Genomic DNA, 57,005 nt, shown 5'->3' with positions numbered 1-57,005 from the left:
CGCCGTGAGCGTCCATGCCGCGCCTTCGCCAAACGCCATCTCGGCGCACACACTCACGGTGAATGGTCAGGCCGTGCAGGAGTTGGTGATCAATCTCCGCGCGCCGGGCGTCGAAGCGATGCCCGCCATCGCCAACAACCGGCTGGGCACGACCGCGTCGCTCGCCGAGATCGCAGCGCAAAATCACGCCATTGCAGCTATCAACGGCACGTTTTTCGACGCCGGCGGCGACAACTTTCCCGCCGGTGCCCTCGAGCTCAACGGCGCGTTTGTGTTCAACGCCCGCGGCACGCTGCTTGGCTTCGGCCCTAACGGCCAGACCACGATGCTGCGCGCGGCAGAAGCGCTGTCCCTCGACGTGGACGATCCGTCAAGCTCCATTTCGGCGATGTGGCCCTGGTACCTGAATCGGACGAGCACGAATCCCATGCGGGTTGACGTACTGACCCCGTACTTCGGCCCCGAAACGCGCGATCCGAGCGCCCTCGTGGCGCAAGTCGTCGGCGGCAGAGTGACGGCGATTCACGCAGGCATCACCCCCATCCCGTCCAACGGCTACGATATTGAGCTCGGGGCCGGCGAGGCGAAGACGCCTATCGCCATGCGCGTCCACGTCGGCGATCCGGCCACATTGACCGATACCGTGCTCGCGCTGCCGAGCGACAAGCCGGTGCCGTTTTCCGGATATCCCAACGCCATCGGCGCTGGCCCGATGCTCCTGCAAAACGGGCGAGTGGACGTCGAACCGTCCGTTGAAGGACTCAACGCACCCGACATCCTGAACGCGGAGACCCTTCGCTCCGTCGTCGGGACAGACCGCGCGGGCCACCTTGTCTTTTTGACGATCCACGAGGCCAACGTGTGGCAGGAGGCGTCCATCGCCAAGGCGCTCGGCCTGTGGGATGCGATGAACCTGGACGGGGGCTCCTCGGTGGGACTGTGGTATGAGGGGCGTTATCTCACGCCGCCCAAGCGCCCGCTCGCCACGGCCATCGTGGTCGTTCAGCGGTGACCGAGACGGAGGCCATCACGACACCGGCTGCCCTTCGATGAGGCCGAGATCGACAAGTGCGGCGAAGATGCCGCCCTCGTCCACGGAGCCCGTGATCCGCTTGGCCGCGCGTTTCGCCGACTCGGCGGCATTTCCCATGGCGACGCCCATGCCCACGTACGTCAGCATCTCGACGTCGTTCTCACTGTCGCCAAACGCCACGGCCTCGTCCTTGCTGCAGCCGGCGCGGCGCAAGATGGCCTCGACACCGGTCGCTTTGGACACGCCTGCGGGAAACACATCCAGATAAAAGCGATGGGGCCGTATGAACCGAAGCGCATCGCGATACGCTTCGACAAACGGAACCTCCTGGCCCGGCTTGCAGAAGAGATAGAGTTGATAGACATCTTCCCGCTTCCACGCGTCGGGATCGTAGACGGGCTCGCTCGGCAAGCCCAGGAACCGGTATGCCTCACGGATTTCGGGGTCATGGCGGCGATTGGCGTAGCACGCCTCGCCTCCGGCGACCACGACGGGAAAGCCGCTGGATTCAGCGAGTTCGACGAACGAGGCCACTACGTCGCGCGGCACAGGCGCCGCGAGCACCTTTTCGCCGCGATACACGGCGAGAGCGCCGTTGCAGCACACGTACGAATCAAATCCGAGACGCTCGGCGATGGGCCGAAGTTGGTCCGGCGCCCGCCCCGTGGCGATGGCCGTCTCGACACCTCGCCTCCTCAGCGCTGCGATGGCCTCCTCAACGCGAGGCGAAAGCTGGCGCCGATCGTCGATGAGCGTGCCGTCGATATCAAAAAACGCAAAGCGAATGGACATGGCCTCTCCCTCCTAGCTCTCTCTGAACTCATGGTAACATAAGGAGCCCGTCGGAGGCGGCTCGGCAAAGCGGGGTTGCACGAAAAAAAAGCACCCACGCGCTGGACGTGAGTGCTGGCTTGGGCGAAGCCGCCGGGGCTTGAGCTCATTCGGAGAGCGCCTGCGCCTCGCGAGCAGCTTCGCGGCGCGGGCGCCAGACGCGGAGGTACTGGGCGCCGAAATAAGAGCCGAGGACGATGACGGCCGCCAGGGCCTGGGCGACGATGCTCTGCAAATTGTTGAACAAGGAGAACCAGAGCCCCGCCCAGTCCGGTAGACCGAGGTTGAGCGGCGTAGATGGCAGCCAGCCCGCGAGCTGCATCTCCTGCACCTGTTCGCCCACCATCACGAGAAGCACCACCCCGAGCATGACGCCCGTCAGCACCAGCATGCGCTTGTAGGGCAGCTTTCGGTGGGCGAAGAACGTGAGCACGGCCACCATGAGCGTCAGCGCGAGGCCAATGCCGGCGCCAATCACCACCACGCCCGAGCCCAGTTGCATTCGCGTGTTCTGCAGGAACAACACCACTTCAAACCCTTCGCGGTACACCGAGGTAAAGCCCAACACCACAAGGCCTCGGTACGCGAGCGATCTCGCCTGTGCGCCCCGCTCCGCTTGATCGATAATCTCCTTCTTTTTTCGGTTGTGGAAGCTGATCCAGCCAGTCCAATAGATCCGGTGGAAGAACCAATTCATGACGATGAGCAGGACGATGATCGCCAAGAGCCCGGTGGCCGCCTGAATGGACAGTTCAGGCGCCGTCTGACCCACGAGAGCAATGATGCCCACGACGACAAACCACGTGAGCAGTGTCGCCGCAAACGCGAGGCCTGCGCCGGCCGAGATGGGGCGCCAGTACCCTTGGCCGGTCCGCATCAGGCTCGCCGTGATGGCGGAGAGCACCAAGATGGTCTCCAACCCCTCTCGAAAGACGAGGATGCCCGTATCGACGATGGCCGCTCCTCGCCCGATGTTATGGCTCGTGGGATCCGGGTTGCCGCCAGCCGTCACGCCCTGCCAGACCAGCGCGGCAATCACGACAGCAGCACATGCCCACACGAGCGCCTTCTTCCACCCAATATTCCGCCATGCGATGGACATCTCAACATCCTCCTAGATCCGCGGCGCCGCATACTTGACTTCCGGAGTCAACTTTCTAGGAGGTATTCTACAAGTTAGACGAACCTAATCGCAAGAGTTTGTCGTTAAAAATTTATGGCGTGTGGGGATGCGAACAGGCATGTGCCATGCGGAACACATCGAGCGCGCGCCGTCATGCCTCGCCCCCGCCGCGCCTCCATTCCTCCGCGTACGCGTCGAGCGCCGAGACGAGTTCGCGTCCGAGGGTGTCGTAGGCGTCGTCCGGCAGATTCGCAAGCGACACGCGCACGGACCACGCGGGCGCATGAAAGCCACCGCCGTTCAACAAGACAATGCCCGACGACTCAGCCAGGCGAAAGAGGATGTCGACCGGCTCGTACTGGGCCTGCAGATATTCGACAAACTTGTCCCCGTACCGCCTCCGCGCGAGCGCGACGAGATCGATCTCGGTGTAGTACTCGGCCCAGAGAGGAATGTGGGGCATCTCGACCCCAAGCGCCTGGTACAGGCGTGCCATCCGCCTGTGGCAGATAGCGCGTACCTGAGCCTTGTACCGCTGACCGCGGTCGGTCAAGGCGTAGAGCGCGAAGAGCGCCATCTGTACCTGCTGAGGCGTCGACAGCCCCGCAGTGTGGTTGAGCGCGACTTGACGGCTGTCGGCCACCATCCGGTCGATGAAGGGAAGCCCGTCGGGCTCGCGCGAAAGGATCCGATACCGCGCGCCGAGGCGAGCACGCGCTTGAGCGGGCAGTCGCTGAAGGCGCTTGTCAAACACGTTTTGGCGGTGCAGCGCGACGACGCCCAGCCTCCAGCCTGTCACGCCGAAGTGCTTTGACAAGGAGTACACGAGCAGCGTGTTTTCGGGGAGTTCCGCGGCGAGCGATCGAAAACCTTCGACGAATGTGCCATACACGTCGTCCGTGATGATCATGAGATCGGGGTTGTGCCGGCGGACGATATCGACGAACGTCTCGCGCGTCTCGTAGCTGAGGGCAACGGACGGGGGATTGGATGGATGGACGAGAAACAGTGCCTGCACGGATGGATCCGCGAGCTTGCGGAGCTCGTCCGGGGGATACTGCCAAGTGGGTTCGCCCCCTGGATTGCGACCGGTAGCCCGGATTTCGATCACGTCAAACCGGTACCTGTCAAGCGCAGGGATCTCCACGTACGGCGGAAAGGTGGGCACCATCACGGCGACCTTCGCGCCAGGTGACAACAGCTCGTTCGCCGCGAGCGAATCGAACACGTAACACATCGCGGCCGTCGCGCCCTCCGTGGCAAACAGCTGCAAGTCGGCCGGTTGAACACGGCCTCCGCAGATCTCCTCGCTGAGATAGTGGGCGAGGACGCGCTCCACATACGGCAGCATGCGATCAGGCGTGGGATAGTTATCGCCTATGGCGCCGTCCACAAGTTCGTACAGGAGTTCTTCGCGGTCGAGGCCGCGCTGTGCGGCCACATCCAGGCACTCGAGGAGCACTTGACAGCCAGGCGTTTCTGCGTAGCGCTGCACGAAATCGTCAAACCGTCGGGCGATCCCGTCTGGATGCGGCATACCGGCGAGATCGCCCTCCTGCCAGACGCGCCTCGCCTCTTCCAGCGCGAACTGGCCAATACACCAAAACGCGTCGCGTGGGGCAGCCGCAATCCAGTTGGGGTTGCCGCGCCCCGCATCGAGCATCGCCCGGGCTCGCTTCTCGTCGTGACGCCGCGCGAGCGCCAGGAGCTCGTTCCGCAACTCGAAAGGGCTCTCGTCTTCGTACGACTTTTCCATCGCGCGGCGAGAAGCTGCGTCGTGCGGAAGGCGAAGCGCCTCCGGCTGACCGTTCGCTCGATTCACCGCCATCCTCCTCGTCCTGTGCTACAGATTTCAGGGCAATCCATTGTTTTCCTCTCCAGGTTTCCCGGCATCACGGCCCGTTATCCGCCGAATGCCCGCCCTCGCCTTCTCGCCACTCACAGACTCTCAAGCGCACCCACGCAAAGTTGGCCAAGTAGAGCAAGATCACCGCCGCCAACATGACGCGAATCCCAAATCCAGCAGACACAGCTCCCCCGATGAGGGGACCGGCAAAGCTGCCGAGGAAGGTGGAACTGGCCGTGAGTCCATAGACGCGCCCTCGCATCTCCTTGGGCGTCATGCGGCCCACGAGCGCGTTCGCGGTGGGCAAGATGCCGCCGATAAACGCCCCAAGCAGGAACCGTCCAAGCATAAACACCCACACGTTCGGCGCGAGGGCCTGCGGAATGTAGCACAGTGCGGCGCCGACCAGCGAGATCGACAACACCTTGCGGTAACCGATCCGGTCGCTTCGCTTGCCGAGAAACGGAGAGAAGATCAGATCCGCGATGCCTGTCACGGCGAAGCATGCACCGGAAAGCGTGCCGATCACGCCGAACAGCTGAGGATCCCGTCCAAGGAGCTCCCGGATGTACAGCGGAAGAACCGGTTGTACGCTCATGACCGAGAACTGAGCGGCAAAGAGGACGAAAAACATCACCTGAACGCTGCGGAGGTCGCGCACAGCCTTGAACTGGGCAATGAGCCCCATGCGCCGGCCCATGCCATTCGATTCGCCAGACGATGTTTTCGGCTCTCGAATCATTGTCCAGGTCAAGAGGAACGCAGTGGTGGCGAACGCCGCCGTGAGATAGAACACCATGCGATAGTTATGGTCAAATGCGTCGACGAGCACGCCGCCCAAAAGGGGGCCGACGAGGCTCCCGACCATGGCGAATGTCGAAAGCCATCCCAGTGCGAATCCCAGCCGCTCCTCCGGAATCGTGCTCGCGACGAGCGCGTTGGCAGACGCCGAAAACCCGCTGAACGCCCCCTGCAACATGCGGATGACAAGAAGCTCATACACGTTCCGGGACAATCCCATCAGACTGGTGGCAATGGCAATGGCAAGGGTAGTCCGCATCACCATGAGCTTCTTGCCGCGCTTATCCGCGACGGATCCCCACACGGGGGACATGATGGCCGACATGAGGAAGTTGGCACTTGCCACGGCCCCAGCCCAGAGATCCACGGCGCGCGGGTTGTGGACGCCTAGCTGACCGATGAAAAGCGCCAGAAACGGGTTCATACTCGAAAAGGCCATCATCATGATGGCTTGCACGGCGCACATCGTCCAAAGCGTCCGTTGCCAGGACACTGGGCGTCCACGTCGGTCCCTGGCGCGCTCTGCACCCGATGCTTCCACCGGCAACCCCCCACTCAGAGCTGAAGCGCCGAGCCAGGGCTTGGGCTTCGGCGCTCCGCGTCGCGTCGATGTTCGCCTTCCATTGTCGCGCTTTCATCCAATCGTTTCAAGTCTCGACCAGGGCCTGGCTCGGTACCACGAGCGCCAGGTAGTACTGGATGCTGTCGACGAGCGCCTCCCAGCTCGCCGCGATGACGTTCTCCGATACGCCCACGGTCCGCCAGACGTGATCGCCGTCCGTCGACTCTATCAGCACGCGCACTCTCGCCGCCGTCGCATCCTTTTCGTCCAACACGCGGACCTTGTAGTCCGTGAGATGCATGCGGCGGATCTCGGGACGATAGGGGGCGAGCGCTTTGCGCAGCACCGCGTCAAGCGCATTGACCGGGCCGTTGCCCTCGGACACGGTGTGGACGATCTCCCCGTCCACCTCGAGCTTGATGATGGCCTGAGATGTCGCCTCGCCTTGGCGTTGCACGTCGGTATCCACGCGCACAGCAAGGACTTGAAAAGGCGGTCTGAAATCGTTGAGGGCCCTACGAAACAAAAGTTCCTGCGACGCCTCGGCACCTTCGAACTGATACCCCATGTGCTCCATCTGCTTGATGCGGTCAAGCAAACGCCTGAGCTCGGTCTCGCGTCCCTCCGTGGGAATGCCGAACGCCTGCGCCTGCGCCAAGACGTTCGAGACGCCCGACAACTCGGACAGGAGCACACGGCGCTCGTTGCCGACGACTTCCGGTGGAATGTGCTCATACGTCTCGGGATCTCGCTGGATGGCGCTCACGTGGATGCCGCCCTTATGGGCGAATGCGCTGTGTCCGACGAATGGCTGGTAACTGTGCGCCACGAGATTGCAGACTTCCCCAACAAACCGGGCCACCGGCGTCAACAGCCGCAGGTGGTCGCGGGAAGGCAGGCACGGATACCCGAGCTTCAGCTCAAGGTTCGGAATCACGGAGGCCAAATTGGCATTCCCGCAGCGTTCCCCGATGCCGTTGATGGTTCCGTGCACCATCCGGGCACCCGCCTGAACCGCGGCGAGGCTGTTGGCCACCGCTAGTTCGCAGTCGTTATGCGTGTGAATGCCGACTTGAACCGGCACTTCCTGAATGACTTGGGCCACCACCTCGTGGATCTCATGCGGCATGCTCCCGCCGTTGGTGTCGCAAAGCGCCACCCAGTCCACGCCGGCCTCCCACGCCGCCCGAACGGTCGCGAGCGCATACGCTCGGTTTCGCTTGAATCCGTCGAAAAAGTGCTCCGCGTCGAAGATGACCTCGCGGCCGTGCTGTTTCAAGTAACGCACGGTATCCCGGATCATCGCGAGGTTTTCGTCGAGATCGATGCGGAGGGCCTCCGTGACGTGAAAATCCCAGGCCTTCCCGACGATCGCGACGACGGGCGTCGAAGCGTCCAGCACGGCCCGCACACCCGCGTCATCCTCGACGCGGACGCCAGGACGGCGTGTCGAGCCAAATGCCGTGAGCTTCGCGTGCTTGAGGTGAAGCGACTTCGCGGCTCGGAAAAACTCCTCATCCTTCGGATTTGCTCCCGGAAAACCGCCTTCGATGTAGGCGACGCCGAGATCGTCCAACTTTTCTGCAATCTTGAGCTTGTCGGCGACCGTCAGGCTGACGCCCTCGCCCTGGGTACCGTCGCGCAGCGTGGTATCAAGCAAATACACGTAGTTCATTCGTTCATCTCCTCGCCACTCCCTGAAATCTCTATCTAAGACCCATCGAAGGGATGCTATGTTTCAATATGAACGGAATCTTAGGAAATGTCCAGACCGACTCGAACGTAAAATGTACCCCTGGTGAACACAAAAGATCCCGGCTACGCAAGCGCGATGGCGAGACCCGTAGCTGCTGCCAGGCCACACATGACCGGTAGAAAATTGCGCCGCGTCAAGAGTTCGGGGTCGCAACCGGTGACGCCGGCGATATCCAACACGCCCCACGGCACTAATGTTCCTCCTCCGCTCCACACGGAGCCCATCTGTCCCAGCGCTGCAAGCATCGCGACGTTCGCGCCGATGGGCTGACCGAGCGCCTGGGCGAGCGTACCCACGAGCACGAGTCCAGAAAACCCAGACCCATCAAGGCCTGCAATCACGCCGACCAGCACAATCATGATGGCCACAGGAGCGACGGACAGAGGTACGTGGTGGATGAGGGCACGTCCGAGATCGAAGAGAAACCCAGGTGCGCCAGGCCCGAGGATCTCGGGTGACACCTCTGGCGATCCCATGAGGAAAAATCCAGCAATCGGAATGACGGGTGCAAAGACCCGTACGGAGAATGTGAAGCCGTCCTGCAAACACGACATCACGTGGAACGCGGCCGCACCCCGGTATTCCACAAAGGAGACCACCAGTAGCAGGAGAAGTGCCACGCCGCCCATCAGCGCAGTCGCGTCTCCTCCTCGCAGGGGTAGGAGGACCGTGACCAGAATCGTCGAGAGAAACGACATGGGCACGAGGATCGCTGCAATCCAGGCGCTCAATCCGGCTTTTGTCTGCCCCATGTCAACCGGAGGAGCCTCCGCGACAAGGCGGCCTTTCGCCATGTCGCGCCTCAGGAGCAGGTACCCTATCGCCGTGCTGACCACACCCGTCGCGATGACGAGCGGAATGCTCGCGACAAGAACGCTGGAGACGGACACGCCTGCTCCTGAACTCGTGAGCTTCGGGGCACCTTGAATGACAAAGTCTCCTGACAGCGCAATGCCGTGTCCGAACAGATTCATGGCCATGGCGGCACCTACCAGAGGTAGGCCGGCTCGAAGCGCGATGGGCGTCATGAGCGGCGCCACCATCATGGTGGCAGGAGTGGGCCAGACGAAGAGGGAGACAGCTCCCTTGACCAGGCCGAGCCCCCAAAAAGCTACCCCCGGCGTCTTGACCGCGCGTCGGAAGGGGCGGAGGATTAGCTGATCAGCCCCTGTCTTTTCCATGAGGCGAAGCAGTGCAATGAGAACCCCAATGATCACCATGATGCTCAGCAGATTGTTCGCACTCGCCAGATTGGCGTTGTAGACGACCTGCAGCCCTTTGACCCAGCTGTGCGTGTACACCAATCCGATAGCGAATGTGCCAAGCACGCAAATCGGAATCACCCCTCGGCGCATGGCCATGCCGAGGACGACCAACGCGACGACAGCGAGATACAGCCAGTGCGAGGCGGTCAGTGCCATCGTGAAACCTCCAACCTGATGCGTGTTGGAGCATTGTATGGCACCAGCCCATGAACGGTCACCGCTTCGCGCTTGCGGTATAATCGTGTTTGGCACTCGGATACCAATTGCGAGAGGGAGGCTGCACCGCAATGGTCGCACAACACGTGCAGGACACCGTCACCCTGAACAACGGAGTCAAGATGCCGTGGCTCGGGCTTGGCGTCTACAAGGCACAGGCAGGTGCCGAAGTCGAACAGGCCATCCGCTTCGCCTTCGAAGCCGGCTACCGCCATATCGACACCGCGGCTTTTTACGCCAATGAGGAGAGCGTTGGGAAAGCTGTCCGTGAATCGGGACTACCCCGCAGTGAGGTCTTTGTCACAACCAAGGTTTGGAATACCGATCAAGGTTACGACCAGACGCTTCGTGCATTCGAAGCGAGCCTCAAGCGCCTCGGCTTCGACTACGTGGATCTGTATCTGGTCCACTGGCCGGTGAGCGGGAAGTATCGCGAGACCTGGCGTGCACTCGAGCGCATCTACGACGAGAAACTTGCTAGAGCCATCGGGGTAAGCAATTTTCAGATTCATCATCTCGAGGATATCCTCGCGCACGGCAACGTCGTCCCGGCGGTCAACCAGGTGGAATATCACCCTCTGTTGACCCAGGAACCCCTGAGGCAGTTCTGCCGGGAGCATCACATCCAGCTGGAAGCGTGGAGTCCCATTATGCGGGGGAATCTCGATCTCCCGGTCCTGCAGGAGCTGGCGCAGAAGTACCACAAGACGCCCGCCCAAATTGTGCTTCGCTGGGATCTGCAGAACGAGGTGGTGACCATCCCCAAATCGGTTCGCAGAGAGCGCATCTTCGAAAACGCGGACCTGTTCGACTTCTCGCTGTCCGATGAAGACATGCGACGCATCAGCGCGCTCAACCAGAACCATCGCTTCGGACCCGATCCCGACACCTTTTAAGGCAGAAAGCGCCCAAATGGGGCGCTTTCTCTTTTACGAACCCTTCTTGTACATCAGTGTACGACCTCATAGCCAGCTTGCTTCCACGCAGCCGTCCCGCCTTCGATGTATGCCACGTTCGTGAAACCCATGAGTTTCAGCACGTACGCCGCCAGAGCCGCCTGTCCGCCCGCTCCACACGTGGTGATGATGGGCCGATTGCGATCCGCGAGGCGCTCATCGCGCAGTTCCTTCGGAAGCTCCAGATCAGCGCGAATCGGAAGCATCCCGAGCGAGATGTTGACGCTCGACGGGATGAGCCCGCATGCGCCCGCGTCCGCCGCGTCCTGCACGTCGATGACGAGGGTGTTCGGGTCTTCTTCCAGCCGTTTCTTCGCCTCAGCGGCAGTCAGCCCTGGCACGTTCTCCTTGGCCTTTTGCACCATCTGCATGAAGGTCAATGCCACGAAAATTCGCCCTCCTCCAAAGAGATCCTTGCTTGTCCATTATACGCCTCCGATCCGGGCATCCGTCCACCCAATGTCGCGCCCGCGTACATACAGTGAACCATCGAACGACAAGGAGGTGCTGAGACGATGTACGGTGTCTTCGGTGGTTACACCCGCTGGGCTGTCGTGTTTCTCATCATCTTCGTGCTGTTCATCCTCCTCGTTCCGTACGGCGCCTATACGAATTGAGGCCCATCCGGAGCCGCGCGCAAGCGTGGCTCCATTTTTTAAGAGGCGACAGCGCCGTCGAGTCTCCTCGGCTCCTCTCTTCTCTCGATTCGTGTATCATCAGAGCGAGAGGAGAGAGTGCATTTGGGTGGAATTGTGATTCTAGGGGCGGGATACGGTGGCCTCGCCGCAGCGCTGGAACTGGATCGGCATGGCATTCCGTTTACACTTGTGAATCGCGAGCCGTACCACACGTTCAAGACGCTTCTACACGAAGTCGCTGGGGCGCGACATGACCCGCATACGTACGCGCTATCGCTGGAAGACCTGTTTCATCGAAAGACGAGCGAGATCGTCATCGCTGAAGTCAAGAACCTGCGGCTTTCGGACAAGCTCGTCGAAACCGACGGCGCCACGCTGGCATACGACACGCTGATTGTGGCGCTCGGGAGCCGCACGGCCACCTTCGGACTTCCGGGCGTGGCGGAGCACACGTTCCGGCTGGATTCGTTGCGCGCCGCGATGGAACTCCATCACCATGTGGAACGAGAACTCGAGCGGTGCCAACAAACGGGAGACCCCATCCACCTCAGGGTGCTCGTGGCAGGCGGCGGCCTGACAGGGGTCGAACTCATGGGCGAATGGGCGGACTGGTTGCCGAAGCGCGTGCGCGAGCTCGGACTGCCCGTTTCGGAGCTACGCCTAGGTTTGATCCACGCGCACGCCGAGATTCTTCCCGACGTGGACCACCAACTCCGAGCTGTGGCTCAGACCAAGCTCGTTGAACGCGGCGTGGAGTTGATTCTCAACGAGCGCGTGGCCGGAGCCGAGCCGCAGGCGTATCTGCTCGCGTCGGGCCGAAAGCTCGAAGCCGGCACGCTCGTCTGGACGGGCGGCGTCGAAGCACCCGCCCTGTTGAAGGAAGCGGGGCTTCCGGTGGACGCACGAAACCGAGTGGACGTGGACGAGTTCCTGATGGCCAGGGGTTTGGCCGACGTGTACGTCATTGGGGATTGCGCGCGCTTCACCGACGCTCGCGGCAACGTCCTGCCGCCCACCGGGCAGGTGGCTGAACAGATGGGCCATCACCTCGGTGCGAATCTCGTGCGAAGAGCACAGGGGCGCCCTCCGTTGCCATTTGTCTACCACGATCACGGCATGGTGGCTTCGCTTGGACCCAGGTACGGCGTGGCTGAGATCGGCAAGCATCACGCGACCGGCGCCACCGCGCTGGTGCTCAAGGACGGATCGAAGATGAAATATTTAATGCATCTAGGAGGTCCTGTAACCCTCTTCAAGCGGTATCGACAATGGCTGGAGATATGACAACACAAGCAAGGCCGCGGCTTCTGACCGCGGCCCATTTTGGTTCGACATTTCCCGAGAAATTGCGCCTTCAGTCTGAGGAGCCTTGCGACTGAAGAGCCTTGCCCATGCCGGACAAAAAGCGCAGAAGGAACCTCAGCGCATACGATACATTCGGATCCTTCAGCAGCGCAAGCAGTTCGAACACGCCGAGCGGCTTCCCGTCAGCGGATGTCGCCTCTTTTGCGTCCGCGAGCCCACCTGCGACAGCGTCCACGAGCCTGGCTAGCAGACTTGGATCAAATTTCCCGAGCGCCTGAGCCAAGCCGATGGCGTTCTGCAGCGCAGAGGTGTACTCATCGCGAGCCAGCAGATCCACGACGTGCGCCAGAATCCGGTCTCCGCGTTCAAGAAGCGCAGTGAGCATCGGCAAAAGCCCTTTCTCCTCGGCCAGCGCCACGAGTCGAATCAAACGCTCCGCCGCCTGCTCGTCGTGCACCACCTCGTCCGCCAGGCGCTCGAGGACGCGTTGGCGCCGCTCCTCGAGCGTCTCCTCCCGGCGCTGAATGACCCGAATCGGTTCCGCCACGGCTCAACCCTCCTTCACGATCGCGCGATCCGTCACCAACGGCACATAGTCTTTGCGCGCCCACTTTTGCTCGACATTCACACCGGGCTGTGGGTTCGGTTTGCCCAAGCGGAAGTTCCCTCGCTTGATGGGCGGTTCACCGCACGATTGGATGACCTCCATGCGCACGCGCATCTCCTTATAGGCAGGCGTATAGGTGGCGGTGTCGTGATCGCTCGATGTCAGGCGGTTCACCGCCTCCTCGTCCGCATGGGACAAGAGCGGGACGTACACGTGTTTTCCGGACACGCGATCCGTCACGGCCACGCGCACCTTGATGCTGCCGTACGGGGAGACAAGGCGCACCAGCGCACCGTCCTGCACGCCGCGCTCCTTTGCGAGCTCCGGCGAAATTTCGACGAAGGTCTCCGGCACCTTCTCGTGGATCCCGGGCACGCGGCTTGTCATATTGCCCTCGTGGAAGTGCTCGAGCAACCGCCCATTGTTCAATTCGAGATCGTATTCCTCGCCGACTTCGATGGGCGGTGTCCAGTCGACAGGATACAGCCGGGCCTTTTTGTCTGGGAATGCGAAGCCGTCTGTGTACAGGAGCGGCGTATCGGTGCCGTCCGGAAGCACGGGCCACTGCAGACTCCGATAGCCTTCGAGGCGGTCATACGACGCCCCGCGGAACAAATCGGCCGCGCTCGCCATTTCCTCAAAGATCTCCCGCGGAGATGTGTAGTTCCAGTTGGCGCCAAACCGGTTGGCCACCATCTGAATGATCTCCCAATCCGGCTTGGAATCGCCGAGCGGATCCAGGACCTTGTACAGGCGCTGGATGCGGCGCTCGGTGTTCGTGAAGGTTCCCTCCTTCTCCAAGCTCGGGCAGGCCGGAAGGACCACATCGGCAAACTGCGCGGTTTTGGAAAGGAAGACGTCCTGAACCACGAAGAACTCGAGTTTCCGAAAGGCGTCCTCCACATAGTTGGCATTGGAGTCGACCACGGCCATGTCTTCGCCGCACAAATACATCGCCTTGAGCTTGCCTTCGTGAATGGCGTCCACCATCTGGTGGTTGTTGAGGCCTGGCGTGGTCGGCAGTTCGACGCCCCAGAGTTTCTCCCACTTCCGCCGCTGTTCTTCGTTGTCCACTCGCTCGTACCCAGGCAGGAACGGAGGCGCACAGCCCATGTCGCCCGCTCCCTGCACGTTGTTGTGACCGCGCAGCGGATACGCGCCGGTACCAGGACGCGCCACGTTTCCCGTTACCAAGAGCAAGTTGCAGATGGCGGTCGACGTGTCGCTGCCGCCGCGGTGCTGCGTCACGCCCATGGCCCAGCAGACGGCGACGCGCTCTGCCTCCATGATCATCTCAGCCACGCGAATGAGTTCCTCTTTGCGAAGGCCGCAGACCTCGCTCGCGTAATCTAACGTGAACTTCTCAAGTGACCGGACGTACTCGTCGAAGCCATTCACCCGATCCCGCAAGAACGCCTCGTCGTGCCGGCCCTGGTCGATGATGTACTTCGTCACCGCGGACAGCCACACCAAATCCGTGCCTTGGCGCGGCTGAATGAAGAGGTCGGCGCGTGTGGCCATGATGTTGCGCCGCACGTCGGCCACGATGTGCTTCTGGCCGCGCTTCTTCTGCGCACGGCGGAGGCGCGTCGACAACACAGGATGCGCCTCGGCAGGGTTCGCACCGACGATGAGGACGAGATCGGCCAACTCGAGGTCCTTGATGGACCCGGTGTCGCCGCCGAGCCCCATGGTCCGCCGCAGCGCTTCGGTCGCAGGCGACTGACAGTAGCGCGAGCAGTTGTCGATGTTGTTCGTGTGCATGACGGCGCGCGCGAGCTTCTGCATCAAGTAGTTTTCTTCGTTGGTCGTCTTGGACGACGAGATGAACGCCACCGCGTCGTACCCGTACTTCGCCTGGATCTCCTTGATGCGCCGTTCGATCACGTCGAGCGCCTCGTCCCAGGTCACTTCCACGAACCGATCGCCCTTGCGCACCAACGGCTTGGTCAGGCGATCCGGGCTGTTCACAAAGTCCCAGCCGAACTTCCCCTTGACGCACGTGGAGATCTGGTTGACCGGCGCCTCCATCTGCGGCTCGACCTTCAAAATATGCCGATCCTTTGTCCATACGTCGAACGCGCAGCCCACGCCGCAATACGTGCAGACCGTCTTCGTCTTCCGAATGCGCGCCTCGCGCATCTCGTGCTCTATCTCGGAGACGACGAAGATGGACGAGTAACCGGGCTCGACCTTTTTGGTGATGTCGATCATCTTCTCGAGAGTGGGCTTTTCAATGCCCGTGAGGAAACCCGCTTCCCCAAGCATGGATTTTTCCATGAGCGCGTTGGTCGGACAGACGGTCACGCAGTGGCCACATGACACACACGACGACTCGTTGATGGGCACGTCGTTGTCCCAGATGACCCGCGGCACCTCGCGGTCCCACGCGATGGAGAGAACCTCGCTCACCTGCAGGTTTTGACACGCCTCGACGCAGCGGCCGCAAAGGATGCACTGCTGCGGATCGTACCGATAGAACGGGTTCGACATGTCGACCTCGTACGGCTTGGGCGTGAACGGGTACGCCTGATGTTCCACGCCCATCTGCATCACCGTGTTGTGCAGCACGCAGTTGCCGTTGTTGTTGTCGCACACGGTGCAATACAGTTCGTGGTTCTTCAAAATGCGATCCATCGCCTCTTTGCGGGCGTACCGCGCGGCGACGGATTTGGTTCGAACCACCATTCCGTCCTCGACAGGTGTCGAACAAGCGCGCATCAGCTTGCCGTCGATCTCGACAATACAGGTGTCGCACGTCTCAATGGGGCCGAGGGCCGGATGATAACAGACATGCGGATGTTCCTGCCCCGTGGACAGGATGGCGTCGAGCACAGACGCGCCTTGTTCCACCGTGACTTCCTTGCCGTCGATCTCGACTTGCACGGTCCGCGCCTCGACCTGTGCTTCGGTCCTGATATCGATCATGCCGATATCCCCTTTCTCTTTCGGTTTACGCGAGAGGAGACAGACGGCCGCGTAGACGGGCCGCGCCCCACGGCAAGGGCGCGGTCATGGCGGGCGGGCGACGGAGCGAGCGAATCAAGCCTCGCGCCGAGACTTCGTCAGGTAGACGAGGTAATACGCAAGTGCGGTGAAAATCCAGCCGCCGATGGCGTTGCCGATGAACGCACCGCACCATTCTTCGATGATTTTGCCCCACGAGTAGTCGGCGCCGACCCACAGACCTGCCGGGAGCACGAACATGTTGGCCACGACGTGCTGGAAGCCAATGGCCACAAACGCCATGATGGGGAACCAGATGGCGAAGATCTTGCTCACGATGTCCTTGGCACCATACGCCATCCAGACCGCGAGGCAGACCAACCAGTTACACCCAATGGCTGAGAGAATGGTCGGCCCAAACGCGAGCTTCGCTTTGGCCGTCGCGATGGCAATCACCGTCGCCTTGAACGGATCCGCCGTGAGCAGGTGCGCGCCGACGCCAAACGCGCCCGCGACGAACAGCGAACCGAGCAGATTGCCCACGAGCACCCAGAACCAGTTGTACACGAGACCGCCGATGCTCGCGCGCCCCGCGTGCACGGCAATGGGCACCGTCATCATGTTGCCGGTCAAAAGTTCGCCGCCGGCGATGACCACAAGCATGAGGCCGACGGGAAACACCGCGCCACCTATCAGACTCTTGATGGACGCCAGGCTGTCCGGCAGGCTGGCCGTCACCCGGATGTCGACAAGGAACCCCAGCGCGATGAACGCGCCCGCCAGAATGCCGAGAATGAGCAGCTTCCACCATGCTTCCTTCGTCTTCTTTTCGCCGATTTCGACTGCCAGTTGCGCAATTTCCGCTGGACTCAAGAACCCGTTGCTCATTCGACTCTCACCCTTTTCTCCTCAGCGCTCGTCTGGGTCACATCGTTCCCAACGTTACCTTGTGCAGCACGGCGAGCTTCATACCTAAAAGGAAACCCATGATGACCCAATCACCGCGCGCACAAAAAAAGACACAAATTGCCGCCTGTTGCGGTCAACTTGTGCCGATGTGTTCGCCTGCAGAACCTACAGGCCAACCATTCAAGCGCCGAGCCAATGGTTTCGTAGCGCGCCCACTCACGCGAATGCACCCGCCACGCGCCTACATTATAGCACGTTCGAGGTGAAACCGAATACAACTCATTCTGCGGATTCTTGCGCTTGATTCGCCTGTTTGCCGCAGATGAATCCGTCCGGAAGGGGCTCTTTTGGAATGGGGCGCTCAAAAATGAAGACCGAAACCCCCATGTCCTCCTCCACCTTGAAGTCGGAAAACAGGTATAGAAACTTCGAGCCCGCCACCTCTTCCAGACCCTCCGGGACCTTCCGCTTGTACAACTCCTGAATCATGCTCGTCCGCGCCAAGCGCACCATCTCGGCCCCTTCGGGCGTTCGGCTGATGAACTTTTCCGTCGGCGTCAGATTACCTTGCAGCACGGAGATGGCCATGTTATCCACGAACACCGTGTGGATCCGCTCCGGTCCCTTGCCGAAGCACTCCTTTCGCACCCTGCGAACGATCTCGTTAAACGCCTGTTCGCGACTTTTCGGCATTCCCCATCGCCCCCGGCCGTCTCGCTCCTCTGACTCTATTGTAGCCGCTTCTCTTACGTCAGCCAAATGTGGCGTTCGCGCGAGATTTCGTCTACAGTGGCGTCAGGAGGCGATTCCATGAGCATCGTCTTTGCAGCCATTACACCGCACGGCCTGCCTATTCTCCCTGAACTGGCCGGCGAGAGCCCGGATCTCATGGCCAAAACGCGCGCAAGCCTCGTGGAACTCGGTCGCACCGCCCAGACTGCCGATCCCGACGCGTTCATCGTCATCACCCCGCACGGCATCCGCGCGGAGGGCCAGTTCACCCTTACTGCAAGCGCCTACATGGAAGGCGAGTTGAGCGAGCAGACCGCGGCGCTGATGGTGCGTGTGCACCGCCCCGACAAGGGCAACCGCGTTCACATGCGCCGCGCCGTGGATCGCGAACTCGCGCGCGAGATCGCAAAGTTCGCGTCACCCCACCTGCCCATCGCGGTCCTCAACTTCGCCACCGCGGAAGGTCCTCTGTCCACGCTCCCGCTCGACTGGGGAACGATGATCCCGCTTTTCTTCATGCCGGATCGCCCTGTGGTCGTGATTCAGACGGCGCCATCCCGCCCGTTTGAGGAACACGTCCGCCTGGGCCAGGCGATCCGAGCCGCGTGCGATGCGCTCCGTCGCCGGGCCGCCCTGATTGCGAGCTGCGATTGGGCGCACGCGCATGCAGAAGACGGGCCGTACGGCTACCACGAAGACGCCGCGAGGCTCGACGAGGAAGTGGCGCGAGCCATCGCGGCAGGAGAATTGGAACGCCTAGCAGACTTTCCAGGCGAGATGATTCAACACGCTCGGCCGGACGGCCTGTGGCAAGCCCTGGTTCTCGCGGGTGCCGTGCCCAAGGGCGAGCGGCACCCGCGCGTGTTGTCCTACGAGCGGCCGACCTATTTCGGCATGCTGTGCGCGCAGTTGGTGTGACGGCGAGCGATGCCCGAGCGTGCGAATGATTACGGCGCGCCGATGACGGGTTCGCGCAAGTGGGGCGATACGACGACGGTGTCGAGGACGCTCGACACCTGCCCGGCGTCAGCGGTTACGAGCCGATACGTGCCGGGATGCCCGAGCAGGAAGCGGCGATGAAGCCCATCCGCCGCACCAGGGATAGGTTGAAACGCCAGGTGATCCAGGTCCGCGGTGCGCATCTGGCACCTGTCGGCCCCTATCCCCTCGACGTCGAGCTCCCAGCCAAGCGGCACGGACAGCACGAGCGCACCGCGATTGGCACGCATGGTGCGGCCCGTGTCCCGGCCGTCTGTGTACGCATGTGGAGACACAGGCGCCGTGATGGCCCGGCCGTCCGTGTACGCGTCGGGAGAGATGGGCGCCGTCACGCCGCGCCCGTCCGTCGCCTCAAGCGGCGAGGAGGTGCGAGGTCCTGCCACCGGCCGCAGATCGACCGTCACCACGTGATGTGCCTCGTCCAGGTGAACGGCGTGCATCATCGGCCCGTACACCGCTTGCCGCGTCGCAGCGAGGGCGGGGTTCGTGCTCGGATGGGACCATCCGAAGAACGCGATAGAAAGCAGAAGAGCGGGCCCCATGGGTCATCGCCTCCATCGAATTTCGATGACCCTAGCTTGCCCGCCTTTTCCCTATTTCATCCATTTTTTGATCACAAGCCGCTGATTTGCGCCGCCCCGCTTCGGGACGCTTCGCGCAGGGCTTCGTCGACGCTGGATCCCGCAAACTGGCTGCGATACAACTCGGCGTAGAAGCCACCTTTCTGCAAGAGTTCGCGGTGCGTGCCCTGTTCGATGACGCGCCCTCGGTTCATGACGAGGATCTGATCGGCGTTTTGAATGGTGGACAGCCGGTGCGCGATGACGAAACTCGTCCTGCCTTCCATCAATCGCTGCATCGCCTCTTGAATCAGAAGCTCGGTACGCGTGTCCACGCTCGAAGTGGCCTCGTCGAGAATGAGAATGGCGGGATCGGCCAAAATGGCGCGGGCGATGGTGATGAGCTGCTTCTGTCCCTGAGACAGGTTCGATGCCTCTTCATTAATGACGGTGTCATAGCCGTCCGGCAGGGTTCGAATGAAGTGATCCGCTCGCGCGGCGCGCGCGGCGCGCAGGATTTCCTCTTCGCTTGCGCCCGGTCGTCCGTATGCGATGTTCTCGCGTATCGTGCCATGGAACAGCCACGTGTCCTGGAGCACCATGCCAAAGAGGCTGCGGAGATCCGCGCGCGTCATGTCGCGGATATCGATGCCATCGATGGTGATGGAACCCTCGCGCACGTCGTAGAACCGCATCAGCAGATTCACGAGCGTCGTCTTGCCAGCCCCGGTCGGGCCGACGATGGCCACGGTCTGGCCTGCGGCGACCTCGAGGTTCAGATCCTCGATGAGCGGCTGATCGTCCCTGTAGCGGAAGGAGACGTGGTGAAACGCCACGGCGCCGCGCGGCTCACGGAGGCGCACAGGGTCCGCGGGATCCGGCGCATCCTCCGGCTCATCCAACAGCTCGAAGATCCGCTCCGCAGACGCGATGGTCGACTGGATGACGTTCAAGATGCTGGACAGCTGGGTGATGGGCTGGGAGAACTGGCGAGCGTACAGGATGAACGCCTGAATGTCCCCAATGCTGATGGCGCCGCGCGCCACAAACAGCCCGCCAATCACGCTCACAAGCACGTACCCCAGGTTGCCAATAAAGTTGTTGAGCGGGAAGATGAGGCCCGAGACGAACTGCGCCCTCCATCCGGATTCGTACAGCGCCTCGTTGTGCCGATCGAACGTCTCCAGCGCCCGCCGCTCCATGTTGAACGCGCGCACGATAGCGTGTCCGGTGTACATCTCTTCGATGTGGCCGTTCAAGAGCCCCAAAGCCCGCTGCTGGCCCACGAAAAACCCCTGCGATCGCTTCGTGACAAACCGCGTCACGTAAAACGACAGCGGCAACGTGAGAAACATCACGAGCGTCATCAGCGGGCTGATGGACAACATGACCGCGATCACGCCGACAAACGTCACGATGCTCGATACGAACTGGAGCAACGCCTGCTGCAAGGTGTTGCCGATGTTGTCGAAGTCGTTCACAAACCGGCTCATGACATCGCCGATGGGCCGGCCGTCGAAGAACGAAAGCGGCAAACGCTCGAGCTTCGCGTACACGTCCCGCCGGAGCGCGTACACAGTCTTCTGAGCCACGCCAGCCATCATGTACTGCTGCAGGTAACTGAACAGGCTCGACAGCACGTAGAGACCCGTCAGTTCCTCCAGCACGCGCACAATGTCCGCCCAGTTGAACGCCGGGCCGGGCAAATGCATCCACTTGTGCCGCAGGCCTGCGACGAGATCGTTCGTGATGCCCTTCATGACGTCCGGGCCGAGGATGGAAAAGAGCGTCCCGAGCACGGTCATCACGAACACCAGACCGATGCGCCATGCGTGCGGCCGAAAGTACCGCATGAGCCGGCGCGCAGTGCCGCCGAAATCCTTCGGTTTCTGCACGGGCATTCCCGGCCTCATGCCGCCGTGGCGCATCGGCATGGGTGGACGCATGGCCGGCATCTCCCGCCGATCCTGACTCATGCCGTGACCTCCTCTCCGAGCTGCGACCGGACAATCTCCCGGTACACCTGACAGTTGGCGAGTAACTCCTCATGTGTGCCGATCCCGGCCACGCGTCCCTCGTCCAGCACAACGATTTGGTTCGCATCGCGAATCGTGTTGACGCGCTGCGCGACAATGATGACCGTCGCCGTGCTCACGGCCTCGCGAAGCGCCTGGCGGAGGCGCGCGTCGGTCCGAAAGTCGAGCGCCGAGAAGCTGTCGTCGAAGATGTAAATGGGCGCTCGGCGCACAAGCGCCCGGGCGATGCAAAGGCGCTGCTTCTGACCGCCCGAAAGATTCCTCCCGCCCTGCTCCACCACCGCGTCGAAGCCGTTTGGCATCTGCTCGATGAACTCGAGCGCCTGCGCGATGCGGGCGGCTTCGCGCACCTCTTCGTCCGTCGCGTCCTCGCGGCCCAGCCGGATGTTGTCCGCGATGGTGCCGCTGAACAGGACGGATTTCTGTGGCACATAGCCAATCTGCGCGCGCAGCGCCTCCTGGTCCCACGCGCGCACGTCGATCCCGCCCGCGAGCACGCAGCCGGACTCCACGTCGTAGAAGCGAGGGATGAGGCTCACGAGCGTCGACTTGCCCGATCCCGTCCCGCCGATGATGGCCGTGACTTCGCCCGGCCTTGCGACGAACGAAATGTCCGACAGCGCAGGCGCCTCCGCGCCGGGATACCGGAACGTCACGCCCCGAAACTCGACCAGCCCCGCGGCCTTTGGTTCCGACCTTGGCGATTCCGGATTGCGAATGCGCGTCTCGCTCGACAAGACTTCCCAGATGCGGTTGGCGGACGCGTTTGCGCGCGGGATCATGAAGAACATCATGGACACCATCATGATGGCGAACAACAGCTGCGTCACATACTGGATGAACGCCATCAGCGAGCCAATTTCCATCTTTCCGCTCGCCACGCGCACACCGCCGAACCACAGGATGGCGATCACGGCCAGGTTGATGACGAGCATAAGCGCCGGCGACAAGGCAGCCATGATCTTCTGCACGCGCGTGGTCGTGCCCGTGAGATCGGCGTTGGCGCGATCGAACCGCGCCGCCTCGCGCGCGACCTGGTTGAACGACCGGATGACGCGAATACCGGTCAGGTTCTCGCGCAACACGCGATTCAGCACATCAATCTTTCCCTGCATGAGGCGGAACAGCCGGCTCGCCCGGCCGAACACGAGCACAATGACGCCCGCGAGTACCGGGAGCATCAGCCAGACCACGACGGAGAGCCTGGCATCCGTGTAGACAGCCATGAGCACGCCGCCGATGCAGTTGAGCGGCGCCATGATCATCATGCGCAGCATCATGTTGACGAGCTGCTGCACTTGGGTGATGTCGTTCGTCGTCCGGGTGATGAGCGACGCCGTCGAAAACCGGTCGATCTCCTCCAGTGAAAACGTCTGCACGTGCGCAAACAGGTCCCGCCGGAGGTGCTTGCCGAAGCTCGCCGCCGTCTGCGAGGACAGGTAGCTCGCCGTGATGGAGAAGCCCACCGCGACGATGGAGACCCCGAGCATGAACCCGCCCATGCGGACGATGTACGCCAAGTTGCCTTTCAAGACACCGTTGTCGACAATTTCGGACATGAGCGTCGGCAAATACAGGTTTCCAAGCACCTGCAGGAAGATGAACGTCACGATGAGAACAATGCGCAGCCGGTACGGCCGCAGATAGGGAAACAGCTTGCGCAAGCCACCCACCCCCATGTGCGCCAGCGACAGGCGCCAGCAAACGCCGCATGGTATGATACTCGTGAAGCCTTGAAATCGCGTTGAAACCGCCATCAACGCCGCGAAGGAGTGACCTCATGGAAGCGCCGAAGGCAAAAGCGATTCCGAAAGTGCTCGAGATTCATGGAGACCGACGGATCGATCCATACTACTGGCTCCGGGAACGCGACAACCCCGATGTGATCCAGTATCTCGAAGACGAGAATACATACTACCGGTGGTTCATGGAGCGCATCCAGCCGCTCACCGACGAGCTGTACGACGACATGGTGGCCCGCATTCCCGACGCGGAAGAGCGCGTTCCCGTCCAGGGAGACCAATACTTCTACTACACGCGCATGGAAAAGTCCTTGCAATATCCCATTCACGCTCGCAAGCGGGCGGCCTCGCGCGAGGCGCTGGCCGCTGCCGAGGAGGAGATTGTCCTCAATTTGAACGATCTCGCCGGCGACGGTTACCTGAGTGTAACCGTGCTCGCCACGAGCCCGGACGAGAAGCGGCTCGCGTACCTGGAAAACCGGGACGGGACGGATCGGTACACGCTTCTCGTGAAGGATCTCACCACGGGTGAAATGTTGCCGGATCGCATCGAGGGCGTATTCATCGACGGCAGCGTCGCCTGGAGCGCGGATGGCCAGTACCTGTTCTACATCACGGTCGACGAGGCGCAGCGACCGTACCGCCTGTACCGGCATCGACTTGGCGATCCGGTCGAGCACGACGCGCTCGTGTACCAGGAGGACGACGAGACCTGCATCCTCACGCTCGCAAAGTCGCAAAGCGGCAGATATTTGTTCCTCACTTCCTCGACGAAGACCTCGACGGAGGTCCGCTACCTGCCGGCGGACGATCCGCTCAGCGAGTGGACCGTGTTTCGCCCGCGCCAGGCCGATGTGGAATACGAGCTCGAGCACTGGGACGACGCGTTTCTCGTCCTGACGAATCTCCATCGCCCGAACTTCAGCCTGTTTCGCCACCCCATCGCGCCGTGCGAGGACGAGCGCCTGGAGGAGCTGTTCCCGTACGACGAGGCCCGGTATCTCACCGGCGTTCACCCGTTCCGTGAGGCCGTCGTGATCGAAGGCCGGGAAGGCGGCCTGACGCAGATCTGGACGTTTGCCAACGGGCGCCTCACGCGGCTCGAGTGGGACGAGCCGCTTTACACCGTCTCCGTATCGGCGAATCGCCGCTACGACACGCGCGAGGTGCTGATCCAATACGAGTCGTTTCTGACGCCGCGCACCACCTACGCGCTCGATCCCGTGAGCGTCACCAGGAAGGAGCTTCACCGCCAGCCGGTCAACGGCCCGTACCATCCGTCCGACTACGTACAGGAGCGCCTCTGGGCGAAGGCGAACGACGGGACCGACATCCCCGTCTCGCTCGTGTACCGGAAGGATGCGCGCGCAGACGGACCCGCGCCGTGCATTCTCTACGGATACGGCTCCTACGGGCACAACCTGGATCCCGTCTTCATGCCGACGCTGCTCCTCCCCTTGCTCGATCGCGGCGTGATGTACGCCATCGCGCACGTCCGAGGCGGATCCGAGATGGGCCGGCACTGGTACGAAGACGGCAAAATGCTGCGGAAGAAGAACACGTTCACGGACTTCATCGCCTGTGCAGATGCGCTCATCCGCGAGGGCTACACGTCGCCCGAAAAACTGGCGGCCGACGGGCGGTCCGCGGGCGGCCTCCTCATGGGCGCCGTGGCCAACATGGGCGGGGATCGGTTTGCCGCCATCTCCGCCGGCGTCCCGTTTGTCGACGTCGTCACCACCATGCTCGATCCCACCATCCCGCTGACGACGCTCGAATGGGACGAGTGGGGCGATCCGCGCGACGAGACGTACTACTTTTACATGAAGTCGTACAGCCCGTACGACAACGTCGAGCCGAAGCGGTACCCGCACCTGATTGTGACCACAGGGCTCAACGATCCGCGCGTCGCGTACTGGGAACCTGCCAAGTGGGTCGCGAAGCTGCGCGCCACCAAGACAGGCCAGGAGGCGCTCGTGCTCAAAACCCACATGGGCGCCGGGCACTTCGGATCCTCTGGCAGGCTCGAGCATTTGCGGGAGTCGGCCGAGATCCACGCGTTCTTGCTCTACCACATCGGCGTGTCGCCAAAGCGTTCAACCGCTTCCTGATGCGCTCATGCCTACCGAAGGAGGTACACGAGATGACCACGTTTCGCGCCTACATGGTGGAACAGGACGGCCACGCACACCGCGCCGGCGTCCGCGAGCTCACCCTGGACCAACTGCCCGAAGGCGAGGTGCTCATCCGCGTCCGCTACTCGAGCGTCAACTACAAGGACGGGATCTGTTCCCAGCCCGCCAGCCGCCTGGTGACGCGCTACCCCATGGTGCTCGGAATCGATCTCGCCGGGGAAGTCGTCGAATCGCGGGATGCCCGGTTCCGACCGGGCGATCCCGTCATCTGCACCAGCTACGATCTCGGCACGGGCCACTTCGGGGGCTTCAGCGAATACGCCCGCGTGCCTGCCGACTGGGTGGTCCCGCTTCCCGACGGGCTGTCGCTGCGCGACGCCATGGTGCTCGGCACCGCCGGGTTCACCGCCGCACTGTCCCTGTACCGCATGGAGCAAAACGGCGTGTCTCCCGCCATGGGCGCCATGCTCGTGACGGGCGCCACCGGCGGCGTCGGCGCGACCGGCATCGCCATTGCCAAACGGGCCGGGTACCGCGTGGTGGCGTCGACCCGCAAGGACGAAGCCGCCGAATGGCTGAAAACTCTCGGCGCGGACGACGTGGTGCGCCCCGACGCGCTGTTGCTGCAGGAAGGCGAATCGTACCTGAATGTGCAGGCTCGCTACGCCGGTGTGATCGACCCGGTGTCGGGCAAGTACGTGCCACACCTGCTGCAGCGCCTCGAGTACGGCGGCGTGATCGCCATCAGCGGTTACACGGGCGGGCCGGACTTCACCGCCAGCGTGTTCCCGTTCCTCCGCCGCCAGGCGGCCATCATCGGCATCGACTCCGTGTGGCTCGACATGTCGACGCGCCGCGAGATCTGGCGTCGGCTCGCCGGGCCGTGGAAGCCGAGTGACGAGGCGCTCAGCCACATCGGCCACGACATCACACTCGACGATCTCGACAGCGCCCTGAAGGAGATCCTCGCGGGCCGGATGAAGGGCCGCGCCGTCGTCAACCTGTGACGCCGAGCGCCTTCGTCTGTAACTCGTACATCTGGCGATAGCGGCCTCCGAGCGCCATCAGCTCGTCGTGCGTCCCTCGCTCGACGATCTCGCCCTGGTCAAGCACCAGGATGAGATCCGCATCGCGAATCGTCGACAGCCTGTGCGCGATGATGAACGTGGTGCGCCCCCGCTTCAGGACCTGGAGCGCATCTTGAATGATGCGCTCCGTTTCGCTGTCGACATTCGCGGTGGCCTCGTCGAGCACCAGGATGGCCGGATCGAAGGCGAGTGCGCGTGCGAACGAGATGAGCTGGCGCTCGCCGGCGGAAAGGGTGCTGCCGCCTTCGAGCACGGGCTCGTCGATGCCGCCCGGCAGGTTCCTCAGCAGGCGATCCGCCCCGACGTCCCGAAGCGCCTTTTCGATGCGCTCGCGGCTTACACGAGGGTCCCCGAGGCCGACGTTCCACGCGATGGTCCCCGTGAACAGGTACGGATCCTGGAGCACGATGGCCATGTGCTGCCGCAGCTGTTGCGGAGGAATCTCGCGGATGTCCTGCCCGTCGATCCGGATGGCGCCGCGATCCGGATCGTAGAAGCGGAACAGGAGATTCATGATGGAGCTCTTGCCCGAGCCGGTGTGGCCGACGAGCGCGACGGTCTGCCCGGGCTGCGCGGTGAACGTGATATCGCGCAGCACGGGATGAACGCCGTCGTACGAGAACCAGACGTGATCGAACTCGACCTCGCCGCGAAAGCGCGGGATGGCGCCGTATTCGGGCTCCACGCCGGGTTCGTCGAGGAGCTCGAAGACGCGCGCGGCGGATGCGCGCGCCTGCTCGAGCGTCGCGAGCTGGTTGACGACCTGCGTGAGCGGCTGAAACAGGCGGTTCAGGTAATCGACGAACGCGTACAGCACGCCGAGCGACACGATGGGCTCGAGATGGAGCGATCGCCAGCCGAACCACGCGATGATGGCCGCGAAGAACAGGTTGCGCAGGACGCCCGCGAGGTTGTATCCCGTGGCGGAGTTGATGCGCAGAAGCCTCGTCTGGCCGTCGTAGTAGGCCTGGTTCATCTCGTTGAACTCGGCGGCCGTCCTCACCTCCCGGTTGAATGCGCGGATAATCGGCATGCCCTGGATGGTCTCGTTCAGCATGGCGTTGATCTCGGAGATGAGCGCGCGCACGCGCAGGTTGACCTGCACGGTATACCGGCGATAGAGCCAGATCCAAAGAAACAGGATGGGCAAAAGCGCGCAGGCCAAGAGGGCGAGATCGACATTCAGGATGAACAGAGCGACATAGATGCCGAGCATCATCACGGCGCTCGAGAGCACGTTCGCCAGCACGTTCACGTAGAAGTCGCGAATCGACTCGGTGTCGTTCGTGATGCGCGAGACAATTTTTCCTGCCGGCGTGTTGTCAAAGTACGAAATGGGCAGGCAGTGAATGCGGTGAAAGACGTCGCGCCGCATGTGCTGCAGGATGCGGTTGGCAGACACCTGCAACAGATACTGCTGGCCGTACAAAAAGACGGCGGAGGCGGCGAGCAGCGCGAAATACAACAGGGCGAGCCGGATGACGTTCGGCACTTCCGGCCGGTAGAACGCGAACATCTGCGCCCGGCTGATGGGGTGCGCAGGTATGGTGCGCCAGTGACCCCCGACTTCCTCGCGGATTTCGCCGGGCCGAGATCCCGCCGCGATGGCCTGCACCGTCCCCGGCAGGAAGTATGCGGTCGTTCCGAGCGTCATGAGCGTGTGTGGCTGTTGTCTCGGCGCTCCGTGTGGCAACTTGTCGCCGCGCACGTACAGTTGTCCATCCACGCGCACCGCGCCGGGCACGCCCGCAGGCGCTCGATACCAGACCTGCTGCACGCCCTCGATGTCCCGGTTAATGATGGTTTTGGCGACAAACGGGCCCGCGAGTTGCGCGGTCACCGAGAGCACGAGCAAAACGAGCGCCGCGACGATGGCGCCGCGCGCGTGCGCCGCATACTGCACGAGGCGCCTTCCGACGCGGACCGATGCGGAACGATTCATCGCACATCCCCCCTGTCCGCCCCGGTGAGCGACGGTTGCGCCGCGCCTGGCGCGCCCTCTTCAGGTGCCTGCGCGTCTTCGGCGAGATCGTCCGAGGCTTCGCCAAACGCCTGCTGATGCAGGTACTGCTTGGCGTACCAACCCCCGAGCCGCATGAGGTCCTGAAACGTGCCCGCTTCGGCAATGCGTCCCTCGTCGAGAACCACAATCCAGTCCGCGTGCTGAACGGCCGACATGCGGTGGCTGACGATGAGCGTAGTGCGCCCCTTCCTCACGCGGCGGATGGAGCGCAGGATGTGCGCCTCCGTGCGCGCGTCCACGGCCGACATCGCGTCGTCGAGAATCAGCAGATCCGGATCCAGAATGAGCGCGCGGGCGAGCGCGATGCGCTGCTTCTGCCCGCCGGACAGCGAAATGCCCCGTTCGCCGACGAGCGTGTCGAGCCCGTCCGGGAGCCGCGGGATGTCCTCCGCAAATCCGGCGAGATGGAGCGCGCGAAGGACCTCTTCGTCCGTCGCGTCGTGCTTGGCGAAGCGGACGTTGTCCCGCACGCTGCGCGAGAACAGCATCGGATTCTGCGGGACATAGCCCACCAAACGATGGAGCGCGTCGATTCGGACATCCTGAATGGGCAGCCCGTTCACCAACAGGCGGCCGCGATGCCCCACGGGATACTCACGCAGAAGTTGCTTCACGAGCGTCGACTTGCCGCTGCCCGTCCTGCCCACGATACCGAGAGTCTGGCCGCGGCGAATGACGAGATCGATGTCCACCAGGTTGTCACGCTCGGACGACGGGTAGCGGAACGAGTAGCCCTCGAAGCGGATCTCGTCGATGCGCGCCACCCCCACCGCTCCGTCCGCGTCCACCACGTCGGGCTCGTAGGCGAGCGTCTCGTTCACGCGGTCCAGAGACGCATTGCCGCGCTGCATGATGTTGATGAGCTGCCCAAACGCGAGCATAGGCCAGATCAGCATGCCCAGGTAGACGTTGAACGACGTGAGCTGACCCACGGTGAGCTGGCTCTGGAAGACGAGGTACGTGCCGTAGCCCAGGCCGATGAGGTACGTCACGCCGACGAGGAGGCTGATGGTCGGGTCGAACAGGGCGTCGATCTTCGCGACGGCAATGTTCTTCCGATACACGTCCGCCATCGTCTCAGCGAAGCGGCGCTCCTCGTTCTGCTCCTGCGCGTAGGCGCGCACCACGCGAATGCCGGCGACCGTCTCCAGGACGCGATCGTTCATATCTCCGAAGGCGTCCTGCGCCCGCTCGAACCGGTCGTGCAGGATCTGGCCGAATTTCGTCATGGCGAGCGCGATGAACGGCATGGGCACGAGCGAGAACAAGGTGAGTTTCCAGCCGTCGAGCACGGCCATGGTGACGAGGATGGTCGCCGAGTACGTCGTCGAGTCGATGAGCGTCAGGATGCCGAATCCGGCCGTTTGCATGACCGCGTTCAGGTCATTGGTCGATCGCGCCATGAGGTCACCCGTGCGGTTCTGCTCAAAGAAGCGCGGCGTCATCTTGAGAAAGTGCTCCATGAGCCGACGGCGCAGCGACAATTCCAGCGTCCGGGCGCCGGAATAGAGCTGATATTGCCACGTCACGCCGCACACGTACGACACGACAATGGTCAGGAGCAAGGCGCCCACGAGCTCGGCGAGCGCCCTGAGCGTCATGCCGTGCTGGCTCATGAGGTCGATGGATCGGCCGACGAGGTAGGGCGGAATCACGTCGATGACGTTGAGGAACAGCAAGAGCCCGACGGCGATCCCGTATCGCTTTCGTTCCTCCCAGAAGAAATGGCGAAGTTTCCACAAAACTTGAAACACAAACAGGCCCCCTAGACGCAAAAAGGCATGCCTCGCGCGGCATGCCCAGTCCGAGTGTGGAATGAGTTGGCGCGAGCCGCCCGTGCAGCTCGCGCCAGCGCCCTACATGGCGCTCGCGCGAGGAGGTCGAGCCGCAAATGAAAACGCGAATGGGTTGACGGGTCGCGTCGTCATCCGAACCATGGGCTTCGACCTCCCCTCTTCCGTGCAGACTGTCAGAATTGAACATATCACTTCTGGTGAAGCGCGTCAACGCCGAAGAACCTCGGACGCAGAACAACTGCCGCATTGACGAATATTCCAAGTATGGTACACTTACAATGAGAAGAGCGCCGGAGTTCGCGGCTCCGACGCTCAGGCACCGACGCCTGGGCAGGATCCCTGCCCGCTGCTATCCGCATGAATAGCTTTGAGCAGTGACCGCCCCAAGGGCCGTGAACCTATGGGGGCGGTCACTTGCGCGTCAAGGCAAGAACCAAGGCGACAACCAGCGACAAACACGTCATCACGAACGATCCAAACTGAATCAGAAGTGACAGCGCATCCGCCACCGTCATGCCCTCACCCCCTCCCGCCTGATGAGACGGGCAGGGAGTGACCCCCAAGGTGGTGCCTCCCTATACTCTACCAGATTTCAAGCCGCACGCGTAAACGATCTCAGCGTCCTGGTTGATCAATCTACACGAAATCTTGCCTCCTGTGTAGAAATCCTCACGAATCCTCGCAACGAGTCACAACCGATTAGGCATTGGGACAAGCGATGTGAAAGAATAGACCTGAACCTTGACGAAGGAGGCCTTGCGCATGAAAGGTACCGTGATCCACGCTCCGTGGGATGTCCGCTACGAAGATCGCGAAGACCCGCGGATTGAGGAACCTACCGATGCCATCATTCGCATCGTCGCCACCTGCGTATGTGGTTCCGATCTCTGGACGTATCGCGGGCTGAACCCTATCGAGAAACCCATCCCCATGGGACATGAATACGTCGGCATCGTCGAAGAGGTGGGCCCGGACGTCCGCCACGTGAAGCCAGGACAATTTGTGATTGGGGCGTTTTTCGCGACTGATGGCACGTGCCCCATCTGCCAAGCAGGGTACCCGTCCTCGTGCGTCAATCGGCGCAGCATCCCCGGCGCCCAGGCGCCTTCCGTGCGCATCCCCTGGGCAGACGGCACGCTCGTGCCCACGCCGGGCATGCCGGATCGCGCCCTCATTCCAAGCCTCCTCACGCTCTCGGACGTGATGGGCACAGGCTGGTTTGCCGCGGACGCTGCGGAAGTACGTCCAGGCAAGACCGCGGTGATTGTCGGCGACGGCGCCGTGGGACTCTGCGCCGTGATCGCGGCCAAGCAGATGGGCGCCTCGCGGATTATCGTGATGAGCCGGCACGAGAAGAGACAGGCCCTGGCGAAGGAGTTTGGCGCCACGGACATTGTAGAGGAGCGAGGCGACGAAGGGGTCAAGCGCATTCTGGACATGACGGACGGCCTCGGCGCGGAGTCGGTGCTCGAGTGCGTCGGCACGCAGGAAGCCATGATGCAGGCCATCCAGTGCACGCGCCCGGGCGGACATATGAGCTTCGTCGGCGTGCCACACGGCGTGTCCTTGGACGGACGGCTGCTGTTTTACAAACAGATTCACCTGCATGGAGGTCCGGCGCCGGTCCGCCGATACCTGCCGGATCTCATCCAGTTGGTGTGGGAGGGAAAGATTCAGCCCGGGAAAGTGTTCGATCTCGAACTGCCGCTTGAACAGGTGGCGGAAGGTTATCGAGCCATGCACGAGCGCCGCGCCATCAAGGCGCTGTTGTGGCCGGACGCGTGAGTCTTGTCGCGAGACGTCAAGGGAGGAGTTTTCATGAAAATTGTCCGCAACCGAGAGCGCAAACCGTCCGCTGGGTCCTCCGCGACCTTCACAGGGCGCGTCTCCATCACGCCCGTCTGGAACGCGGAGGAGCCATCCCGCGTGGGCGCGGCGGTCGTCCGATTTGAACCCGGTGCACGAACGGCGTGGCACACGCACCCGCTTGGCCAGCTGTTGGTCATTCTGGAAGGCGTGGGCTGGGTTCAACGAGAAGGCGAATCGGTCCAGGAGGTTTACCCCGGGGACATCGTTTGGTTCGAGCCTGGCGAAAGGCACTGGCACGGCGCTTCGCCGGAACACGCCATGGCGCACATGGCGATTCAGGAAGCTCTCGACGGCTCGCCGGTCGATTGGTTGGAGCACGTCACGGACGCCGAATACCGGCGCGGTTGAGAAACGGTTCCCAAACCGAGTGCGGAGAAGGCAAATGGGGTCAGAAGTCTCCATCCCCACGCGCTCTCCGCAGCTCGGGCACGAACCAACCGACGCAAAAGATGGCGGCGAGCGTGGAAAGCCCGCCGACGGCAATGGCCGCACCGGGCGGGAGCAGACTCCCCACGAGCCCTGCGCGGAGATTGCCGAGCTGCGGACCGCCCGTTCCCACCAGGTAATCTACGCTGGAAATGCGTCCGCGCAGGCCGTCCGGCGTGCGCTGCTGGATGAGCGTCGAGCGCATCACCACGAGGATGGAGTCTGCCGCGCCCATCAGCCCGAGCAGGGCCACGCAGAGCCAGACGAAGGGGGCGAGCCCGAGGCCCCCTGCGGCGATGGCCCAGACGGCACAGGCGGCCAGAATCGCTTTGCCTTCGGACCGAATGTGGCGCACAGGGCCCGACAGGGCCAGGATGACCAGGCCGCCGATGCCGGTGGCGCCCATCATCAGGCCGAGCGTCTCCGGCCGGCCACCAAAGCGCTCGCTCACAAGCGCCGGCAGGAGCGCGGTGGGCACGCCGAGCACGGTGACGCTGAGGTCAGCCAACATGGCGCCGAGAAGGGCGCGCGATCGCCCCAAGAAGCGCAGTCCCTCCATCACGCCGTGCAACATGCCCCCCTGCTTGGCATTGGCCTCTGGCAACATGGGCGGCAAACGATAGATGGCGTAGAGCGCCGCGAGAAAGGTCGCCGCGTCGCAGGCGTAACACCATCCGAGTCCGGCGAAACTGGCGATCACGCCCGCAAGCGAAGGCCCAGCGACCTCCCCAAAGCGAATGGCCAAGGTGTTCAGCGTCTGCCCCGCTCGCACCTGCTCCTTGGGCAGAAGGCGCGGCACAAACGTCCGGCGCGCCGGGGCGTTGATAGCGCCAAGCACCGACTGCGCGCACAACAGCGCGTAGATGAGCCATAGCGCGGACCACGCCATGAGCGCCTGCACAGCGAGGACTGCGGACACGAGCATCTGCCCGGTTGTGGCGAGAAGAGCGAGCTTGCGGCGATCGACGCGATCGCCCACGCTTCCGCCTAGGAGCACGAACAGCGCGCCTGGCAGCACGCTGGCGAGGCCGGTCAGCCCGACATCGAGGGTGCTGTGCGTGGCTCGATACACCTGCAGCATGACCGCGAAGGGCGTCATGGTGCCCCCGAGCGTGGAGATGCCGCTGCCGATCCAGAGCCGCAAAAACGCGGGAGACGTGCGCAGCGGCGAGATATCCAACATCGCCGAGCGGAGCGCGGCTTGAAGGGTCATGGGCATGGATTCATATCACCCTTTCGCGGCCTCGCTCACCGCTTGGCAATTCGCCGGACGATGGCGATGTCGCCGCTCGTTTCGCACGAGGGAGATGGTGTAGAGCGCAAGCGCCATCCAGATGCACGCAAATCCTACTGCGTCGGCCCGCGTGAAGGCTTCGTGATCGACCGCGAGGCCAATGACGAGTTGCAGGGTTGGGGAGATGTACTGCACCATGCCGAGGGTCGCGAGGCTCAACCGCTTGGCGGCCATGGCGAACAGAAGCAGCGGCACGGCCGTGAAAAGGCCGCTGAGGACAAGCAACGCCATCTGCCAGCTTGTGAGTTGAGTGATGGTCACGCGATGTGTGGCGAACGTGGCGGCGAGATACGCGGCAGCGAGCGGCAGGGCCAGCGTGGTTTCCCACGTGAGGCTTTGCACGGCGTCTGCGTCCACGCGCTTTTTCACCACGCCGTACAGGCCGAACGATCCGGCGAGCGCGAGCGCCAGCCAGGGCACCTGTCCGTAGGCCCCCATCATGATGCCCACACCCGCCACGGCGACGACGAGCGCCCCCCACTGCCAGCCGTCGAGCCGCTCGCGAAAGAGGAGCAGGCCCAAGAGTACGTTCACAATGGGGTTGATGTAATAACCGAGGCTCGACTCCACCACATGCCCGGTGTTCACCGCGACGATGAACGTCAGCCAGTTCACCGTGATCATGAACGAACCGAGCGCCATGAGCCGCGCCCGGCGTCCGTCGCGCATCACGCCCGCCACGTTTCGCACGCGACGCGCGAGCGCCACCCAAATCCAGATGGTCAACGCCGAAAACACCATGCGATACGACAGGAGCTCATACGGAGACATCCGCTCGAACACGTTCCAATACGCAGGGAGGAGCCCCCAGCCCGCGTAGGCCAAAAACGCGTACCACAGCCCTTTGCGATCCGTCACCGCCGCGCCACTCCGTTTCTCTCTCGTTCAACGCACTTCATCATAGCGCAGGATGACGGCGCGCGCACCCCCTTTTGCGCGCAGGCGTGCCCGCGGGCGAGTTTGCGGATGACCTCGACCAGCCGTGCGCCGAACCTTCCGCTTCATCAGCGGCCGCGAAACGCGGGCGTCCGCCGTTCCATGAACGCGCGCATCCCTTCGCGCGCATCTTCCGTCGCAAACAGCAAATAAAAGAGATTTCGCTCGGCCTCGAGGCCGTCCGCGAGCGCCGTGTCCATCGCCTGATACACCGCTTCCTTGATGCACCGAAGCGCCACGGGCGCCATCTCGGCCAAGCGTTTGCCAAGTTCCACCGCCTCGGCCACGCACGCCTCGTCCGGAACAACGCGGTTCACGAGCCCGAGCGCCATAGCCTCCTGTGCGGTGATGGGCTCGCCCAGCCACAGAAGCTCAAGGGCCCGTGCCTTGCCCAGCCTGCGGGCCAGCCACTGTGTGCCTCCCGCGCCCGGCATGAGCCCCAGTTTGACCTCGGGCTGACCGAACTTCGCGCTCTCGCCCGCGATGACGAGATCGCACGCCAGGGCGAGCTCGCAACCGCCGCCCAGCGCAAAGCCTCGCACGGCCGCAATCACGGGCTTGTGAACGCCGCGAATCCGATCCCAGGCGCGGAACTGATCGCGCAGCTTCATGTCGACCGCGGTCGCATCCGCCATTTCCGCGATATCCGCGCCTGCCGCAAATGCCTTGTCGCCGCCTGTCACGACGATGGCGCGCACCTGCGTCTCGGTGTCCGCAGCCTCGAGAGCCGCAACCAGTTCGTCCACAAGCGCAAGATTGAGCGCGTTCAACCGCTCGTCGCGCGCGATGCGGATGACGCGGACGGGGCCGTCATCGTGGATGGAAAGGTACGCCACGCGAGCACCTCCCTACCGAAGTTCCGCCCACAGCCGGTCCGGCTCCTCCAACAGTTCCCGCACGCGGTTGGTGAAGCGAATGGCCATGCCGCCGTCGATAATGCGGTGATCGAACGACAGGGACACGTGGGCGATGTTGCGGATGACAACCTCGTTGTTGCGCACCACGGGGCGCGGGGCCGTCTTGTGGATCCCGAGAATCGCCGATTCGGGATAGTTGATGATGGGCGTCGCGTACAGTCCCCCGAGCGCGCCGGCGTTCGAGATCGTGAACGTACTGCCTGTCACCTCGTCGAGCGACAGGCGGTTTTCCCGCGCCCGCCGGGCGAGATCGGACACCTCGCGCGCAATCTCGAACACCGATTTCTGATCCGCGTGCTTCACCACGGGCACGATGAGCCCCTGCTCCGTGTCGACCGCGATGCCGATGTGATAATAGCGCCTGAGAAGCACATGCTCCTGCGCCTCGTCCACCGACGCGTTGACGTACGGGAACTCCTTGAGCGCGATGGCCACCGCCTTGACGAAAAACGCGAGCGAAGTGAGTTTCACGCCGCGCGCCTCGGCGTACGGCCGCAGCCGCTCGCGGAGCGCCTCGATGCCATCCATCTCCACCTCGTCGATGTGCGTCGCGTGCGGAATGATACGCTTGGCCTGCACCATGTGCTCGGCAATGCGCCGCCTCAGCCCGCGCAGCGGCACCTGCTCCACGAGCTCACCGGACGCCTCGGGCGTTGCGACTCGGGGTGCGGTTGTCGGCTGAGGTTCCACCGCATGCTCGGTGTGCCCACGGGCCGGCTCCACCGCGGGCCTGCGTCCGCCCTCCGCAAAGCGGCGCACGTCTTCCTCCGTCACCCGGCCGACCGGGCCCGTCCCGTCGATCTCGTCGATGTCCACCCCGAGCTTGCGAGCCAAGGCGCGCACGTGCGGCGTGGCGAGCGCGCGCCGCTTGCCGCCTCGCCGCGCGGCTCCACTGGCCTCAGGTGCGGCAGTTGCTCGCTCCTCTTGCGCTGCACTTGCCTGCGTGGCGGGCTTAGCCTGCGCGGATGCTTGCACGTCGATCGCAACAGGCGCCGCCACCGAAGCTGCCGCAGCCGCCGGATGGGCGCCCGCCTCGCGGATGACCGCGAGCACCGTGCCCACGGGCACCACCTGGCCCTCGCGCGCCACGATACGCTCGATGACGCCCGCCACCGGGGACGGAAGCTCCGCCGCCACTTTGTCCGTCTGCACCTCCACGAGCGGCGCATCCTGCTCCACCTGGTCGCCCTCTTTCACCAACCAGCGCAGAATCTCGCCCTCGTGAATGCCCTCGCCGATGTCCGCCAGTTTGAACTCCATATCCGTCTCCCGCCTCAGAACGTGATGGTCTCTTCAATCCCCGCGCGAATGCGCGCTTCGGTCGGCATGTACTCGTCCTCCAGTGCGAAGAACGGCACTGGCACATCGAACCCAGCAATCCGCTTGACGGGCGCCCGAAGGTAGAGCAGCGCCTCCTCGTTGATCAGCGACACAATCTCGGCCCCGAGCCCCGCCGTCTTGTGCGCCTCGTGCACCACCACCGCGCGCCCGGTCTTCTGCACCGACTCCACGATGGCGTCGCGATCGAGCGGATAGAGCGTCCGCAGGTCGATCACGTCGCACGTGAAGCCGCGCTCGCGCTCGAGGGCGTCCGCCACCTTCAGCGCGGTGCGCAACATCGAGCCCCACGCGAACACGGACACGTCCTCGCCTTCGCGCACCCGCTTAGCTTTGCCGATGGGCACCCGGTACAGCCCTTCGGGCACCTCTTCGCGGAATGCACGATACAGCTTGGTCGGCTCCAGGAACACCACCGGATCCGGATCTTCAATAGCCGAGATAAGCAGTCCCTTGGCGTCGTACGGGCCGCTCGGGACAACCACCTTCAACCCCGGCGTGTGGGCGAAGAAGCTTTCCACGCTCTCGGCGTGGAGTTCCGGGCCGTGGATGCCCGCGCCATACGGCGTGCGGATGGTCATCGGCACCGGGAACTGCCCCTGCGACCGATACCTCATTCGGGCGACATGCGAAAACAGCTGATCCAGCGCAGGGAAGATGAACGCCAAGAACTGAATCTCCGGCACCGGGATGAGGCCGTTGACCGCCATCCCGATGGAGGTGCCGATAATGGCCGACTCCGCGAGCGGCGTGTCGATCACGCGCTCCTCGCCGTACTTCTCGAGAAGGCCGTCGGTCGCGCGAAACACCCCGCCGTTTTTACCGATGTCCTCGCCGAGGAGCACGACGCGCGGATCGTCCGCGAGCTTCAGATCGAGCGCCTCGTTGATGGCCTGGACCAAGTTCAACATCCTGCTCATACGGACACCCCCTCGCGGGTCCTGCGGTACTCCTCGCGCTCGGCGGCCAGGTGCCATGGCTCTTCCGCGTAGACGTGATCGAACATCATCTCCATGTCGGGCGGCGCGATGGCGAGCGCCTCCTCCACAGCCGCCTCCACCCGCCTCTTGACCTCATCCTGAAGCTTCGCCTCGTCGGCTTCCGACCACAGCTTTTGCGACTCGAGGTACAGGCGCAGGCGCACAATGGGATCTCGCTTCTGCCACGCTTCCACGACCGCTTTCTGATCACGGTACCGCGTCGGATCGTCCGCCGTCGTGTGCGCGCCCATGCGGAAGGTCACCGCCTCGATGAGCGTCGGCCCGAGGCCGTGCAGCGCGCGCGACCTGGCCTCCTTCACGGCGCGGTACACCGCGAACGCGTCGTTGCCGTCCACGCGCACGCCCACGATGTCGTACGCGATGGCTCGCTGGGCAATGGTGCGGGACGCGGATTGGCGAGAAAAGGGCACGCTGATGGCGTATCCGTTGTTTTGACAGAAGAAAATCACCGGCAGGTGGAAGACGCCCGCGAAGTTGAGCGCCTCGTGAAAATCGCCCTCGCTCGTCGCGCCGTCGCCGAAGTACGCGATGCTGACCGCGCTCTCCTTGCGATACCGGCTGGCCCAGGCGGCGCCGACAGCGTGCAACACGTGCGTCGCAATCGGCACGCTGGGCGGAAGGATGTGCCTGCCCTCCGGACTGCGAATGCCCTCCACGCGCCCCGACCAGTAGAGAAGGACGTTTGCGGGCGACTGACCGAGCACCATCGTGGCGGCGTGATCGCGATACGACGGGAACACAAAGTCCTCCGGCGCGAGCGCCATAGCGCTCGCCACCTGCGCGGCCTCCTGGCCCTCGAACGGCGCGTAGGTGCCAATGCGCCCCTGCCGCTGCAGCGCAATGGCCTTCCGGTCAAACGCGCGGGAGAACACCATGTGGCGGTACATCGCCACCATGACCTCCGGCTGGATGTCGTCCACCGGCCCCGCCAGCGTGCCGTCTTCCTTCAGCAGGTGAATCTCCTCGTACAACCCTTCCGCCTTGGCGATTTCCGTGAGCCGCTCTGCCCTATCGTGTTCGGCCAACATGCCAAGACCTCCTCATTCGATGGAATGCTTCATAGCGCGAAGAAATGCGTCGTTCTCCTCGGGCGTTCCCAGCGAGACCCGCACCGTCCCGGGAACGCCGAGCCCTTCCCCGGCTCGGACGATGATACCCTGGCGCAGCAGGCGATCGGCGACCGCCGCGCCGGATCCAGGCACTTCAAACAGCAAAAAGTTGGTCTGCGACGGATAAACGCGAAGGCCCATCTCGAGAAGCGCCTGGGCGACGCGGTCCCGCTCTTTGGCGTTTTGCTCGCGGCACATCGCGACGAAGTCCGGATCGTCCAGGGAGGCGAGCGCGGCCACCTGCGCCAAACGACTGGTGTTGAATGGCCCTCTTACCTTGTGTAGTACGGAGGCCACGTCCGGGTGCAGCACGGCGTAGCCAATGCGGAGCCCCGCGAGCCCATAGATTTTGCTGAACGTGCGCAGGACGACGAGATTCGGATGCGCGTCGAGCAGCGGAAGCGTCTGCAAATAGTCATCCGACGTGACGTACTCGTAGTACGCCTCATCCACGACCACCATCACGCGGTCGGGCACCTGATCGATGAACTGACGCAAGGCATCCTTGCCGACGGTCGTGCCCGTGGGATTGTTGGGATTGCACACGAAGACGAGCTTGGTCTTCGCCGTGATGGCGCCGAGCATGGCGTCGAGATCGTGTACGCCATCGCGGCAAGGCACCTTGACCGAAACCCCGCCTTCGATGGCCACGTTCTGCTCGTAGCGCGTGAAGGTGGGATCGGCCATGACCACCTCGTCGCCTACCTCGAGAAATGCGCGCGTCAACAGGCCGATGATCTCGTCAGAGCCGTTGCCGAACAGCAACTGATCTTCGCGGACGCCGAGCCTCGCGGAAAGCTTTTGCGCGAGCGCAGGCGAACAAGACTCGGGATACAGCGCCGCGCGCGCCATCTCCTCCGCGACGCCCGCCACGGCTTTCGGCGAACATCCGTAAGCGTTTTCATTGGAAGCCAATTTGATCACGCGCTCGAGGCCGAGTTCGCGCTGAACCTCTTCGATGGGCTTGCCGGGCGCGTAGCGGCCGACGTGTGCCAGTGAACCGCGCGCCAAAATGGACCCCGTCCCCACCGCCGACACCTCCGGTTTGACCAAAGCAAGCGCTTGCTTGACTATCGTAAGCATACCAGACTTCGCGAGAATGTCAAGAGAGGTCGCAGGCGGATCTTCCATTCCGTGTTATTCTGGAGATCGACAGGACTTTGAGGCTGGGTCGTCCCATCCGCTGGGGAGGTAGCTCATGTACATCCCAAGATCCTTTCAACTACAAGACGCGCGTCTCATCGAAACCGTGCTTCGCGAGCACAGCTTTGCCGTCCTCGTGACCTCGGTCGGCGAAGACATCATGGCGACTCACGTCCCTCTCGTCTACGATCCGGCCGAGGCGGCGCTCTTCGGACACCTGGCGCGGGCCAATCCCCAGGCCAAGCATCTTCATGAGGCTCAGTGCCTGGCCGTCTTTCAGGGGCCGCACGCCTATGTCTCACCCGCCTGGTACGGACTTGCTGAGCAGGTACCAACGTGGAACTACGTCGCCGTCCACGTGTACGGCCGCGCGCGCGTGATCGAAGATGAGGAAACCGTCGCGGATCTTTTGCAGCGCCTCGTCTTCGCGTACGATCCGCAGTCCCCACTTCCCGCCGACCGCGATCGCGCGTACTATCGAAACCTCATGCGCGGCATTGTCGCGTTTCGCATCGACATTGCGCGCATTGAGGCGGCGGCGAAACTCAGCCAGAACAAGCCACTCGAAGTCCGCGCGCGCGTCGTGGAAGCGCTTGAGTCCCAAGACGACGCCGATTCTCGCGCTGTCGCCGCTTGGATGCGGCGCCTGAGCCTCACCCACCCCGGTGACCACGTCGGAAATGAATCCAAGCCGAAGGGAGCCTCCTGACATGTGCGTCTCGCCTTACGTTCAGGACCACTATGCGGACGACTTCGCCTGGTGCTACGGGTGCGGTCGACTCAACGAGCATGGACATCACTTTCGGACGCGCTGGGACGGCGACGTCACCGTCACGGAAGCGCAACCTGACCCTACGTACACGGCGGTGCCGGGCTTTGTATACGGCGGCTACCTCGCCTGCCTTGTCGACTGTCACAGCACCGGCTCTGGGTCGCTCGCGCTGCTGCGGGCCGCAGGAAGACAACTGGGGGAAGGCACACCCGTGCCGCGCTGCGTGACGGCCTCCCTGCACGTGGAGTACCGCAAGCCCACGCCCATGGGGGCAACCCTGCGCGCCGTGGGACGCGTGGTCGAGGTGACGGATCGAAAGGCCGTGATCGAGACCCAGGTCTTCGCCGGCGACACGGTGTGCGTCGAGGCGCGCGCGGTGGTGGTGAGCGTCCCCGACGCCATGCGCCCGCAGTGACGCCCGCGAGGGCCGACATGGCCTACGATAGCCCTGAGCGAACCGACTCGGCAATCGCCAAAAACGCGGCGACCAAAGGAGACGTGTCCCGGCGGCGCCACGCCACGCCGAGCTCGACCGTGGGTGACTGGCCATCGATGTGCAGATAGCGGACATCCCGCCGGTGCACGCGCTCCGTGGCGCTCGGGACGATGCTGACGCCGAGTCCCGCCGCCACGAGCCCCACGGCCGTCTGTACTTCCGTCACCTCAAGCCGCACCCGCGGTTCAAACCCCAGTGCGCGCGCGAGCGTGATGAATCCGTCGTAAAGCCCCGGCCAGATGGCGCGCGACACCAGCACAAACGGCTCCTCCGCCAGTTCCACCAAGAAGAGCGACGATCGCGCCGCCAGCGAGTGCTCGCTCGGCACCACAGCGACACAGTCGTCCCGCTCGACGAGCCGGATGTGGAGATCCGGATGCTGCGCGGGCAGCCGAAGCACGCCCACGTCCACCTCGCCTGCGGTGAGCGCCTCCATCTGCGCCGGCGTAGGCATCTCCCTGAGCACGAGTTCGACGTCGGGATGCCGTTCCTGGTACGCGCGTATGACCTCGGGCAGCCAGCCGTACGTCGCGGACCCCACGAACGCCACGGACAGCCTTCCCACCCGGCCCGCGGCCGCGTCTCGGGCCGCTTTCACCGCCGTCTGCGCGTCGGCAAGCACCTTGCGCGCTTCTTCGAGCAGCGCACGGCCCGCGTGCGTCAGTTGCACGCGCCGGTTCGTCCTGTCGAACAGGGTCACGCCGATTTCGTCCTCGAGCTTTTGAATCTGCTGACTGAGCGGAGGCTGGGTCAGACCCAGGCGCTTGGCCGCCCTTCCGAAGTGAAGTTCCTCGGCCACGGCCACGAAGTATTCGAGTTGGCGCAATTCCGTATCCATCCGCCCCTTCGGACTTTTGATTCACAATACATATCATTAATGATGAAATTATATATTAGACGTCTCATTTTGCGTGACGTATCCTGAAATCAGCAAAGCATTGCACTGTCTGGGGGGATCCACGTGCGGTCATTCGTGCCATCGTTCCTTCAACCATCTCGCCTGAGAGATGTCGGGATCGCGCTTGTACAAATCGCAGGGCTCTATGCCGTCACGGCGCTTTGCAACGCTGTGGTGCGGTGGCTGCACCTGCCTGTCCCAGGCAGCATCCTGGGCGTGGCCCTGGTGTTTGCGCTGCTTCAATCCGGCATCGTGAAATTGCGCTGGGTGGAGCAAGGCGCAGATCTTCTCATTCGAGAGCTCCTGCTGTTTTTCATTCCGTCCTCGGTGGGCGTGATGGCCTATGCGCCGCTCATGCGGCAGGACGGCTGGAAGATCGTCGCCGTTGTTGCCGTGGGCACCGTACTGGTGATGGTGGTCACCGGAGGCGTGGCAGAAGCGGTGTGGCGCGCACGCAACCGGACGCCCCGCGTTGAACAGAACCCGTCGCGGGAGGCGAACGCGTCGTGATGTGGCTCGGCCTCGTATCCACGCTGATGGCTTACGCCGCTTGCAAAGCGCTGTATCGCCGCTTCCACGTGGTCTTCCTCAACCCTATGATCACGTCGCTCGTGGCGCTCGTCCTGTTCCTGCACTTCGCGCACGTGTCCTACGCCACGTATGACGCCTCCGCTCGCTGGCTGACCGCGCTCCTCGGCCCAGCGACGGTGGCCTTCGCGGTGCCCTTGCACCGCCACTTTCCCGTTCTCAAGGCGCACTGGCCGGAGTTTTTGGTGAGCCTCACCTTCGGATCCGCCACCGGGATCACGGGTTCGGTCCTTTTGGCCAGGCTGTTGCGGCTCAACCACGCCGTGGTGACGAGCATCGCGCCGAGATCGGTCACGACGCCCATCGCCATGGACATTTCGCAGGCCATTGGCGGCATCCCAACTTTGACGGCCGTCTTCGTGATATTGACCGGCATCACCGGCGTCGTCGTGGGACCGTGGCTCTTGCGGCTGTTGCGCCTCAAATCCCCCGTGGCCCGCGGCGCGCTGTTCGGCATGGGCTCGCACGGCATTGGCACCGCGCGCGCGTTCGAATATGGCGCCATGGAAGGCACGTGCTCGAGCCTCGCGATGATTGTCGCGGCGTTCATCACGCTCGGCCTCGCGCCTGCGCTCGTGAGCGCACTCGGATGACGAGACCAGGAAACAAGCTCCGGTCATGCAGCCGCGCGTTCCGGACATGCTATGCCTGAGGTGATGGCCGTGGGCGAGCGATCCGAATTCACGCCGGGGTACAAAGCGCCGAACAACGGCGTCTACATCGAGGTGGGGGCGCATCCCGACAGCGAGGATCTCCACCATCCGAAGCGCGTATACCTTCACAAAGGCGAACGGTTCCCCGAGACCACCAACGACGACCGCAAATGGCGCCGCATCAAGACGAGCCACAAACACTGAAAAAAGCAGCGCGGGCACGTGGCCCGTGCTGCCCTTCTGTTTACGCCTCTTCTTCCCAGGACGCGTCGGGAAGCTCCGGCTGCGCCTCCACCGCCACGAGCTTGCGCTCGATTTGGCGCGATCGCGTCGCGGCGCGATCAATGGCGTTGGACGCCTCTTCCAGCTTTTTGCGCGTTCGCGCGAGCAACTCGCCGAACTTGCTGAACTCCGTCCGAATCGCGCCGAGCAGTTGCCAGACCTCGCTGGAGCGCTTCTGAATCGCAAGCGTGCGAAACCCCATCTGCAGGCTGTTGAGGAGCGCCGCGAGCGTGGTCGGCCCGGTGACAATCACGCGGTACTCGCGCGACAGCGACTCCCACAAACCACTGCGGCGCAGGACCTCGGCGAACAGCCCTTCCATTGGAAGGAAGAGGAGCGCGAACTCCGTGGTGTGGGGCGGGGCGATGTACTTTTGGCGGATGGACTTTGCCTCGTCGCGGATGCGCGCCTCAAGCGCCTTCGCCGCCTCCAGGAATCCAGCCTGATCGCCCGCATCCTGCGCCTCCACAAGCCGCTGATAGTCTTCGAGCGGAAACTTGGCGTCGATGGGTAGCCAGACGGGATCGTCCCCCTCCCGTCCGGGCAGCCGGATGGCAAAGTCGACGCGCTCGTCCGATCCCGGCTTGACCGCGACGTTTCGCGCGTACTGCTCGGGGCTCATGATCTGTTCGAGGAGCGCGTCCAATTGCACCTCCCCGAGGATGCCGCGCGTCTTCACGTTGGAAAGGACGCGCTTGAGATCGCCGACGCCAGCGGCGAGTGACTGCATCTCGCCGAGACCTTGGTGCACCTGCTCGAGGCGCTGACTCACGAGCTGGAACGACTCACCCAGGCGGCGCTCGAGCGTCTGATGAAGCTTTTCGTCGACCGTCAGGCGCATGCGCTCGAGTTCCTTGCGGTTTTCCTCTTGCAGATACTGGAGCCTCCGCTCGACCGTCTCGCGCGTCGCTTCGAGTTGGCGGGCCGTGAGCTGCGCCCACTCGCTGAATCGCTGGCTGAACGACTCAAGCTGAGCCCAATCCTTCTCGTTCCACTCGCCCAGCGCGTGCAGCAGGTTCTGATGTTGCAGCGAGATGGTCTGCGCGAGACTGCGCGAGGCTTCCGCCTGCGCGCTCATCAGCGCCTGGCTCTGGGACTGAATCGCCTGGGACATCTCCATGCGCAGGTCTCGCAACGCCCGTTCGTGGGCCTCGAGCTGAGCGATCAACCGCTGTTGATTGCGCTGCGTCAACTCCACTCGCCAGATTGTCCATGCCGCAAGCCCCAGCAACACGAGAAGCAGAACGATGTCGATTGTGTGCAAACCACGACCTCCTACGCGTATGCCAGAAACGGCCTACCGGCGCGCGGAAGACCTGTTCCGCCGGCCGGAGGCCGTCCTCGCTGTCTCCATTGTACCTCGTTCGACGCCACGGCGCGACGCCATTCGCGCGCCGAGAAACCGCGCGCCTCGCGGGCCTACCTCACGCGTCCACCCGCTCGAGAAGCGTCGCCACGCCCTGCCCCACACCGACGCAAAGCGTGGCAATGCCGTAGCGCGCCCCCGTGCGCACAAGCTGCTTCGCGAGCGTCCCAGCGAGGCGCGCCCCCGAGCAGCCGAGCGGATGCCCCAGCGCGATGGCGCCGCCATTCGGATTCACCTTGGCCGGATCGAATCCCAGCTCGCGGATGCACGCCACGGACTGCGCGGCAAAGGCCTCGTTCAACTCCACCCAGTCGATCTCGTCCACCTGCACCCCCGTCCTGGCGAGGAGCTTCCGCACGGCGTACACAGGGCCAATTCCCATCACGCGCGGGCTGACGCCCGCCGTCGCGCTCGCCACCCAGCGCGCGAGCGGCTTCAGGCCGAGTTCCCGCCCCTTTTCTTCCGACACGAGCACAAGCGCCGCCGCGCCATCGTTGATGCCCGACGAGTTGCCCGCCGTCACCGTGCCTCCCTCGCGGAAGGCGGGCTTGAGCTTCGCGAGCGCCTCCATGGTGGTGTCAGGCCGCGGATGCTCGTCGCGATCCACCACCGTCTCCTGCTTCTTCTCCTTCACAACGACGGGCACAATCTCCTCCGCGAAGATCCCCTCCGCCTGCGCTCTCGCGGCCTTCTGCTGGCTCGCGAGCGCAAAAGCGTCCTGGTCCTCGCGCGAGATGCCAAACTGCTCCGCCACGTTCTCGGCCGTCTCGCCCATGCTCTCGAGCGGATACGGAAACTGCGGATTCGGCATGCGCCAGCCCAGCGTCGTGTCCCACATGATCTGATTCCCGCGCACGTACTCCATCTCCGGCTTCGGGAACACGAGCGGCGCGCGCGTCATGCTCTCCACGCCCCCCGCGATGGCGATGTCGATCTCGCCAAGCGCAATCGCCTTCGCCGCCTGATTCACGGCCTCCAGTCCCGAGGCGCACAGGCGATTCACCGTGACGCCGGGGACGTGCTCGGGAAAGCCCGCGAGGAGCACCGCCATGCGCGCCACGTTCCGATTGTCCTCGCCCGCCTGGTTGGCGCAGCCCATGTACACTTCCTCGACCTGGCCCGGTTCGATCCCGGCCCGCTCGCAGACGTGCTTCAGCACGTGCGCGGCGAGATCGTCCGGGCGGACGCGCTTCAGTGCCCCGCCCTGTCTGCCGATGGGCGTCCGCACGTACTCGGCGATCCACACATTTCGCATGTGAAATCTCCTTTCATTGAAGAAATGCAGCGAAGTCAGAGCCTATCGGCCCTGAAAACGCGGCGACCGCTTTTCGAGAAACGCCCGCACACCTTCCTGGTGATCCGCCGTCTGGCCGGCCTCTTTCTGAAGCACGGCCTCGAGCTCGAGCGACTGCGCCAGGGTCTGCTCCATGCCCTCGTAATGCGCGCGCTTGATGAGCCCGATGGCGCGAGTGGGCATCGAAGCCAGCCGCTCGGCGAGCGCCATCGCGTCGGCCATCAACCTGTCGGCGGGCACGACGCGGTTGACGAGCCCCATCTCGTAGGCGCGGGAGGCATCGACGCGATCGCCCAACATGGCCAGTTCCATGGCCCGGCTGAGACCTACGATGCGCGGCAAGAACCAGGTTCCGCCGGAGTCCGGAATGAGCCCAATATTCACAAAAGCCTGAATGAATGTCGCCGTTTCGGAGGCAATGCGAAGATCGCAGGCGAGCGCTAGGCTGACGCCGGCGCCGGCCGCAACGCCGTTGATGGCGCAGACGATGGGCTTTTCGAGGTGCGTCATGGTCAGAATGAGCGGATTGTACGTCTCTCGGATGACCTTGGCGTAGTCGGCGTCGCCGCCGCCGAGATCCAGATCCTGTCCTGCACAGAAGCCGCGGCCCGCACCTGTCAAGAGGACAGAGCGGACGTCGCCGTCCTCTCCTGCGGCCTGGAACGCCTCCCGCAGGGCGAACAGCGTGTCCCGCGTCAAGGCATTCACCTTCTCCGGCCGGTTGAGGGTGACGACCATCACAGCCCCCTGGTGTTCCACGCGAACGCTTTCATGCATGCGCCGATGCTCCCTTCTTTCTCCCCTGTTCATCATAGCGCAAAATCCGCTGGAGCGGCTAGAAGCTGCGCAGGACCCCGCGCAGCTTCTCCCCCATCTCCCATCACCAGGCGAGCGAAATGTGCTTGATTTCGAGGAACTCGTCCATGGCGTGATGGCCGCCCTCGCGCCCGAGCCCGCTCTCCTTGAAGCCGCCGAACGGAGCCTGCGTCTGCACCGGCGCTCCGTCGTTGACGCCCACGATGCCGAATTCCAGCGCTTCGGCGACCCGAACGGCCCGGCCGAGATCGCGCGTGTACACGTACGCCGCGAGCCCATAGGGCGAATCGTTCGCGAGGCGGATGGCCTCGTCCTCGGTGTCGAAGACCGCCACGGGGAGCACCGGCCCGAACGTCTCCTCCTCGAGCACGCGCATGCCGCGCTCGACGCCGGTGAGAACGGTCGGCTCGACGAAGTAACCTTTGGCGTAGTCTCCCTCGGTCAGGCGGTTCCCTCCGCAGACCACGGCTGCGCCCTTGGAGCGCGCGTCTTCGATGTGGTTAAGCACCTTCTCGAGGCCGCGCTCATTGATGACCGGGCCGACTTCGACATCTGGATTCCTGCCGTCGCCCACCTTCGCCTTTTTCACGCGCGCCACCAGCCGCTCGACGAACGGCTCCGCGACAGAGCGCTCGACATACAGGCGATTGGTGCAGATGCACATCTGACCTGTGTTGCGGAACTTGCTCTCGAACACGCCCTTCACCGCGAGATCGAGATCGGCGTCGGCGAACACGAGAGTCGGGGCGTGTCCGCCGAGCTCGAGGCTGACGCGCTTGACATGCTCGGCTGCGCCCGCCATAAGCAGCTTGCCGACGCGCGTGCTGCCGGTGAAGGCGATCTTCGCCACCTTCGGGCTCTTGAGGAACGCTTCTCCCACCTTGTCGGGTTGCCCAATCACGAGGTTGGCCACGCCTGGCGGGAAGCCCGCCTCGTGGATCAACTCAAACAACCGAATGGCGGAGAGCGGCGTCGCCTCAGCCGGTTTCAGCACGACCGTGCATCCCGCGGCGAGCGCCGGCGCGATTTTGCGCGCCACCATGTTCACCGGGAAGTTCCAAGGCGTGATGGCCGCCACGACGCCCACGGGCTGACGATGCACGAGGATCCGTTTGTTGGGAAAACTCGACGGAATGGTCTCCCCGTAGACGCGCTTCGCCTCTTCCGCGTACCATAGGAAGTAGTCGGCCGAACCGACCACCTCTCCCTTCGCCTCGCGGATGGGCTTGCCCATCTCGGCCGACACGAGCTCCGCGAGCTCATTCCGATGCTGATACACGAGCTCGTACAAACGATACAGGTAGCGGGAGCGCTCTCTCGCCAAAAGCCGGCTCCACTCCGGGAACGCCGCGTGCGCCGCGTCGATGGCGCGGAGCGCGTCGCGATGATCTCCGAATGCCGCGCGTCCCACTACCTCGCCAGTCGCGGGATTTCTCACCTCCAGCGATTCCCCCGAAATCGAATCCACCCATTCCCCACCGATGTACATCTTCCGGATGTCTGTCATGTCGATCTCCCTTCTCTGTTCGGCCCACGCCGTCACGCCATCGCCCGAATACGCGCCTCGATCTTCGCCTTCGGCAAGATGTACTGCACGACCTCGCCCTCGCCAATCCGGGCCTTGTCGTGTTCCGCCCAGACGCGGCAGTCCACTCTCGGACCCTCCACGCGCGTCACCTCGGCGTAAAACGAGACGCGCTTGCCGACGGGCGCGGGCGCCAGATGCCGCACGGACACGCTGTGGCCGATGCCTTCCTCGCCGTCTTCAAGGTAGTCGAGGATGGTTCGCCGAGCCACCCATTCCATGTACGAGATCATGGTCGCCGTCGACAGCACGGGATGTACGCGCTTTCCAAGGAACGAAGGACACATGTCCTCGGTCACCGTGATCTCCCACGACTTCTGTTGACCTGGCGCCAGCCCTTCGCGCATTGCCTTCACCTCCGCCCCGAGCGTCACCCCTCGTCGACCTGGCCGACCATCATCGTGACGATGTCGCCCGCGAAGCTCATGACATCCTTCGCCGCGGCCTTGTTCTCCGGCGATTTCATGGCCTGCCTGAACGTCTCCTCGTTCTCGAAGTACATCTCCGCCATGAGATAGTAAGGCGCCTCGCCACCCATGGCGTCGGACTTGATGCGCGTCACCTCGGCGCGCACGAGCCCTGGCACCTTTTCCACCAGCGGCAGATGCACTTCGCGATAATGCGCCTCAAACGCCTCCACGTCCGCGGGCTTTTTGTAAAGCGCAATCAATTTGATCATACCTCAACTCTTCCTTTCTCGCATAGGAAATGGATGCCCGGGCGGTTTCGCACGCGTCACGCGTACACGTGCCGGCGATCGACCACCCGCACGGCCTTGCCCTCGCTGCGCGGCAAGCTCCCCGCAGGCACCGCGCGCACGTCCGTGCTGAGCCCAAGGACGTCCCGCAGCCTCGAGGCGACGCGGGCGCACAGGGCCTGCTCGACGCCCGGTTCGGCCGCATCGCCCGCCTGTCGCGCCCACACCACGTCGAGCTCGACGAGCACGGTCAGCCGATCCAAACCGCCCTCGCGCTCCACCACAATCTGGTAGTGCGGCGAAAGCCCCTCGGTGGCGAACAGGACCGCCTCAATTTCCGAAGGAAACACGTTCACCCCGCGCACGATGAGCATGTCGTCGATCCGCCCCTTGATGCGCGTCATCCGCGCGTGCGTGCGGCCGCACCGACATGGCTCGGGGATGAGGGCCGCCACGTCGCCCGTGCGGTAGCGCACGACGGGCATGGCCTCCTTCGTGAGCGTGGTAAACACCAGCTCGCCGTAGGTGCCGGGTGGCACAGGCTCGAGCGTCTCTGGATCGATGACCTCGACGAGAAAGTGGTCCTCCGCGATGTGGAGCCCTTCCTGCGCGTCGATGCACTCGATCCCGACGCCAGGCCCAATGACCTCCGACAGCCCGTACACGTCCATCGCCTTGAACCCATAGGCGTCCTCGAGTTTCTGCCGCATCTCCTCCGTCCAAGGCTCCGCCCCGAAGATGCCGTACTGGATCCCGATGGCGCGCGGATCCTTGCCCTCTGCCCGCATATGTTCGGCGATGGTCAGGCAATACGACGGCGTGCCCGCAATCCCGCGCGGCCGCAGATCCTCCATCAGCGTCACCTGGCGAGCCGTCTGGCCGCCCGAGACGGGCACCACGGTCATGCCCAGCCGCTCCGCGCCGTAGTGGAAGCCGAGCCCGCCCGTGAACAGGCCGTATCCGTAGATGACGTGAAACACGTCGCCAGGCCTGCCGCCCGCCGTCACAATGGACCTCGCGACGATCTCGCTCCATCGGCCGAGATCGCCCTGGGTGTACGCGACAAGCGTCGGCTTGCCTTTCGTGCCAGACGAGCCGTGGATGCGCGCCACTTCGCGTTTGTCCACGGCCAGCAGGCCGAGCGGATAGTGATCGCGCAAGTCCTGCTTGCGCGTGAAGGGAAATCGCGCTAGATCGGCGAGCGTGTGCAAGTCGGACGGCTTCACGCCCGCCTCGTCGAAGCGAGCGCGATAAAACGGCACCCGCGCGTACACCCGCTCTAGCATCGCGCGGAGTCGCGCAAGCTGCAGTGCCTCCAAATCCGCGCGGGACATGGTCTCCAACTCGGGCTGATACATCATGGCCACCGGCATTCGCCTCCTGTTCCTATCGGCACGCATGCGGCCGACGCGATGCAAGCGCTTCCATCAAGGCGCGAACGGCTGTTTGGTTCTCCTCCGTTTACGGCTTCATCGCCTCAAACGGCTGGCGACAAGCTCGGCAGTAGTAGACGGCGCGGCACGGCGTTGGGCCGAACAAGCTCTCAATGTCGGTGTCGCGCGCGCCGCAGTACGGACATGCGACGGGCGCGGCATCGCTCTTCGCCGGGACCGCCACACCCATCTGGCGCAGCTTGTCGATCCCGTCCGGCGTGATGCGGCTTGGATCCCAGATCACGTCGAGCGCAAACGCCACCTCAGCCTCAAACCCCTGCTCCGCCAAGGCTGCCCGCACCTTGTCTGCAATCCAGCCCAGCGCCGGACAACCCAGAAACGTGGGGATGAGTTCCACGCGCGCGCCGCGATGGTCCACCGCCACCGATTTCACCATGCCGAGATCGATCACGCTCACCACGGGCAACTCGGGATCCGGCACGCAGGCGAGCGCCTGCCAGACCGCCTCCTCGGACATCGAGCGGATGGTCACGCGCATCCCTCCTCACCAGGTGGCGGCGCCGAGGCTGCGCACGCCGTTCATCGTCGCGAGGAGTTCCGCCGCATCCTCGTGATGAGCCACCGGGCGGGCGCCTTCCCGAGGCTGAGCGGCCAATGTGGCCTCGACGTCCTGCACCGGCAGCCCCGCCTTGGTCAGTGTCGGCGCGATGCGCGCCACAAACGCCCGGCGCAATTCCGCGAAGGGCCGCGACAGGATGCCGAGATCGAAAAGCGCCTGTGGATCCACCGCAAAGGCCGCAAGGTCCGGCAGATCCGGGAGCAGCGCCTCAAACGCGGCGCGAAGCCTGGCCGCCGCTTCGCCGCCTGCGCGGCCGAGATCGACGACCCACTTCTCCATATGCAAGTGATGGTAGTGTTCTTCGCGCAGCATGCGCCGGGCGCCTTGCGCCCACAGGGCGTCCCCCGACTCGGCCAGCGCCTCGAGCCGTACGGCGTCCCACGCGTCATACAGGTAATGGCGGAGCACCGTGTGCGCCCAGTCGCCGTTTGGCCGCGCACAGAGGGCCGCGTGCCTCCTCTCCGCCGCGGCGCGATCGAACGCGAGCGCGTCTGCTTGACCCAAGCCCGAGGTTTCCGCCACCTCGTACCAGAACGCGGCATGGCGCACCTCGTCTTGCGCCATGGAGGCAAATGCCACGTCCTCTTCCACTTCCGGCGCGAGGCCCAGCCATTCGGAGTCCCGGTGGCCGAGGAACAGTTCCTCGTCGCCGAGCTGTAGAGCAAGCTCCCCGATGATGGGGTCGAGCGCTTGCGTGTCACCCTCTCTCGCCACCGAACTCACTCCTTTCGCACGTCTGCGATCACGTCGTCGATGTTCATCGCCTGCGCCTTGAAGCGCTTCCACCGGCGCGCGTTATCGGAGTAGCCGGACACCTCCCGGTACTTCCGGTCGAACTCGCGCGCGAACCAGTCGGGATCGTCCGGGGTCGCGTGGACGTCCTCACGGCGCACGGCCCATACGCTGACCGCCTCTGCGCGGCGCAGGAAATTCTCACGCGCGAGCTGGAGCGCCCATTCGGGCGAAGGGGCGAGGAGGCTCCCTACGTGGACGTGCGGGTCGAGATCGGACGCCTGAACGAAGATTTCGTAGACGTCGTAGGACGTATCGACAGCCTGCTCCTGGATGCGATCTTGCTCCACCTGGGTCATGGCCATCATCATCACTCCCTACACTGCGGCCGCCGTGCGCGCCCTGACGAGCGCCTCGCGGACCCACGCCTGATCCTGGTGAGCCATGCGGCGCAGCGCAATGCGTTCCTGCGACTTCGGCCCCGTATTGTCGCGAACCACGCGCGACCACCGCTCCCAGTCGGGCTCCGTATACCGCCACAGCCCCGCCTCTTCGTCGAACCGAAGCGCCGAATCCGGGATCTCGAGGCCAACCGACCGGATCCTCGGCACGTACCGCGTGAGGAATTTCTGACGCAGCTCTTCATTCGTGCGCGATCGGATGCGATACTCCATCATGCGCCGAGCCGCATCGGTGACGATGGGCGGTCCGAAGAAGAAAAGGATGGCCTCCCACCAGCGGTTAAGCGCTTCCTGGAGCATCTCCCGCTGCCACGACTCGCCCTCCGCGAGCGAGAGGATGATGGACTCTCCGTGCTGCATGTGGAAGCTCTCTTCCGCGCAGATGCGCTTCAAGACCCGCGCGTAGGGCGCGTACGAGCAGTCGAGCAGCGCCGTCTGCGTGATGATGGCCGCGCCATCGACGAGCCACCCGATGATGCCAGCGTCCGCCCACGTCGGCGCCTCCATGTGAAACACATTGTGAAACTTGACACGGCCCGCGATGACGTCGTCCATCAGTTCGATCCGGCTCCGCCCGAGCGGCGCCGCCAGGTCCTCCGCCACCCGCAGCAGCAACTGCCCATGGCCGATCTCGTCCTGAACCTTCGCCATGAGCGACATCTTGCGGCGCAACGTCGGCGCCTTGGGGACCCACTCCTTCTCGGGATACGCGCCCATGATCTCGCTCACGGCGTGCATGTGAATGAGCCGTAACAGCAGGAGTCGATAATCCTCTGGCATCCAGTCGTGCGCCTCAATCTTCTCTCCGCGCTGAATTCGCGCCATGAACGCTTCCATCCGAGTCTCGGACAATCTCATTCGCCTCCCCTGGCAAGAAGTGCGGCTCGGTTCTCTCGTTTCAAGCCTCGCCCAGCAGTTCGTACGCGGCAGGCTGACCCGTTCCGATTCCATGGAATAAGAGCGCCCAAAAGTGTTCCGCGATATCTTCTGGCGTAAACTCGCCGCCCGGCCGATACCACTGGTAGACCCAGTTCGCAACGGACAGCAGGCACAAGCGCACGAATTTCGGATCTGCTTTTCGCACAACGCCTTGCGCCATTCCCTCTTCAATCCACTTGCGCCAGTGCGCCTCGTACCGATCCCGCTTCAACTGAATGACGTTCCGCCGATCCTCGGAAAGCGCGCGCCACTCGTGAAAGAACACCTTCGCCGACTCCTGTTTATCGGCGACCACGCGAATGTGTGCCCGTAGTCCCTGGCGCAATCGATCCACGGGATGCTGCCATTTGGACTCGACGGCGCGAGCGGCGAGCAGAAACGCCTCCGCCCCCTCATCGGCGATTTCGAATAGTAAGTCTTCTTTTGACTCAATATGCGCGTACAGGCTGCCCGAGAGTACCCCGGCCTCCACTGCGATCTCGCGGATGGTTGTGCCATGATACCCCTTCTCGCTGAACAGCCTCCTCGCCGCGGCGAGAATTTGCTCTTTCTGACTCGGCCTCGGCATTCTCGTCTCCCCTCCTGCAGAACCATAAAGCAAGCGCTTGCTTGCTTAACGTCATTATACGACGCACCGCGTCGCTTCGCAAGCGACGGATGCGACCTAGGTCTATTTTCGATCGAATCGGCGGACATGTAAAGGCGTTCTGAAAGGTTTGAAAAAAGTTCAACTTCGCACGAGATTACCTCATCACCACCAACTTGTCGACAACACATCCGACGGAATCCCCGGGCATCGACCGCGACGGCGCAGAGCTTCGTGGCATAAGGTACGAATAGGTTGGGGGGTGAAACCATGTGCACAAAAGCTGAATGCGAGCGCCTCGTCGGGCGCTGGGTCACGTTTCGCACCCCATACGGACAGCACCAGGGCTTGATTGAGCGGGTGACGGCGGACGGCCGCGTGATCGTGCTGTCGCCCCGCTCTGAAGCCGTGCCGTCCCTCATTCTCACAGAGGGCGATGCGGCGGGCGTGGATCCCGTCCTCGCATACGGAGGCTTCGGCCCAGGTCCCATGGGCGGGCCAGGGTACGGCACTTCTCCCTATGGCGCCCCAGGCATGGGATACGGCTATGGAGGTGCGTGGGTGCGCTGGGCCGTGCCGTTTCTCATCATCTACGCGCTATTCGGGCTTTTCTTCTGGTGATGAGAAACCAAAAGCGCGGGAACCCATGGCCTGGGTTCTCCGCGCTTTTTTGCTCATGCGGATGGTTCAACTCATGCGGACGGCACGGGCTCGGGCGTCTGCACGACCAACGCCTCTCCTTCTACGTCCAAATGCACCTCGCGGACCTCTTCATCCATCAACCGGTCCGCGATGGGATCCTCGACGTACGCCTGGATGGTCCGGCGGAGCGGGCGCGCGCCGAGGGCCGGGTGATAGCCGCGCTCCGCCAACCAGTGCACGGCCTCTTCGCTCCAGGAAAGCGTCACCCCGCGCTCCGAGAGAAGCTCGCGCACCTCGGCGAGCATCAACTCGACAATGCGTCGCACCTCAGCCTGCCCCAACGGACGGAACCGGACAATGGCGTCAAACCGGTTGAGAAACTCCGGCTTGAAGTAGGCCGACAAATCGCCGAGATCGACGTCGGCGCGGGCTTCCTCATCGCGTTTCGTCGTAAAGCCGACGTGGCTTTTCCGCTCCACCTCGCCCGCATTCGACGTCATGATGATGAGCGTGTCCTTGAAGCTCACCGTACGACCTTGGCTGTCGGTCAGGCGCCCGTCCTCCATGATCTGGAGGAAGATATGCTGCACGTCCGGGTGCGCCTTTTCGATCTCGTCCACCAAAATGAGGCTGTACGGGTGGCGACGAACCTGCTCCGTCAACTGGCCCGCCTGCTCGTAGCCGACATACCCAGGCGGCGCGCCAATGAGCTTCGACACCGAATGCTTCTCCATGTACTCGCTCATGTCGAGCCGGATCATCGCGTCCTTCGATCCGAAGAGAAGTTCCGCGAGTCTCCGAGCCATCTCGGTCTTCCCCACGCCCGTGGGACCCACAAACAAGAAACTCCCGATGGGCCGGTCGCCCCTCCGCAGCCCCACGCGGCTGCGGCGAATAGCGCGCGCCACTTGGCGCACCGCCTCGTCCTGGCCGATCACGACGGAGGCGAGATCGGCCTCCAGGTTCTTGAGCTTGGCCTGCTCATCGGCCTGCATCCTCGTGACCGGGATGCCCGTCTTCGCCTCGACAATCGCCGCAATCTGCTCCTCGTCGACGACGGGCACGTCAGGCCCGCTCGCCGCATGAGCCAGTTCCGCTCGAAGCTTCTCCTCTTCGGCCTTCAACGCGGCCGCTCGCTCGTAGGCCTCCTGGCGAATGGCCAACTCCTTTTCCCTCGCGATGGCGGCGAGGCGCTCCTGGATGCTCGCGCGATCCCCGCCGTACTGCAAGTTAGCCTTCGATCCGGCCTCGTCCATCAGATCAATGGCCTTGTCCGGAAGGAACCGATCGCCAATATAGCGGTGAGACAGCGTCACGCACGCGCGAATGGCAGCGTCCGTGTAGCGCACGCCGTGATATGCCTCATACCGCGGCCGCAATCCTTCGAGAATGCGCACGGCCTCCTCGACGGACGGCTCGTCCACCATGACGGGCTGAAACCTGCGCTCGAGCGCCGGGTCCTTCTCGATTTGACGGTACTCGTCGAGCGTCGTGGCCCCAATGACCTGGATATCTCCGCGCGCCAACGCAGGCTTGAGGATGTTCCCCGCGTCGAGCCCGCCCTGCGAAGCGCCGGCCCCGACCAACAGATGGATCTCGTCGATGAACGCAATGACGTCCTGGCGAGACTCGAGTTCGGCAATGAGTTGCTTCATGCGGCTCTCGAATTGGCCCCGGATCCCGGTGTCTGCCACCAGGGAAGCCACGTCGAGCGCATAGATGGTCTTGCCCAACAGCTTCTTCGGCACCCGCCCTTCGGCGATGCGCAGGGCGATGCCTTCGACAATGGCCGTCTTCCCGACGCCAGGTTCACCGATGAGCACGGGATTGTTCTTGTTGCGCCGGTTCAGGATTTCCAGCGTGCGCTCGATCTCGTCCTCGCGGCCAATGAGGGGATCGATCTTCCCCGCTTTCGCCAGCTCGGTGAGATTGCGTCCAAACTGTTCGAGCACCCCGCCGTTCTTGCCACTGCCGGACAGCGTCTGCACGGGCTGCCCGACAGGTTGGCCGCTCATTTGACGAAACCAATCATCAAACGGGAACCCCCCGCCCAGGATGAACTCCGGATTGATGAATGGCATGATGGCCACCTCCAGCCTTACGGACACCTGCACGGACGTAAGCGGGCTGATACGCAAAACCTTGCGAATCTCAAAGACGGCGCCCGCCCACGTCTCGACCGTTGATTGATGTTGACTAACTTTGACCTTTAGTCGATAGTTTACCTTTCCTTTCCTTTCCTTTCCT

General features: G+C 63.5%; 52 protein-coding genes (1 of these 52 running past the window's edge). 14 read left to right on the top strand and 38 right to left on the bottom strand.

Annotated elements, in window-relative coordinates:
• Positions 1-1,012 carry the 3' portion of a phosphodiester glycosidase family protein gene (locus tag AC27E8_RS13265; RefSeq protein ID WP_487099758.1) on the top strand. The gene continues 53 nt to the left of window position 1, outside the view, so the window shows 1,012 of its 1,065 coding nt (coding positions 54-1,065); the start codon falls outside the window, past its left edge; its stop codon occupies positions 1,010-1,012.
• Between the two features lie 15 nt (positions 1,013-1,027).
• On the opposite strand, the gene AC27E8_RS13260 is transcribed toward AC27E8_RS13265, so the two are convergent.
• From AC27E8_RS13260 to AC27E8_RS13235, 6 genes are all read right to left on the bottom strand, one after another.
• Positions 1,028-1,825 (bottom strand): HAD family hydrolase, encoded by a 798-nt coding sequence (locus AC27E8_RS13260; RefSeq protein WP_487099756.1) that lies wholly within the window; start codon positions 1,823-1,825, stop codon positions 1,028-1,030.
• 145 nt (positions 1,826-1,970) lie between these two features.
• Complete coding sequence (locus AC27E8_RS13255; protein ID WP_014463715.1) at positions 1,971-2,966, bottom strand: FTR1 family iron permease; 996 nt, start codon at positions 2,964-2,966, stop codon at positions 1,971-1,973.
• A gap of 172 nt (positions 2,967-3,138) precedes the next feature.
• Positions 3,139-4,815, bottom strand: a complete 1,677-nt coding sequence (locus tag AC27E8_RS13250) for a bifunctional aspartate transaminase/aspartate 4-decarboxylase (protein WP_487099755.1) — start codon at positions 4,813-4,815, stop codon at positions 3,139-3,141.
• Between the two features lie 64 nt (positions 4,816-4,879).
• Complete coding sequence (locus AC27E8_RS13245) at positions 4,880-6,175, bottom strand: MFS transporter (protein WP_487099754.1); 1,296 nt, start codon at positions 6,173-6,175, stop codon at positions 4,880-4,882.
• A gap of 106 nt (positions 6,176-6,281) precedes the next feature.
• Complete coding sequence (cimA, locus tag AC27E8_RS13240) at positions 6,282-7,871, bottom strand: citramalate synthase (protein ID WP_487099753.1); 1,590 nt, start codon at positions 7,869-7,871, stop codon at positions 6,282-6,284.
• A gap of 143 nt (positions 7,872-8,014) precedes the next feature.
• A complete protein-coding gene (locus AC27E8_RS13235; protein WP_487099752.1) occupies positions 8,015-9,373 on the bottom strand; it encodes a hypothetical protein in 1,359 nt (452 codons plus the stop codon).
• Positions 9,374-9,504: 131 nt separating this feature from the next.
• Between AC27E8_RS13235 and AC27E8_RS13230 the strand changes: the two genes are divergently transcribed.
• Positions 9,505-10,329 carry an aldo/keto reductase gene (locus AC27E8_RS13230; protein ID WP_487099751.1) on the top strand — a complete coding sequence of 275 codons (825 nt, stop codon included), beginning with the start codon at positions 9,505-9,507 and terminating at the stop codon, positions 10,327-10,329.
• A 53-nt stretch (positions 10,330-10,382) separates the two neighbouring features.
• Here the strand turns inward: AC27E8_RS13230 and AC27E8_RS13225 are convergent, their stop codons facing one another.
• Positions 10,383-10,775, bottom strand: a complete 393-nt coding sequence (locus AC27E8_RS13225) for a rhodanese-like domain-containing protein (RefSeq protein WP_367305702.1) — start codon at positions 10,773-10,775, stop codon at positions 10,383-10,385.
• A 348-nt stretch (positions 10,776-11,123) separates the two neighbouring features.
• Here AC27E8_RS13225 and AC27E8_RS13220 point away from each other — a divergent pair, with 348 nt between their 5' ends.
• On the top strand, positions 11,124-12,311 hold the full coding sequence (locus AC27E8_RS13220) for an NAD(P)/FAD-dependent oxidoreductase (protein WP_487099750.1): 1,188 nt from the start codon (positions 11,124-11,126) through the stop codon (positions 12,309-12,311).
• A gap of 70 nt (positions 12,312-12,381) precedes the next feature.
• Here AC27E8_RS13220 and AC27E8_RS13215 read toward each other — a convergent pair whose 3' ends face one another.
• The 4 genes from AC27E8_RS13215 to AC27E8_RS13200 all read right to left on the bottom strand — a co-directional run bounded on the left by AC27E8_RS13215 (position 12,382) and on the right by AC27E8_RS13200 (position 17,487).
• Positions 12,382-12,879, bottom strand: coding sequence for a helical membrane plugin domain-containing protein (locus AC27E8_RS13215; protein ID WP_487099749.1), 498 nt, complete (start codon positions 12,877-12,879; stop codon positions 12,382-12,384).
• A 3-nt stretch (positions 12,880-12,882) separates the two neighbouring features.
• Positions 12,883-15,867 (bottom strand): formate dehydrogenase subunit alpha, encoded by a 2,985-nt coding sequence (gene fdhF / locus AC27E8_RS13210; RefSeq protein WP_487099748.1) that lies wholly within the window; start codon positions 15,865-15,867, stop codon positions 12,883-12,885.
• 114 nt (positions 15,868-15,981) lie between these two features.
• Entirely contained in the window at positions 15,982-16,773 is a 792-nt protein-coding gene (locus tag AC27E8_RS13205; RefSeq protein WP_487099747.1) for a formate/nitrite transporter family protein, read from the bottom strand.
• A gap of 300 nt (positions 16,774-17,073) precedes the next feature.
• A complete protein-coding gene (locus tag AC27E8_RS13200) occupies positions 17,074-17,487 on the bottom strand; it encodes a Na-translocating system protein MpsC family protein (protein WP_014463698.1) in 414 nt (137 codons plus the stop codon).
• 117 nt (positions 17,488-17,604) lie between these two features.
• Between AC27E8_RS13200 and AC27E8_RS13195 the strand changes: the two genes are divergently transcribed.
• Complete coding sequence (locus tag AC27E8_RS13195) at positions 17,605-18,444, top strand: DODA-type extradiol aromatic ring-opening family dioxygenase (RefSeq protein ID WP_487099746.1); 840 nt, start codon at positions 17,605-17,607, stop codon at positions 18,442-18,444.
• A 29-nt stretch (positions 18,445-18,473) separates the two neighbouring features.
• On the opposite strand, the gene AC27E8_RS13190 is transcribed toward AC27E8_RS13195, so the two are convergent.
• The 3 genes from AC27E8_RS13190 to AC27E8_RS13180 form a co-directional block, all read right to left on the bottom strand.
• Complete coding sequence (locus AC27E8_RS13190; protein ID WP_487099745.1) at positions 18,474-19,067, bottom strand: hypothetical protein; 594 nt, start codon at positions 19,065-19,067, stop codon at positions 18,474-18,476.
• Between the two features lie 71 nt (positions 19,068-19,138).
• On the bottom strand, positions 19,139-21,061 hold the full coding sequence (locus AC27E8_RS13185) for an ABC transporter ATP-binding protein (protein ID WP_487099744.1): 1,923 nt from the start codon (positions 21,059-21,061) through the stop codon (positions 19,139-19,141).
• Positions 21,058-22,785, bottom strand: a complete 1,728-nt coding sequence (locus AC27E8_RS13180; RefSeq protein ID WP_487099743.1) for an ABC transporter ATP-binding protein — start codon at positions 22,783-22,785, stop codon at positions 21,058-21,060. The genes AC27E8_RS13185 and AC27E8_RS13180 overlap by 4 nt, the downstream gene beginning before the upstream one ends.
• 116 nt (positions 22,786-22,901) lie before the next feature.
• Here AC27E8_RS13180 and AC27E8_RS13175 point away from each other — a divergent pair, with 116 nt between their 5' ends.
• Both AC27E8_RS13175 and AC27E8_RS13170 read left to right on the top strand, forming a co-directional pair.
• Positions 22,902-24,974, top strand: coding sequence for a S9 family peptidase (locus tag AC27E8_RS13175; protein WP_487099742.1), 2,073 nt, complete (start codon positions 22,902-22,904; stop codon positions 24,972-24,974).
• Positions 24,975-25,006: 32 nt separating this feature from the next.
• Positions 25,007-26,005 carry an acrylyl-CoA reductase family protein gene (locus AC27E8_RS13170; RefSeq protein WP_487099741.1) on the top strand — a complete coding sequence of 333 codons (999 nt, stop codon included), beginning with the start codon at positions 25,007-25,009 and terminating at the stop codon, positions 26,003-26,005.
• Here AC27E8_RS13170 and AC27E8_RS13165 read toward each other — a convergent pair.
• The 3 genes from AC27E8_RS13165 to AC27E8_RS13155 all read right to left on the bottom strand — a co-directional run bounded on the left by AC27E8_RS13165 (position 25,995) and on the right by AC27E8_RS13155 (position 30,420).
• Entirely contained in the window at positions 25,995-28,028 is a 2,034-nt protein-coding gene (locus AC27E8_RS13165; protein ID WP_487099740.1) for an ABC transporter ATP-binding protein, read from the bottom strand. The genes AC27E8_RS13170 and AC27E8_RS13165 overlap by 11 nt on opposite strands.
• A complete protein-coding gene (locus tag AC27E8_RS13160) occupies positions 28,025-29,863 on the bottom strand; it encodes an ABC transporter ATP-binding protein (protein ID WP_487099739.1) in 1,839 nt (612 codons plus the stop codon). The genes AC27E8_RS13165 and AC27E8_RS13160 overlap by 4 nt, the downstream gene beginning before the upstream one ends.
• A gap of 452 nt (positions 29,864-30,315) precedes the next feature.
• Entirely contained in the window at positions 30,316-30,420 is a 105-nt protein-coding gene (locus AC27E8_RS13155) for a putative holin-like toxin (RefSeq protein ID WP_012810229.1), read from the bottom strand.
• A gap of 247 nt (positions 30,421-30,667) precedes the next feature.
• On the opposite strand from AC27E8_RS13155, the gene AC27E8_RS13150 reads away from it, so the two are divergent.
• Positions 30,668-31,690: a zinc-dependent alcohol dehydrogenase family protein gene (locus tag AC27E8_RS13150; protein WP_487099738.1), complete on the top strand. Its 1,023-nt coding sequence runs from the start codon at positions 30,668-30,670 to the stop codon at positions 31,688-31,690.
• Between the two features lie 33 nt (positions 31,691-31,723).
• Entirely contained in the window at positions 31,724-32,122 is a 399-nt protein-coding gene (locus AC27E8_RS13145; RefSeq protein WP_487099737.1) for a (R)-mandelonitrile lyase, read from the top strand.
• A gap of 40 nt (positions 32,123-32,162) precedes the next feature.
• On the opposite strand, the gene AC27E8_RS13140 is transcribed toward AC27E8_RS13145, so the two are convergent.
• The 7 genes from AC27E8_RS13140 to hisC all read right to left on the bottom strand — a co-directional run bounded on the left by AC27E8_RS13140 (position 32,163) and on the right by hisC (position 39,878).
• Complete coding sequence (locus AC27E8_RS13140) at positions 32,163-33,419, bottom strand: MFS transporter (protein ID WP_487099736.1); 1,257 nt, start codon at positions 33,417-33,419, stop codon at positions 32,163-32,165.
• A gap of 9 nt (positions 33,420-33,428) precedes the next feature.
• Positions 33,429-34,352 carry an EamA family transporter RarD gene (gene rarD, locus AC27E8_RS13135; protein WP_487099735.1) on the bottom strand — a complete coding sequence of 308 codons (924 nt, stop codon included), beginning with the start codon at positions 34,350-34,352 and terminating at the stop codon, positions 33,429-33,431.
• A gap of 146 nt (positions 34,353-34,498) precedes the next feature.
• Positions 34,499-35,266 (bottom strand): enoyl-CoA hydratase-related protein, encoded by a 768-nt coding sequence (locus tag AC27E8_RS13130; RefSeq protein ID WP_487099734.1) that lies wholly within the window; start codon positions 35,264-35,266, stop codon positions 34,499-34,501.
• Positions 35,267-35,278: 12 nt separating this feature from the next.
• Complete coding sequence (locus AC27E8_RS13125; protein WP_487099733.1) at positions 35,279-36,607, bottom strand: dihydrolipoamide acetyltransferase family protein; 1,329 nt, start codon at positions 36,605-36,607, stop codon at positions 35,279-35,281.
• Positions 36,608-36,621: 14 nt separating this feature from the next.
• Positions 36,622-37,605, bottom strand: a complete 984-nt coding sequence (locus tag AC27E8_RS13120; RefSeq protein ID WP_487099732.1) for an alpha-ketoacid dehydrogenase subunit beta — start codon at positions 37,603-37,605, stop codon at positions 36,622-36,624.
• Positions 37,602-38,714, bottom strand: coding sequence for a pyruvate dehydrogenase (acetyl-transferring) E1 component subunit alpha (gene pdhA / locus AC27E8_RS13115; RefSeq protein ID WP_487099731.1), 1,113 nt, complete (start codon positions 38,712-38,714; stop codon positions 37,602-37,604). Before pdhA ends, AC27E8_RS13120 begins: the two co-directional genes overlap by 4 nt.
• A 12-nt stretch (positions 38,715-38,726) precedes the next feature.
• Positions 38,727-39,878 carry a histidinol-phosphate transaminase gene (hisC, locus tag AC27E8_RS13110; protein ID WP_487099730.1) on the bottom strand — a complete coding sequence of 384 codons (1,152 nt, stop codon included), beginning with the start codon at positions 39,876-39,878 and terminating at the stop codon, positions 38,727-38,729.
• Positions 39,879-39,993: 115 nt separating this feature from the next.
• On the opposite strand from hisC, the gene AC27E8_RS13105 reads away from it, so the two are divergent.
• Entirely contained in the window at positions 39,994-40,647 is a 654-nt protein-coding gene (locus tag AC27E8_RS13105; protein ID WP_487099729.1) for an FMN-binding negative transcriptional regulator, read from the top strand.
• A gap of 1 nt (position 40,648) precedes the next feature.
• The gene (locus AC27E8_RS13100) at positions 40,649-41,125 is read left to right on the top strand and encodes a PaaI family thioesterase (protein ID WP_487099728.1); all 477 of its coding nucleotides are present in this window, start codon (positions 40,649-40,651) and stop codon (positions 41,123-41,125) included.
• 22 nt (positions 41,126-41,147) lie between these two features.
• Here the strand turns inward: AC27E8_RS13100 and AC27E8_RS13095 are convergent, their stop codons facing one another.
• Entirely contained in the window at positions 41,148-42,044 is an 897-nt protein-coding gene (locus AC27E8_RS13095) for a LysR family transcriptional regulator (RefSeq protein WP_487099726.1), read from the bottom strand.
• Positions 42,045-42,167: 123 nt separating this feature from the next.
• Here AC27E8_RS13095 and AC27E8_RS13090 point away from each other — a divergent pair, with 123 nt between their 5' ends.
• Genes AC27E8_RS13090 through AC27E8_RS13080 form a run of 3 tightly spaced genes read left to right on the top strand, consistent with a single transcriptional unit; the run spans position 42,168 to position 43,549 of the window.
• Positions 42,168-42,614 (top strand): CidA/LrgA family protein, encoded by a 447-nt coding sequence (locus AC27E8_RS13090; RefSeq protein ID WP_487099724.1) that lies wholly within the window; start codon positions 42,168-42,170, stop codon positions 42,612-42,614.
• Positions 42,614-43,285, top strand: a complete 672-nt coding sequence (locus tag AC27E8_RS13085; protein WP_487099970.1) for an LrgB family protein — start codon at positions 42,614-42,616, stop codon at positions 43,283-43,285. The genes AC27E8_RS13090 and AC27E8_RS13085 overlap by 1 nt, the downstream gene beginning before the upstream one ends.
• Before the next feature lie 51 nt (positions 43,286-43,336).
• Positions 43,337-43,549: a YjzC family protein gene (locus AC27E8_RS13080; RefSeq protein WP_012810215.1), complete on the top strand. Its 213-nt coding sequence runs from the start codon at positions 43,337-43,339 to the stop codon at positions 43,547-43,549.
• Between the two features lie 40 nt (positions 43,550-43,589).
• On the opposite strand, the gene AC27E8_RS13075 is transcribed toward AC27E8_RS13080, so the two are convergent.
• The 12 genes from AC27E8_RS13075 to AC27E8_RS13020 form a co-directional block, all read right to left on the bottom strand.
• On the bottom strand, positions 43,590-44,891 hold the full coding sequence (locus AC27E8_RS13075) for a DNA recombination protein RmuC (protein ID WP_487099723.1): 1,302 nt from the start codon (positions 44,889-44,891) through the stop codon (positions 43,590-43,592).
• A gap of 160 nt (positions 44,892-45,051) precedes the next feature.
• Complete coding sequence (locus AC27E8_RS13070; protein WP_487099722.1) at positions 45,052-46,248, bottom strand: thiolase family protein; 1,197 nt, start codon at positions 46,246-46,248, stop codon at positions 45,052-45,054.
• 42 nt (positions 46,249-46,290) lie between these two features.
• On the bottom strand, positions 46,291-47,064 hold the full coding sequence (locus AC27E8_RS13065; RefSeq protein ID WP_487099721.1) for an enoyl-CoA hydratase-related protein: 774 nt from the start codon (positions 47,062-47,064) through the stop codon (positions 46,291-46,293).
• A gap of 103 nt (positions 47,065-47,167) precedes the next feature.
• A complete protein-coding gene (locus tag AC27E8_RS13060) occupies positions 47,168-48,610 on the bottom strand; it encodes an NAD-dependent succinate-semialdehyde dehydrogenase (protein ID WP_487099720.1) in 1,443 nt (480 codons plus the stop codon).
• A 32-nt stretch (positions 48,611-48,642) separates the two neighbouring features.
• Entirely contained in the window at positions 48,643-49,035 is a 393-nt protein-coding gene (locus tag AC27E8_RS13055) for a thioesterase family protein (RefSeq protein WP_041695688.1), read from the bottom strand.
• A gap of 23 nt (positions 49,036-49,058) precedes the next feature.
• Positions 49,059-49,367 (bottom strand): EthD family reductase, encoded by a 309-nt coding sequence (locus tag AC27E8_RS13050; RefSeq protein WP_041694994.1) that lies wholly within the window; start codon positions 49,365-49,367, stop codon positions 49,059-49,061.
• A gap of 56 nt (positions 49,368-49,423) precedes the next feature.
• Positions 49,424-50,746, bottom strand: a complete 1,323-nt coding sequence (locus tag AC27E8_RS13045) for a phenylacetate--CoA ligase family protein (RefSeq protein ID WP_487099969.1) — start codon at positions 50,744-50,746, stop codon at positions 49,424-49,426.
• Positions 50,747-50,846: 100 nt separating this feature from the next.
• Positions 50,847-51,317 carry a 1,2-phenylacetyl-CoA epoxidase subunit PaaD gene (paaD, locus tag AC27E8_RS13040; RefSeq protein ID WP_487099719.1) on the bottom strand — a complete coding sequence of 157 codons (471 nt, stop codon included), beginning with the start codon at positions 51,315-51,317 and terminating at the stop codon, positions 50,847-50,849.
• A 6-nt stretch (positions 51,318-51,323) separates the two neighbouring features.
• On the bottom strand, positions 51,324-52,112 hold the full coding sequence (gene paaC, locus AC27E8_RS13035; protein WP_487099718.1) for a 1,2-phenylacetyl-CoA epoxidase subunit PaaC: 789 nt from the start codon (positions 52,110-52,112) through the stop codon (positions 51,324-51,326).
• A 5-nt stretch (positions 52,113-52,117) separates the two neighbouring features.
• Complete coding sequence (locus AC27E8_RS13030; protein ID WP_487099717.1) at positions 52,118-52,495, bottom strand: phenylacetic acid degradation protein; 378 nt, start codon at positions 52,493-52,495, stop codon at positions 52,118-52,120.
• Between the two features lie 12 nt (positions 52,496-52,507).
• Positions 52,508-53,449: a 1,2-phenylacetyl-CoA epoxidase subunit PaaA gene (gene paaA / locus AC27E8_RS13025; RefSeq protein ID WP_487099716.1), complete on the bottom strand. Its 942-nt coding sequence runs from the start codon at positions 53,447-53,449 to the stop codon at positions 52,508-52,510.
• A gap of 40 nt (positions 53,450-53,489) precedes the next feature.
• Positions 53,490-54,098 (bottom strand): TetR/AcrR family transcriptional regulator, encoded by a 609-nt coding sequence (locus AC27E8_RS13020; RefSeq protein WP_487099715.1) that lies wholly within the window; start codon positions 54,096-54,098, stop codon positions 53,490-53,492.
• A gap of 288 nt (positions 54,099-54,386) precedes the next feature.
• Between AC27E8_RS13020 and AC27E8_RS13015 the strand changes: the two genes are divergently transcribed.
• Positions 54,387-54,737 carry a hypothetical protein gene (locus AC27E8_RS13015; RefSeq protein ID WP_487099714.1) on the top strand — a complete coding sequence of 117 codons (351 nt, stop codon included), beginning with the start codon at positions 54,387-54,389 and terminating at the stop codon, positions 54,735-54,737.
• Between the two features lie 71 nt (positions 54,738-54,808).
• On the opposite strand, the gene AC27E8_RS13010 is transcribed toward AC27E8_RS13015, so the two are convergent.
• Positions 54,809-56,839: an ATP-dependent Clp protease ATP-binding subunit gene (locus AC27E8_RS13010; RefSeq protein WP_487099713.1), complete on the bottom strand. Its 2,031-nt coding sequence runs from the start codon at positions 56,837-56,839 to the stop codon at positions 54,809-54,811.
• Positions 56,840-57,005: the final 166 nt, after the last annotated feature.

This window comes from Alicyclobacillus sp. CIJ1 (genome assembly GCF_057538885.1).
The sequence above is the reverse complement of the archived record's forward strand: the minus strand, read 5'-3'. Positions and strand labels throughout refer to the sequence as shown.

What these genes read in the sequence shown, in the direction of transcription:
- AC27E8_RS13055 (WP_041695688.1), bottom strand. Translation starts at nt 49,035, where the DNA reads ATGCGCGAAGGGCTGGCGCCAGGTCAACAGAAGTCGTGGGAGATCACG.
- AC27E8_RS13145 (WP_487099737.1), top strand. Translation starts at nt 31,724, where the DNA reads ATGAAAATTGTCCGCAACCGAGAGCGCAAACCGTCCGCTGGGTCCTCC.
- paaA (WP_487099716.1), bottom strand. Translation starts at nt 53,449, where the DNA reads ATGAGATTGTCCGAGACTCGGATGGAAGCGTTCATGGCGCGAATTCAG.
- AC27E8_RS13095 (WP_487099726.1), bottom strand. Translation starts at nt 42,044, where the DNA reads ATGGATACGGAATTGCGCCAACTCGAATACTTCGTGGCCGTGGCCGAG.
- AC27E8_RS13085 (WP_487099970.1), top strand. Translation starts at nt 42,614, where the DNA reads ATGTGGCTCGGCCTCGTATCCACGCTGATGGCTTACGCCGCTTGCAAA.
- AC27E8_RS13030 (WP_487099717.1), bottom strand. Translation starts at nt 52,495, where the DNA reads ATGGCCATGACCCAGGTGGAGCAAGATCGCATCCAGGAGCAGGCTGTC.
- AC27E8_RS13255 (WP_014463715.1), bottom strand. Translation starts at nt 2,966, where the DNA reads ATGTCCATCGCATGGCGGAATATTGGGTGGAAGAAGGCGCTCGTGTGG.
- AC27E8_RS13155 (WP_012810229.1), bottom strand. Translation starts at nt 30,420, where the DNA reads ATGACGGTGGCGGATGCGCTGTCACTTCTGATTCAGTTTGGATCGTTC.
- AC27E8_RS13080 (WP_012810215.1), top strand. Translation starts at nt 43,337, where the DNA reads ATGCCTGAGGTGATGGCCGTGGGCGAGCGATCCGAATTCACGCCGGGG.
- AC27E8_RS13010 (WP_487099713.1), bottom strand. Translation starts at nt 56,839, where the DNA reads ATGCCATTCATCAATCCGGAGTTCATCCTGGGCGGGGGGTTCCCGTTT.
- AC27E8_RS13140 (WP_487099736.1), bottom strand. Translation starts at nt 33,419, where the DNA reads ATGCCCATGACCCTTCAAGCCGCGCTCCGCTCGGCGATGTTGGATATC.
- AC27E8_RS13250 (WP_487099755.1), bottom strand. Translation starts at nt 4,815, where the DNA reads ATGGCGGTGAATCGAGCGAACGGTCAGCCGGAGGCGCTTCGCCTTCCG.
- paaD (WP_487099719.1), bottom strand. Translation starts at nt 51,317, where the DNA reads ATGCGCGTGACCATCCGCTCGATGTCCGAGGAGGCGGTCTGGCAGGCG.
- cimA (WP_487099753.1), bottom strand. Translation starts at nt 7,871, where the DNA reads ATGAACTACGTGTATTTGCTTGATACCACGCTGCGCGACGGTACCCAG.
- AC27E8_RS13190 (WP_487099745.1), bottom strand. Translation starts at nt 19,067, where the DNA reads ATGGGGCCCGCTCTTCTGCTTTCTATCGCGTTCTTCGGATGGTCCCAT.
- AC27E8_RS13050 (WP_041694994.1), bottom strand. Translation starts at nt 49,367, where the DNA reads ATGATCAAATTGATTGCGCTTTACAAAAAGCCCGCGGACGTGGAGGCG.
- AC27E8_RS13105 (WP_487099729.1), top strand. Translation starts at nt 39,994, where the DNA reads ATGTACATCCCAAGATCCTTTCAACTACAAGACGCGCGTCTCATCGAA.
- AC27E8_RS13020 (WP_487099715.1), bottom strand. Translation starts at nt 54,098, where the DNA reads ATGCCGAGGCCGAGTCAGAAAGAGCAAATTCTCGCCGCGGCGAGGAGG.
- AC27E8_RS13150 (WP_487099738.1), top strand. Translation starts at nt 30,668, where the DNA reads ATGAAAGGTACCGTGATCCACGCTCCGTGGGATGTCCGCTACGAAGAT.
- AC27E8_RS13175 (WP_487099742.1), top strand. Translation starts at nt 22,902, where the DNA reads ATGGAAGCGCCGAAGGCAAAAGCGATTCCGAAAGTGCTCGAGATTCAT.
- AC27E8_RS13205 (WP_487099747.1), bottom strand. Translation starts at nt 16,773, where the DNA reads ATGAGCAACGGGTTCTTGAGTCCAGCGGAAATTGCGCAACTGGCAGTC.
- AC27E8_RS13200 (WP_014463698.1), bottom strand. Translation starts at nt 17,487, where the DNA reads ATGCCGAAAAGTCGCGAACAGGCGTTTAACGAGATCGTTCGCAGGGTG.
- AC27E8_RS13100 (WP_487099728.1), top strand. Translation starts at nt 40,649, where the DNA reads ATGTGCGTCTCGCCTTACGTTCAGGACCACTATGCGGACGACTTCGCC.
- AC27E8_RS13120 (WP_487099732.1), bottom strand. Translation starts at nt 37,605, where the DNA reads ATGAGCAGGATGTTGAACTTGGTCCAGGCCATCAACGAGGCGCTCGAT.
- AC27E8_RS13045 (WP_487099969.1), bottom strand. Translation starts at nt 50,746, where the DNA reads ATGATGTATCAGCCCGAGTTGGAGACCATGTCCCGCGCGGATTTGGAG.
- AC27E8_RS13185 (WP_487099744.1), bottom strand. Translation starts at nt 21,061, where the DNA reads ATGAGTCAGGATCGGCGGGAGATGCCGGCCATGCGTCCACCCATGCCG.
- AC27E8_RS13170 (WP_487099741.1), top strand. Translation starts at nt 25,007, where the DNA reads ATGACCACGTTTCGCGCCTACATGGTGGAACAGGACGGCCACGCACAC.
- AC27E8_RS13235 (WP_487099752.1), bottom strand. Translation starts at nt 9,373, where the DNA reads ATGGCACTGACCGCCTCGCACTGGCTGTATCTCGCTGTCGTCGCGTTG.
- AC27E8_RS13165 (WP_487099740.1), bottom strand. Translation starts at nt 28,028, where the DNA reads ATGAATCGTTCCGCATCGGTCCGCGTCGGAAGGCGCCTCGTGCAGTAT.
- AC27E8_RS13260 (WP_487099756.1), bottom strand. Translation starts at nt 1,825, where the DNA reads ATGTCCATTCGCTTTGCGTTTTTTGATATCGACGGCACGCTCATCGAC.
- hisC (WP_487099730.1), bottom strand. Translation starts at nt 39,878, where the DNA reads ATGCTTACGATAGTCAAGCAAGCGCTTGCTTTGGTCAAACCGGAGGTG.
- pdhA (WP_487099731.1), bottom strand. Translation starts at nt 38,714, where the DNA reads ATGTTGGCCGAACACGATAGGGCAGAGCGGCTCACGGAAATCGCCAAG.
- AC27E8_RS13195 (WP_487099746.1), top strand. Translation starts at nt 17,605, where the DNA reads ATGAGCATCGTCTTTGCAGCCATTACACCGCACGGCCTGCCTATTCTC.
- fdhF (WP_487099748.1), bottom strand. Translation starts at nt 15,867, where the DNA reads ATGATCGATATCAGGACCGAAGCACAGGTCGAGGCGCGGACCGTGCAA.
- AC27E8_RS13065 (WP_487099721.1), bottom strand. Translation starts at nt 47,064, where the DNA reads ATGCATGAAAGCGTTCGCGTGGAACACCAGGGGGCTGTGATGGTCGTC.
- AC27E8_RS13125 (WP_487099733.1), bottom strand. Translation starts at nt 36,607, where the DNA reads ATGGAGTTCAAACTGGCGGACATCGGCGAGGGCATTCACGAGGGCGAG.
- AC27E8_RS13060 (WP_487099720.1), bottom strand. Translation starts at nt 48,610, where the DNA reads ATGACAGACATCCGGAAGATGTACATCGGTGGGGAATGGGTGGATTCG.
- AC27E8_RS13015 (WP_487099714.1), top strand. Translation starts at nt 54,387, where the DNA reads ATGTGCACAAAAGCTGAATGCGAGCGCCTCGTCGGGCGCTGGGTCACG.
- AC27E8_RS13070 (WP_487099722.1), bottom strand. Translation starts at nt 46,248, where the DNA reads ATGCGAAATGTGTGGATCGCCGAGTACGTGCGGACGCCCATCGGCAGA.
- AC27E8_RS13230 (WP_487099751.1), top strand. Translation starts at nt 9,505, where the DNA reads ATGGTCGCACAACACGTGCAGGACACCGTCACCCTGAACAACGGAGTC.